Here is a 57,671-nt window from a genome sequence, read left to right as displayed (position 1 = left end):
GGACGAGTACGGATGGAGCGACAGCGTTTCCAACCTGTCCGCAAAATTACAGCGGGAAAGCATCCGATACAAGGAAGTATTGGAGCTTGCCGATGTGCTGGGATGCGACATTGTATGGCAGCAAAGACGGGAGAAGTGATGCCCCCGGCAACAGCCCCTCGCATCTTCCGTCCCCATAGGCACACCGCAGTGCTGCCTATGGATGGCAGTGAAAGACGCTGCCAACGTCTGCAAGAAACGTTCCGCAGAACAGCTTCATGCAGACGGGCTGACCATGGGAAAAGTTGCAGACATTTTGCCTTGGTCAGCAGAGGTCACCGCAGTGACCGCACACCCCCTCGGGAGAGCCCACGGCACTTTGCAGCCAGAATGGATGAAAGTGTTATAGTGGGTTATTACACTTCCGCAGAAGTGCATCCCCGCAGCCCCGCCCGTCTGCTACTCTCGAAAGAAAGGAAAAAACCTATGGCAAGAAACGATGGAATTGACCGTACCTTTGCCCGTAACCAGGACTTGCCCACCCTCGACGATGTGGCGAAAGTTCAGGAGCATAACGAGCGAGAAAAAGACAGCTACTCCAATCAAGATATTGATACCACCCAGACCCACCGCAATGTCCACTTCAAGAAACCTACCGACAGCTATGCCGCCATGTTCGATCAGATGATTGCAGATGGTGTTATCTCCACCCGTGGTCTGAAAGCCGATGCGGTGAAATATGGGGAGCTGCTGTTTGATGTAAACTCTGCCTACTTCCACAACCACGGCGGCTATGAATATGCCAAACAGTTCTATGCCGATGCCTACAAAGCCGCCGTGGAGATTGTGGGCGGCGAGCAGTATATCCTCTCCGCTGTGATGCACGCCGATGAGCGCAACCGGGCAATGTCCGAAGCCCTGGGCGAGGATGTGTATCACTACCACCTCCATGTGGTTTATATCCCGGTGGTGGAAAAGCAAATCCTGTGGTCGAAGCGGTGCAAGGATGAATTCCTCCGGGGAACGGTAAAAGAAACGATCACACAGGTCAGCCGCAGTAAGAAATGGGAATCCAAACCCGTTCTCAATGAAGATGGCAATCCGATGTTGAACGCAAAAGGGAAAAAGATTTTGAAGTCGTCCTACAGTGTGCTGCAGGATGACTTTTTTAATTTCATGCGAGCCGCCGGATATACCGATGTGGAGCGTGGAGAGCGTGGCAGTACCGAGGAACATCTGACGGTGACACAGTTCAAGTTACAGGCCGAACAGCACCGCCTGGAAACTGTGACCGGACAGGTGGAACAGGCCGAGCAGAGTTTGGCGGATGCCAAGGCTGCTACGGAGAAGCAGAAAAAGAAACTGGAAGCTCTGCAAAAGGAAACCAAGGCAGCAAAGACCATTGCGCTGACGGTGCAGGATATTGAGGAAATGGGCAAGAAAAATGCCCTCACCGGAAATGTCTCGCTCACGCCGGATCAGTGCGATACACTCAAACGCTATGCGGTCAACGGCATTATTGCCAATGCTGACAATAAGCGTTTGAAAGAGAAACTGGCTTCTGCTGAAAAAACAATTTCCATCTGGAAACAGCGGTATGAAGCAGTAAACGAAAAATATATGGAACTGAAACAGAAAGCCCAGCCTTTCTTGGATGCGATAGAGATTGCGTCTGAAAGGGTTTGGGCTTTTGTTCATGCCATTCTCGCCAGAGGAAAGGAAACACAGGAACATAAGCACCCTGCCCGTAAGCGTAGGCAGGATATGGAAATTTAAGAAAGGAACTATTTGCCTATGAATAAAACCGTAGAGGAAATTAACAAGATGATTATGGAAGATGCCCCGATGGAAGAAATCAATGATGCCATCGGCTATATTGATATTTACTCCTGCTTCGACCCGATTTTTGAGCCGCCCATTGATTTTTTGGAAGAATGCCGCAAGCATTGGGAAACAGCGCAGTCTTCTTTCCGCAAAACCATTGAGCGTAAGATCGGGAACACATGGTATGTGATTGAAACAGAATGTGACGGGAATGAGCCGCTTGCCGACAAGGTAAAACGGCTCATTTTTTCTGACAAGGGGGTGATTTGTTAATGACTGCGACACAAAAGCATGATATAATTCCAGTATGCACAACGGTACTGTCGGCTGACCAACAACCGAAGGAGGATATTATGTTGGATCAGCAGAAAATTACCATTCTCTACTGTCGTTTGAGCAATGAGGATGCCCAAGATGGAGAGAGTAACAGTATCGCAAATCAGCGAGAGTATTTAACCCGATATGCCCGTGACCACGGGTATACAAACCTGAAAATTCTGGTGGATGACGGTTATACGGGGACGAACTTCAATCGTCCCGGTGTGCAGGAGGGCTTTGAGCTTGTCAAGCAGGGGCTTGTAGGCTGCTGGCTGGTCAAAGACCTCAGCCGATTTGGTCGTGACTATCTGACTGTTGGACAATATACGGATATTATCTTTCCGAGCTACGATGTCCGCTTTATCGCCGTAAATGACGGTGTGGACAGCAACTGGGGAGACAGCGAGGGCTTCGCCGCAATCCGTAATCTGTTCAACGAGTGGTATCCCCGTGATACCAGCAAGAAAGTCCGTGTCAGTTTGCGGCAGAGAGGAACCAGTGGGAAGCACATGGGCAAACCGCCCTACGGATACCGCTGTGACCCGGAGGACAAGGATCACTGGATTCTGGATGAAGAAGCGGCTCCGGTAGTCAAGCTCATCTTCGACCTTTGCATTGACGGCAAAGGCCCGGAGCAGATTGCAAGGATTCTGGAAGAAAAGCAGATTCTGACCGCAAAAGCTCTGTATGCCAAGCGAAAGAAAAAGCCGATGCCGGAAAGACCGTACCACTGGAGCAACCAGTCCATTGTAGGGATTTTGGAACGGCAGGAGTACACAGGCTGTACCTGCAACTTCAAGACTTATTCCAAGTCCTACAAGCTGAAAAAGCGGATTCCCAATGAGCCGGAGAATATGTTTTATCTGCCGGACACACAGGAAGCGATTGTATCTCAGGCACAGTTTGACAGGGTGCAGGAACTGAGGAAAAACAAACGCCGCCCCGCAAAAGCGGAACGGCAGGGATTGTTCTCAGGGCTTCTGTTTTGTGCCGATTGCGGCGGCAAGCTCCACTTTGCCACAAGCAAAAGCTTTGAGGGCAAGCAGGATCACTACGTCTGCAACAACTACAAGAGCAACCGTGGTACTTGTACTGCCCACTATATCCGGGAAGATGTGCTTCGTGAAATCGTTCTGGAACGCATCCGGGCAGTCAATGAGTATATCCGAAGCGATGTGGACGGTTTTCAGGAGGAATGGCTGCAATGCCGCAGGACTGACCAGGAGCGCAGCATCCGGGATGACAAAAAGAAGCTGGAACAGGCAAAGAAACGCCTTGCCGATCTGGATGTCATCATCTCCCGGCTGTACGAGGACTATGTTCTTGGAAATCTCAATCAGGACAGATACAGAAAGATGTCTGCGGACTATGAAGCCGAACAGGAACGGTTAAAGCTCGAAATTGAAGTTATCGAAGAATGGGTGGAACAGCGGGAAGAAATGAATGACGGTCTGGATGCCTTTATCGCCCTGACACAGAAATATGTGGATGTGGAGGAACTGACACAGACCATCGTGAACGAGTATATCAAGAAGATCGTTGTCTATGCCCCGGACAAGTCCAGCGGCAAGCGCAAGCAGAAAGTGAAGATTTTTTTCAACTTTGTGGACGATGTGGATATTCCCGTTATTTCCGAGCCTATTGTCACACAAACAACCTATGAACGCAGAAAAACGGCGTGACCTTCGGGTCACACCGTTCTCTGCGACAAAATAGTTACTTGTCACTATTAAGCCTTGCCTTCCGGGCCCTTTTTCTGTGCCAATGCCGGCACACGGCAAAAGACGCACTCATATCTTTACCAAAAGCGCGAAATCCACCCTTCGAGGCCCAAAAAATAAAGCCTCAGGCGCTAAAAGTGTTCGCCCGGTGGCAAACCCACACCTTATCCGACGCTGCTGAATCGTTTTAGCAAGAACCAGATCGACCTGGTTTTCGGAAGTATGCGGCAAATTCCGAGACCTCCGAGCACGCCCTGTTTTTTCATAACAAAATGCCTGATAAACTAGGCTCAACAGCCAGGTCTGCTCATAGGGTTCAGATTTTGCCGCATACTTCCGGATTGACGCTGGCATCGCACGGTCCAAAAGCACATTTCGACCAGGAGGACGTCATGGACCTGACGTTATGCGGTCAATCCGCTTTTAACTATTACCGCATCCCGCCGCAGGTATTAGGCCTTTACCCCGCTGTCAGTCTAGACGACATGGATCGCAGATGTTGCGGCCTCGGAAGTCATGCAGTTGTAAAAGACCTGCTTCACGCACCGCTTCACAGGCTTGTATTCACTCGGGCACAATCCGGGTCGCGAAACCTGTTTAAATCGCATCTCCTGACCCAAGAGCCCCCTCCGGGGTCATTTAGGCAAACTGAACATGGATTTGATGTCACGTCGCCCGAGTTTACGCTGCTCAGCCTTGCTACGCAGGTCTCACGCAACCGGTTACTCATGGCTTGCTACGAGATGTGCGGCTCCTTTGCAGTGTTCACGCCTTGTAAACGGGCGCAGCAGCAGCTCGATGAAGCAATTTCGCTTAAGCTCATTCCGCCCGACTGTGGTTGGAAACGCGTTGTCGACACCAAGGGCAATGACACCAATTTGTGGAAACGCGCGCCAACCCTCAGCGCGGCGGATATCGCCGCGTTCGCCAAGCAGGCCACAGGCCTGCGCGGCGTTAAACAACTGCGATGGGCGGCCGAGCACATGACGGGGCAGACCGCCTCGCCCTTCGAAGTACAGACCTCCATGCTTGTCTCGCTCCCCCGCGACGAGGGCGGCATGGGCATCAACATCGCAAACAACGTGCGTATCCCGCTCAGCGAGGACGCGCGTTCGCTGTATGACAAAACCTGCTGCTACGCCGATATCCTCATCGAGAGCAACACCGACAGTATGGGCGTCATCTTGGAATGCCAAGGTCGCTCCGCCCACGATGGCGAAGCCGCAAGTCTCTCCGATGCCGAGCGCACCACCGCGCTCAGCAGCATGGGCTATGACGTTATCCAGATAACCTATGAGCAAATCAAAGACACGAAGAGCTTTCGCAACATCGCCGAACTCATCCATAAAAAGGCGGGGCTCCCCTACATCCCAAAGACCGATCAGGAACGCACCACCGAAGATGCCCTGCGACGGGAGCTGTTGGTCAATTGGGACGAACTGTTTACCGTCAAGCCGTCCGGCTAGCAGCTAGCGATCAGAGGCAGCGCGGGTGTGCCGGGAGCGGCCACGCGCTCGGCAAAGCCCGCCTCGGTCAGCTCGATGACCTCGGTAAACGTTGCGTTGAAGAACTCCTCGGTTAGCAAGCGATACGGCGGATGATCGGGCTCGCCGGGGTTTTCGCGCACAATCTCGTGCATGACGCCGATGGTCTTGAGCACATACTCCTTATGAATGGGATACTGTCCAAAACGCGTCGCCGCGGTATACAGGCGATCGGTCGCGCGCGGAATCGAAACTATGCCGAGCGTCTTGCCAAACCAGTCAAAGTCGCCTTGCTTTTTAATGCGGAATTCCTCGCACGGCTTGCCGCCGTGCGCCTCCAGGTACTGATTCACGCACGTATTCCATACGGTATCGGCCACCAGATGCGACCAGACACCCAGTGTCAAATCGAGCAACGACTGCGCCACGTCCTCGGACGCAAGCGAGAACTCACGAGCGCCGGGACCGATAACCGGCTCAGCATCCCTATAGCGCTGGGGATAGTGCACGCGGTTCAATCGCTCGCGTTCCTCGATAATCGAGGTCGCCGCGGCCGGCGCACCGCTGGGCGAACTTTTAAGCAGTGGCGCCACATAGGTATCCCAGAACTCGTGCTCGCGCGGCTTAGGGATAGGCTCGGGCTTTGCAAAGTGCGTAATGCGGTACGGGATGGGATCGGCGATGCCAGGGACCATATAGCCCACGAAGATATCCGGAACCACGCAGCCAAACAAAAAGGCATTGCGGTCGCGCACGCTATTGGCAAGCGCACCGGTGCACTCCAGCAAACGCTCCGTCTGAGCAATATGAATGTTCCAGCTTGGCATAGCCACCCCCATAAAAAACCTGGATAACTATACCATCACGGCAAAGCCGCGCGGGCGGCTACGCACGCTCTACGCAGCAACTATTCCGTAGCACCGCTTTCGGTTCCATACGACGGCACGGGCGCCTCGACCACATGGTGATATCGATCGATATAGATTGCACGGGCCCCCAGGCGGCGCACCAAATCTTGATGGTGCGTGCTCATCAAAACCGTCTTACCGGCAGCAACGTAGGCCAGCAAAAAGTTGACCACGATGTCGCACGAGTCCTCATCGAGCCCGTTGGTAGGCTCATCGAGCACTAGGATATCGGGGTTCATCGATACGACTGCCGCCAGCGCCACACGCTTCTTTTGCCCGCCCGAAAGCTGATAGGGCGAAGCATCGACCAGGTCGGCAACTTGAAACAGCTCCAGGGCATCGCGCACGCGACGGTCGAGCTCGCCCGCTGGCAGCCCCATTTGAGCCGGACCAAAAGCAACTTCCTCGCCCACCGTAGCGCAGAACAGCTGAGCATCAGCATTTTGAAACACAAAACCTACGCGCTGATGAAAACGCTGAGCGGCCGCGGAATCCTTGAGATACGCTGCGTCAACCACGCGTCCATCAAACAGATACGTGCCAGCATCCGCGAGCTCAAGGCCATTGATGAGCCTCATGATCGTGGTCTTGCCGCAGCCGTTGGGGCCGAGCAGCGCAACGAGCTCCCCGCGGTCCACCTGCAGCGATACGCCGTCGACCACCGTATGACCCGTATAGGAGAACACCACGTCGCGCAGCTCGATGAGCGGCGCGACCTCGGCGCCGCCCGCACCGTTCGTGCCCGCCGCACTATTCATATCGATCGTCAAAACGTCGCCCTTCCCCATTTGCATCCCCAGTCGAAACCAGCAGCGCCTACAGCACGGCGCACAACACTGCCAGCAGCGCCACGCCGGCCGCATAGACCGCATTGCGCCAGCCAAACCCGGCGCGCGCGGGCGCCGGATACACACCGGCAAAGCCGCGGCAAAGCATAGCCTCATCCATTGCGCGGCTGCATTCCATCGCCTTGATAAAGGTCATGCCCATGATACCCGCGATCGAATCGGTGCGCGAAAATCCCTCAGGCGCACGGCCAACGCTGCGCAGCATGACCGATTCACACAGATTGTGCGCTGTGCGACCCAGCACCTCGATGTGCTTGAGCGCCATATCAAACGTAAAGATAACTTCGTCGGGAAGATGCAGCATCTTGAGCGCCGCCGACATGCGGCTCCACGTGAGGGTCCACGAAACGCCCAGCACCAGCGACACATTAATGAAGGTCTTGAGCGCAATCTTGAGCATGGCGCCCGTGGCAGACGAGCCCAGCAGCAGGGCAGGCAGTGCCAGAACCAGTGCAAGCCCCGTGGCGCCAAGCGCCGGTACAAAGGTCGCGCGCAGCCCGCGTGCGGGGCGCACCGCGACCAGCAGCAACGCGACCGCCGCCATCAACATCAGGTACAGCGGGCTCTGCGTCAGACACACGCACAGGACGCAAACGAACATCCCCACCAGGCGCACCGGCGCCGAAACGCAAGAAAGGGCGCGGTCGATCATCGACCCGCCCTCGTGCGCGCCTCCACCCAGGCGAACCCGCTCAAGCAGGCTCGCCAGGTGCAGGACATTCTTTTGCATCACGCGATGACGAGCCCCCGCGGACTCGTATCGCTCCTCGACCGCAAGCCAGCTAGGCAGCTCGGCTATTGCCATGAGCACCGCTTTCCTTAACCGTCAGCGAGATCAGACGAAATGCGATGGTGAGCACCGCCACGCCAATCACGCCGGACAGGATATACATGGCAGCCTGGCCGGCAAAGCCAAGGCCCTGTTCCTCGGAATAGGCCTGCAGGTAATCACCCGTAGGCAGAGCGTCGGCAAAAGTCGGGGTGTCGAGGCCGACCGAAGCCTGCAGGCTGTCGTCGCCAGCCTCCTGAACGGCGGTCGCGGCGCCCTCGGCATCCCACTCACCCCAGGCGTCACCGGTGGCAAGCAAGCCGAGCGGCGTAGCCACGACAAGCACGGCGACCAGAATGAGCGTGGGGACCAGCGAGGTCTTCTTGGCAGCAGTGACCTCGGCAGCAAGCTGGCCATCGACGGCCTCGGGCCCGACGATAACGCTCGGCGCCGTCTTCTTAATGAAACCGTAGATGGCAGCCGTCGCCACGCCCTCGATCACGCCGGCAACCAGCATATGCGGGATCATCATGGCCGGAATAGCCACGGACAGCGGGAAGGGGCAGTACAGCGGAGCGCCCGAAGCGTTGGTGAAGAGCATGGGCTGAATGCCAAACTCGATTGCCGCGCACAGGGCCGCCAGGCACAGGCCGACCCAACCGCTCACGATGGCAGAAACCGAGGTGCCCCAGCTCTTGTCGTGCAGACGGCTGTTGAGCGCACGGAAGACAATAGCAGCGGCAGACGGCAGCACAAAGGCCATGTTAAAGCAGTTGGCGCCAAAGGACAGAACGCCGCCGTCGCCAAACAGCAGCGCCTGCAGCGCCAGCGCGACCGAGACAGCGATAGCCGCGGCCTCGGGGCCCAGCAGCAGCGCGATGAGCGCGCCGCCAACAGCGTGACCAGTGGTGCCGCCAGGCAGCGGCACGTTGAACATCATGAGCAAGAAGGAAAATGCGGCGCAGATACCCAGGAAAGCCATGTGCTCGCGATCGAGCGTGGCGCGCACCTTTTTGATGCAGTGAACCCATACGGGCACCATCGCCACCGCCATGACGGCATCGGTCTGCGGGGACAGGTAGTTGTCTGGAATGTGCATATACGCCTCCCGGTTATCGGCGCACGGAATTGCAACGCCGCTAAAATCACCTTGTCAGTGTTACGTAATGTCAGATTCGTAACACGCCGCGGGCTATCATAGCAAAACGGCGCACTGCCGACAAAGCAGCACGCCGTTATGTAATGCGCGTGTCATATATGCAGGCTCAGCAGCGCCTTATATCGAGCATAGCAGTCACGTAGGACTCGGCGGCAGCCACCGCTGGCCTATACCCAGCGCAAGCCCTATCCGCGGACCTCGCCGTTTACGCCCTTGCACACCTTGGTGACGATCTTCTGGTGCGCCTTCTCGACCTCTTCGCTGGTGAGCGTATGGTCGTCGGAGCGATACGTAAGCGCAAAGGCCATGGACTTCTTGCCCGCTCCGATGCGGATGGGATCGCGGTAGACGTCGAACAGGCGCACGCCCTCGAGCAGCTTGCCGCCGGCGCTGGTAATGCGGCGCTCAAGATCCTCGCAGGTCACGGAGTTATCAACCACGATAGCAAGGTCGTGCTCAACGGCAGGGTACTGCGAGAACTCGCGGTAGTTCTCCTGATTGCGGGCGCCCTTGATCAGCTTGTCCAGGTCGAGCTCAAAGGCAACGACGACCTCGTCGATACCGCAGGCCTCGCGCGCCTCGGGGTGAATCTCGCCGACCCAGCCCAGCACGGTGCCGCCGGACAGAACCTCGGCCGCACGACCCGGCTGCAAGAAGGCATAGCCCTCTCCCTCGACGGGACGGAAGCGAACCTTCTCGATGCGCAGCTGGGCAAGCAGCTCCTCGACAATGCCCTTGCCAAAGAAGAAGCGCAGCTTGCGGTACTTCATGTTCCAAGACTGCTCGCTCCACTGGCCCGAGAGCACACCCGCCACGGACTTGGTCTCCTTGGGCAGGCTGGCGTTCTCGCGACCGTGGAACAGGCTACCGACCTCGTACAGGTGCACGTTGGGCGTGCCGTGGGCCTCGTTATAGGCCACAGACTGCAGCAGGCCCGGCAGCAGCGAACGACGCATCTCGGTCTGCTCGGCTACCAGCGGGTTCATGAGCACCACGGGGCAACCGCGGCCCTCGGTGGACATACCGATCTTCTCCAGGTCGCCCGGAGCGGCAAAGCCGAAAGTCGTGGTCTCGTTGAGGCCGCAGGCGCGCAGGATCTCGCCGACCTTACGGGTGAGCTTCTGCTCGCGGGTCAGGCCGCCAATATGGTTCTTGGCAGCCGGGATGGTCGCCGTCACACGGCCCATGCCCCACAGGCGCAGGACCTCCTCGATCAGATCGATCTCGCGCGGCAGGTCGGGGCGAAAGCTCGGCGGAGTGACCATAAAGTCCTCGCCGTCGCGCTCGACGGTGCAGCCCAGGCGAGTGAGCGAACGCTCGATAAAGTCGGGGTCGATGTCGGCACCGCAGATGGCATGCACGCGGGCCAGGCGCAGCTTAATGCTGTCGATGGTCTTGGGCGCGGGGAAAACGTCGACATAGCCAGGAGCAACCTCGCCGCCGGCGATCTCCTCGATGAGCGCGCACGTGACGTTGGCGACGTCCACGCAGCCGGTCTCGTCGACCTGGCGCTCAAAGCGAATGGAGGCATCCGAGATCAGCGACAGGTCGCGGCTGGTGTGCGAGGTGCGACCGGCGTTGAAGCAGGCGCTCTCGACCATCACATCGACGGTATCGTCCTCGATCTCGGAATCCATGCCGCCCATAACGCCAGCCAACGCCACGGGGCGCTCGCCGTCAGTGATAAGGCCCATGCCGGCGTCGAGCGTGCGCTCCTCGCCGTCGAGCGTCGTGAACTTCTCATCCTGCTGGGCGGCGCGAACCACCACGCGGCGGTGGCCATCGCGCTCGGCAAAGGTGTCCAGGTCAAAGGCATGCAGCGGCTGACCGGTGAGCATCATCACGTAGTTGGTGATGTCGACAATGTTGTTGTGCGGACGCACGCCCAAGGCGTTAAGGCGCTTGACCATCCAGTCGGGCGAGGGGCCGACCTTCACGTTGCGCACGATGCGGGCGACATAGCGGTCGCACAGGCCCTCGTCGGCGATCTCGACGGAAAGCTCGTCGTCGGTCGCGCGGCCGGTCTCGGCCTTGATGGTGGGCAGCTCAACGTGGAAATCGCGATCGAAGATGGCGCCGGTCTCGCGGGCCATGCCGATCATGGACAGGCAGTCGGGACGATTGGGCGTGATCTCGCAGTCGAGCACGGTGTCGCTCGAGCCCACGTACTCGGCAAACGGCATGCCGCAGGGCGTATCCTCGGGCAGGATCATAATGCCGGAGTGGTCGCCGCCCAGGCCGAGCTCTCGCGCGGAGCAGTTCATGCCCACGGACACGACGCCGCGAAGCTTGCTCTTCTTGATCTTGACGTCGCCGGGCAGGACAGCGCCGATCATGGCCGTGACGATGTGGTCACCAGCCTCGAAGTTCTGCGCGCCGCAGACGATCTGCAGCGGGGCGGGGTTGCCATCGGCGTCGAGGTTCTTGTCGCCCACGTCGACCGAGCACACATACATGTGGTCGCTATCGGGGTGCGGGGTCTTGGTGAGCACCTTGGCGGTCACCACGTGGTCGAAGGACTCGCCCACGGTGTCGATCGCCTCGACCTCGGTGCCGGTACGGATATATTCGTCCGAAAGGGTCTTGGGATCCTCCGGAATATCGATCATGGTCTTGAGCCAGTCGTAAGAAACACGCATCTAGCTCTCCTTTCATACTGAAAGCCTGCGAAAAGATGCAGGTGGAAACTTCAACTTTGTGAACATTCCTTACAAAGCGAGGGTTGTCCAAGTGCGGCAGATCGGCCCGAAAGAGGAGCGCCGCGTACTTTGGTACGCAAGCGACGAATGAGCGCCGAGGTGCCGTGCTTGGGCAAGCCGCAGCCTAGAACTGATTCAGAAAACGCATATCGCCCGTCATGAGCGTTCTGAGGTCGGGCAGGTCGTAGCGCAGTGCCGCGACGCGCTCGGCGCCAATACCAAAGGCGAAGCCGGTGTACTTCTCGGGGTCGATGCCGCAGTTGATCAGGACGTTGGGGTCGACCATACCGCAGCCCAGGATCTCGATCCAGCCGCTGTGCTTGCAGAAGTTGCAGCCCTTGCCGCCGCACACGTGGCAGCTCACGTCCACCTCGCAGCTGGGCTCGGTGAAGGGGAAGAAGTGCGGGCGGTAACGCGTCTTGCGATCCTCGCCAAACATGCACTTAACAAAGTAGTCGAGCGTGCCCTTAAGATCGCCAAAGGTGATGCCCTCGTCGACGACCAGGCCCTCAATCTGGTTGAACTGCGGCAGGTGGCAGGCGTCGGCCGTGTCGGGACGGTAGACGGTGCCCGGGCAGATCATGTAGATGGGCGGCTTCTGCGACTCCATGGTGTGGATCTGCACGCCCGAGGTCTGGGTGCGCAGCAGCACGTCGGACTCACCGTGAGCGTGAGCCTCGGGATGCGCGACGCTGCCGGGGTTGTTGTCGACCACATAGAACGTGTCGCGAGCCGAGCGGCTCGGGTGATCCATGGGCGCGTTGAGCGCGGTGAAGTTGTAGTAGGAAGTATCGACCATGGGGCCGGACTCGACGGTGTAGCCGATGCCGCAGAAGATGTCCTCGGCCTCCTCGATGATCTGCTTGATCAGGTGCTGGTGACCGATCTGCGGACGGATGCCCGGCAGCGTGATGTCGACGGCCTCGTGCTCGAGTGTGTGCTTGAGGGCGGCGGCCTTCATCTCGGTGGTGCGCTCGTCGAGCATGCCCTCGATCAGCTGGCGCATCTCGTTGGCGCGTTTGCCCATCATGGGACGATCCTCGGGAGCGAGCTTGCCCATCATGCGCATCAGGCCGGTGATACGGCCCTTGCGGCCGAGCAGCTCAACGCGCGCGGCCTCGAGCTTGGCGGCGTCGTCAGCGCTAGTGACGAGCTCCTTGGCCTCTTCCTCGAGTTTGACCAGATCATCAATCAGACTCATGTCTTCCCTTTCGTCTCTCGCACATCCGCGCTCCGGGACGGCTGACGCCGCCCGATGTTGCGGATGCGCGGCCCGGTTCGGTAACAAAAAAACCGCCCTCGGGCATGTACATTGCCCAAGGACGGTTGAATTCCGCGGTACCACCTTGTTTGACCCGGCGGATGTCTGGCCCGCCGCGCCCACTCTGTGCCTCTTGTCGCGAGGCTCACGGCTTCCCTACTGGGACTTTGCTGCCACTGGCCGCGTGCCCGTTGAGGTCGCTGCTCGGGAGTGAACGCTTGGCCCTTGCCACCGCAGGAAGGCTTGCAGCCCATGACCTTCCCTCTCTTGCCGGCGACGCGGCGGGCAAAACCCTCTCCGTCAACGCATTGGGCTATAGGATAACACATTTCGCGAGCGCATCGCCGCGTTCCGTTTTGTTCGCGCTGGGTACAAGGCAGGTAGCTGTGCAAACTGGCCGCGCACCCGCCTGCGGCGCTCGGCCTGCGAGATTAAGGATACGGTATGGGAAAGAAACTCGATAAGAAGGCCAAGGCCGCCGTGGCAAAGGCCGCCAAGGGCGTCAAGGCCGCTAAAGTCGACAAGGCCGTCAAAAAGTTCCGCAAACTCGAGGGCAAGCTGTGGACTCGCGAGTACCTGCTCAAGATTGCCGAGTTCGATGGGGCGACGATTGCTCCTGCCAACGGCGCTGCCGCCCGTGCCGACGCCATGGGCACGCTTGCCGGCGAGCATCACAAGCTGCTGACCAGCGAGAAGTCCGTTGAGCTCGTACGCTCGTTAGCGCGCGAGACGGTTGCAGGCGGACACGTAGACGACCCGCAGCTGCTCGACGAGATTCGCGTGCTCGGCCGCGACCAGCGCGAGGCAAGCGTTATTCCTACCGAGGAGGCCGAGGCCTGGACCAGGCTCACCTGCGAGGCCGACGCCGTGTGGCATAAGGCCAAGACGGCCAACGACTGGGCGAGCTTTGAGCCCTATGTGGATAGAATCGTCGCCCAACTTAAGCATCAGGCCGAACTCATGGACCCCAAGCGCGACCCATACGACGTTTGGCTCGACCAGTACGAGCGCGGCCTTTCTGCCGAGAGCTTCGACGCGTTTTGCGAGGAGGTCAAGGCCACGGTCGTGCCGCTCGTGCACGCCATTGGCGAGCGCGGCCAGCAGCCCGCTGCCGACTTTTTGCACGCCCGCGTGCCCGAGGCCGCCCAGCGCGCCATGAGCTTCGACCTGATGAAGCTCGTCGGCCTGAACCTGGACGACACCACGCTTGCCTTTACCGAGCACCCGTTTAGCGAGGGCTTTGCCGTGGGTGACGCGCGCATCGCGACACACATCTACGAGGACGATTGCATCTCCAACGTCTACAGCATCATCCACGAGGCGGGGCACACCATGTACGAGCTGGGCGTCAATCCCGCCTATGCGCGCACCTGTCTGGAGGGCGGCACCTCCATGGGCATCCACGAGAGCCAGAGCCGCTTCTTTGAGAACACCGTGGGCCGCAGCCGTGCCTTTATGGGACCGCTGCTCGAGGTGCTGCGCCGCCACGCACCCGAGGTCTACGGCAACGTAGACGAGGACACGCTCTACCACGCCGTGAACATCGCGCAGCCTTCGCTGATCCGCACCGAGGCCGACGAGCTCACCTATCCGCTGCATATTATGGTGCGCTACGAGATCGAGCGTATGCTGTTTGCCGGCGAGGCCACGGCCAAGGACATCCCCGCGCTTTGGAACCGCTTCATGGATGAGTACCTGGGCATTCCCGTTCCCGACGACACGCACGGCTGTCTACAGGATACGCACTGGAGCGGCGGCTCGTTTGGCTACTTCCCCACGTATGCGCTGGGCAGTGCCTACGATGCCATGTTTGTGCCGGCCATGTGCCGCGACGGTGTCGACCTCAACGGCGCCTGTGCGAGCGGCGACCTGACACCCGTCCGCGCCTGGCTGGGCGAGCACATTTGGCAGTGGGGCCGCGCCAAGGACGCGCCGGAGCTCATCAAGGGCGCGTGCGGCATGGCGTTCGATGCCCGCTACTACTGCAGCTACCTGCAGGACAAGTTCACCACGCTCTACGAGCTGTAAGGCATAACCGACACGCCAACGCAAAGGGGACGCCGCGAAACCAATCCGCAGCGTCCCCTTTTTTCACCCAATAACTAGGTACCCAATGACTAGTTCGTTGACGCTAATGTCTTGGCAACGTCAGCGAAAACGGCCCCAAGCGAGCAAGGTGACGTGAAATGAAAGGGCGCTCACCTTCTGGTCGCGCCCTTGAAATTGAACGTCAGATTGCCGCTTGGGGCCGTTTGCAGCGTCGAGCAGTTACGCGGTTTGGTAAAACCGCGTAACTGCAGGACCTCGAGCGCGTTGGCGATGCGCTTCATGGCGGCATCGGCGGATGCTTGGTCGGGCGCCTCGGCCAGCACGCGGATAACCGACTCGGTTCCGCTCTTGCGTACGAGCACGCGGCCCTCGCCCGCCAGCGACGCCTCGGCCTCGGCGATGGCGTTCTGCACGCCCATGTTCTCGAGCGCGGCGTCCTTGTCCGCCACGTGCACGGCCACCTGCGCCTGCGGCAGCAGCTTGCACGGAGCCGTGAGCTGCGAGAGCGTCTCACGCTCGGCACGAATCACTTCCATCACGCGCAGCGAGGTCATAATGCCGTCGCCCGTGCGCTCGATATCGCCAAAGATCGTATGGCCCGTCTGCTCGCCGCCCAGGCTGTAGCCGCCCTCGCGCATCTTGGCATACACGTGACGGTCGCCCACGCCGCTGGTCACGGCGCTCAGACCGGCAAGCTCCAACGACTTGATCAGGCCAAAGTTGCTGGCAATCGTCGGCACCACGGTACCGCCCGAAAGGCGACCGTGTTTGTTCAGATACACGCCGCACACGTACAGGATCTGGTCGCCGTCTACCACGCGACCGCGCTCATCCACGGCCAGGCAGCGGTCGGCATCGCCATCGTAGGCAAAACCCACGTCCAGGCCCTGCTCCACCACATGGCGCTGCAGGCGCTCCATATGCGTGGAGCCGCAATCGACGTTGATGTTAAAACCATCGGGCGCGGCATTGATCACGCGCACGTCGGCACCGAGCGCGTCAAACACCGGCTTGGCCACCGAGGAAGCCGAGCCGTTGGCGCAGTCGATACCGATCTTGACGCCCTGCAGCGAAAAGTTCGCACTTGCAATGAGCGAAGCAATGTAGCGGTTGCGGCCCTGCATGTAGTCCACCGTGGCACCGATGTGGTTGCCCGTGGCCAGCGGAACTTCGCTCTTGCCATCGATGTAGTCCTCGATGAGCTCCAGCACGTCCTCGTCCATCTTAAAGCCGTCGCTGTTGACTAGCTTAATGCCGTTATCGCAAAACGGGTTGTGGCTCGCGCTGATCATGATGCCGCAATCGAAGCAGCCTTCCACAGTCTGATGCGCTACGCCCGGCGTGGGGATCACGTGCAGCATATAGGCGTCCGCACCGCTCGCGACCAGGCCGCTCACCAGCGCCGCCTCAAACATATAACTCGAGCGACGCGTGTCCTTGCCCACGATCACGCGTGCCTTGCGCTCGCGGTTGGCGCCGTAATACCAGCCCACAAAACGGCCAATCTTATAAGCGTGCTCTACCGTCAGCCCAACGTTGGCCTCACCGCGAAAGCCGTCGGTGCCAAAGTACTTCATGCGCTCTCCTTACAAAATAGGGGCGGACAGATTGCCTGTCCGCCCCAAAATGGTACTCGATTATCTGCACTACCAGAAAAACCCTACGCCGACGCGCTGTCGCGAGCCGCCTGGCATGTAGGAGTCTGACGCAGCGTAAGCGGCTTGTCCCCCGCCTCGGCCGACGTGGTCAGCGTATACGTGATCGTCGTCGTCTCGCCAGCATGCAGGTCAACGGTTCCTGAATAGCAGGGAACTCCGTGCCAAGTGGCAGCGAACAGTCCAAACTGAGTCCCCTCGACGGTTAGATCGGTAATGCTGCCGCCTGTCGGCGCAAACAGTGATACATACAAGCGCTCATCGTCACGCGAGGTCCCAGGCGCACTGGCCGCTACGTAGTCGGGCAGCTTACCTGCCTCCTCCTGCGTCATGATGTTCGTCAGGGTAACGGTGATGCGATACGAGCAAGCGCCGTCGCCGTTCTTCACGCCCTGACCAATCTGCGTATCGGCGTTCAGATACCAGTCGAGCTTGGAGAAGCTCAGGTTGTTAAAGTAGACACCAGCAACGGGATCTTCACTCGGGTCATCCGGATCGGGCAGTGAGGCGTCGATGTTCATCTCCTTGATAGCGTTCTGCTCGTCATCGTTTTTCATCCACGCGATCAGGCGGCCCTCTTCGGCACCGCGCTCAACGGCGCTGACAAGGTTCGCAACATCGACGTCGCCGATACCGCCAAGGATCTTGTCAAAGGCAGCGCTGGCGACGGATGCAAAGATGCCGTCCGACTCCTCGACCGGATAGTTCCAGTACACATCATGCATAAGCACCTTCGCCGCGTTAGTACCGTCAACGACTGTACCGTCGGGCAGTGAAACATTACCCACGAGGCCCAACAGATACTGCAGGAATACCGGATCGATACCAATGACGCCATCGACGTCCTGACCATATTCAGACTTCCACAGCGCGGCGACACGCTGCGAATTTCGGGGCCAGTCGGGCGAATAGGTGTTGCCCGAGATGTATAGGTTGCTGTGGTCACCAAACAGCGTCTCATCTTCTTCGTCGACGCTCTCAACCGCCTCGTCTTTGCTGCGCGCAATGCAGGGAACAAACTCGCCAATCGACATCTGGCCGTCGGTGACCGAAATCAGACCCTGCGAACCGCCAAAGCCGCCGCAGGCACGAATCTCGACGTTGTTCATGGCGTACATAAGGTAGTTGCGCGTCTGGCCGTTGGCGCCGAGCATCTGGGGAAGGACGGGGGCGACCTTCTCCGCCGCGTCAACCGCACCGTTGAGGGTGGCAAAGCCGTCCTTGGCCTTATCGACCAGCTCGGTCACCTGGGAAATATGAGTATCGCCAATGCCCTGGACCTTCTCGTTGGCGCTCTTGAACACCTTCGAGCTGCTGGAAAGCGAATCGGCGACCGCCTGCAGCGCGGACACGTTAATCATGCCGTCCTGGAACAGCTTGCCGGGCGTAGCCTGCGAGAGGTTGTCGGCCATGGGAACCAGCGCATTGCTCGAGACATCGGACAGGGCGTCAATCATGGTGCGGGCCGCATTGATATCGCTGCCATACACCGGGATAAACGAAGCCGCCGCCCACAGCGGGCTCGAGGTCTCCGCCTTCATGCTGTCGCAGAGCTCATCGATCTTTTTCGCGTCGTCAGGCAGCGTCGAAAAATCGCCCGACGTGACCTTGTCCTTAAGGCCACCGACGATCTCGACAGCCTCCTTCGCTTCGCTCTTTACGGTCTTTGCCGAGTTAAGCAGCATAAAGCCGCTTGCGCCAAGCGCAACGAGAAGCACCGCGACTACAGCGGCAATAATGGCGCCGGTGTGACGCTTTTTGCGCTCGCCCTTGCGATGGCGATGACGGACCAGACCGTCAGAGGTCGAACTCGACGAAGCGTCGCTACCGTAGTTCAAGCCAAAATCGTAATAATCTTCCTTGGAACCCGAGCCCGCAAACTCGGCACCGCTATCATCCAGGCGGGCGAACGTGCCAGTCTCGGAGGCGCCGGTGTAAATCGTGCCAAGGTTACCCGTAAGCCCCGCGCCACCGGCAGAAGGAGTATTGTTGGCGGCCTTGCCGGCATTAACGTTGCCGGCAGCATTCGCGGCGTTGGCAGCACCTGCGTTGTTCGCAGGCACCGAAGGAGCCCCGCTCGGCTGCGACGCGGAGGTTGCACCGCCCGCAAAGACATTCCCTCTTGCACGGCCGGTCTTTTTTGCCTTTTGAGACTGCTCGTACAGAGCGGTAAACATCGCCGTCTCGCCCGGGGACACGCGCTTACCGGAACCGCCCTGTCCAGCGCCGCCCGGCGTGCCGGCCTTACCAGCCCCGTTCGGACGCGGCGGAACTGCAGGACGGCCGCTATCGCTGCCCTTAAAGTGATTACCAGCCATAAAGAAATCCTCGCAATTGAGTCGCAATGAAAAAGTCCATAACGTTACTAGTTTATGGCATTTTGAGCATCGACAGCTAAACTCCAGACACGGACGTCAATTGGCGAAAATGCGGCACAACACCTTTTCTGTCTTGGCGGAGGCGCCAGCTACACCGTGAGGAACATCATCACGATGATCATGGCAAAGCCGATAAGATCGGTCGGCAAAAACACCGTGCCCAGCATAACGGCGCTGGTGATGGTCGCCGAAACCGGCTCCACAGTTCCAATGAGGCTCGCACGCACCGAGCCGATGTCCTTAACGCCCTGCATATAGAGCATGTAAGCAAAAAACGAGCCGATAACCACGAACACCGCGAGCGCCTCGATACCGGCGGCGTCGAGCGCCGGCATATGTGCCCAAGGCTGCACGAAGACGCACGAGACCACGCCCGCCGTGAGCATTGCCGAGCCCGTGACGATGGGGCTGCCGTATTCGGGCAGGATCTTGGCGGGAATCACCGCCATACACGCGGCGCTGACCGCACACATAAGACCTGCTGCCAGGCCAAGCGGCGAGATATTCAGGCTGGTGGGGTCGCCGCCGGTGGCGATTAAAAAGGTTCCACCCAGAGCCAGGCCAATGCCGATGACTTCGCGAGTGCGCGGCATGCGGCGATCGGTCACGCAGGCGTAGCCCATGATGATAACGAGCTGCAGGCACTGGAGCACCGTCGCGGTTCCGGCATTGGTCAGGCGCACGGCCGAAAGATAGCAAAACTGGTTAAAGAGCAGGCCAAAAGCGGTAAAGAGCAGCAGCTGCTTGCGATCAGCGGGCGTCGTCCAAAGCTTGACCAGGCGTGCGCGGTCGCGCGTGACAACCACGACCATAAAGAGCAGACCGGCGAGAATCTGTCGTATGCTCATAAGCCACAGCGTATCGACATGGTAGGTATCGAACAGGAAGCTCGCGCTGGTGCCCGAGAAGCCCCAAAACGAGCCGCCCACAAGCGTGGCTAAAACACCCGTGATTATCTTGCGCGTCTGGGCGTCGTTGAGACGGTCGCGCCATGCACGGCGGGTGCTGCGGCTGAGCTCGTCGGTGCCCTCGGGCACATCAATGTTCGATATATCGGTCATCGGCACCGAAGCCCCTGCGCCTTCGACCTGCTCGGCACACTCTTTGCTCATTCCACTCCCCCGAAACGGCCTGGAAACAATTCGGCTTACCTTACCACGGCGAAGGCATCAGCTGGAGGCTTGCCCGCTTATCGGTAGGACAATTCCGCAGGCGTCTTTCCATAGCTCGATACCGCAATGGCCTTGCATTATGCGACAGCCAAATCGCGGCAGCAGGCTCTTTTGAAATGGATATGACAAAGCCCCCGAATTCCACAATGTAAGCGATTTTTAAAAATGTTCTTGCCACCGAGTTCAGGCTCCGTTATATTATCCCTTGCGCGCTTGCGCACCCTTGATCGGGCGTTTAGCTCAGGGGGAGAGCGCTTCCCTGACACGGAAGAGGTCAGAAGTTCAAATCTTCTAACGCCCACCAAATGTTCGCAGCTCAGAGGCTATGTCTCTGAGCTGTTTTGTTTTATGTCGCCAAATCCGCTGGCAGCTCCAACCGCCCAACTAGCCAAAAGCCGACCATCTACTAGCCGATATATCCATCGGCATAACCAATCAGTCCGCACCGCAACTTCTCAGCAAAACGCCGCGATGTCTGCGCCCTGCGGTATCCTTGAGCCACTTGCACCTGCAGCACCAAGGAGCCGCCATGCGCACCGAGCTCGATGTCCCCTTTTCGCACAAAGAAGAAGCCAAGGCGCTGGGCGCCAAATGGGACCGGACCAAGAAGATCTGGTATGTACCCAGCGGCGTCAACCCCGAGCCCTTTGCCGAGTGGCTGCCCGGTGTTGACCGATCCGACCCCTCTGCGCCGTATATATTTCTAGTACTGGGCAAGCGCGAGTGCTGGAAGTGTCACAAAGAGACCTCGGTCGCGGCCTTCGGCATTCCCTATCGAACCGATAACGACGAGAGCGTCGCCATCGCGCACGCGCCCAACGAATCCGGGCACATTGCCATCGACACGGCCAACGCCAACGCACTCGCCATCGTACCCGCTCTTGGCTGCGTGCCGGGCGAGATCCGCGACTACCTTCATAAGCGCTGCGGCTACAAGCCCGTAGGCGCGCGAGCCTCCAAAGCCCCGTCGCTCGGCAACACGTGCACCAGTTGCGACGCGCTGCAAGGCAGCCGCTATCTGTCCGAGGAGCCCTCGTCCCCGTTTGCCCTCACTGCCATCAACAAGCTGCCGGCACTGGAGTTTGTGCGCGTCGAAGTTGCCGGCGTCTTTGGCATCCCGGCCACGCGCACCGACTTTGACCAGGCCCTCTTTACCTGGGCACGCGACCATCACGCCGAGTTCCACAAGCAACTCGGTGAGGGGATTTATTTGTAGAGGCAAAAGACACTCACAGCCAGCTCCTCCGCATCACCTATCCCTCGTCGCCGGCGTCATACACGATATCGAGGCCACAAACAGGGCATTTCTCCGGATACACCGGCATATGAACGCCTGTCTGTTTTCTCACTTCGTCGCTGAGTCTGTCGCGCGCATCGATGAACCGAATGTCGAGACACGGTATTTGCGAGCCGCAGCGAGGGCAGGTGACGACAAACGACCCGCAATCAACCTCTACGCTCGGAAACATATTGTTGTCTATAAGGGCACACGGCAGTTTTCCGTACTTCCCCATCGCAATATCGCCTCGCCAGCTCATACACGCTCCCCTCTCGCTATACAAAACAGGAAGAGCATGCACCGGCGGGCGTGCGCGAGATTGCATCGCCACGCGATCCGATCAAACAACACGATCGTCAAAGAATGCCAAAGCCAAATACGCTAATACGGCAGAAGCCCCGCCTTTTCACGCTTCTTTTCCGAGCGATCGAACTCGATGCGATGGGCCTCAAGAAACACCGTATTGGGTCGCCACTGACGCTCATTCGGCTGCCTTAGCGTCGCACCCGCAAAGGAAGCGTAGTCGGTCTTATCCAGCAGGTACGATCCGCACAGCCGATATTCGCCGCAAACAGGCTCAAACGAAATCAGGTGAGCATCAAATAGGGAATGAAGATCGCGCCGAAGCAGAATGCCATTGCTGGCAACCTGCGATTTGGGTCCCGAGTAATTCTCGATATGTGCAGCCTCCAGAGCTTCGCTGACGCCGCAGTCCGACACCGCGCAACGGCCGTCATAGGCGGCAACGAGCTGCTTGCGGAACCATTGCTGCCCCAATCGCTCGCGCCTTAACGCATAGCGGACCTTTTCGTCGTCGGTCGCACCCTGTCCGGCAAACTCAATATCGACGGGCATGTGCTTCAGATAACTCATGTCGGGCGCAAAACGAGGGTCCGGTCCGCCTTTATGAACAGGACCGTGCAGAACAAACCATCCGTTTTCGGGCTCGAACCGCTCAACAAACGCAAGGCCGAGCACCTTATAGCCCACCTCGGTTGCAAATATGACTCCGACTGGAACGCCACATTCCATGCAGTTGAGCATTTTACGGTTGTAATTCTGGTCTCGAAAACCAACGGTACCCGGCGCTTGAACCGAGTACTTAATGACCCACGTACCATCGTCCAAATAGAGCGGAGGCACATCGGTGTAGAAGCTCTTTTTAGAGTTATGGACCGAAAGCGCAAAGATCTTATTGGGATCTTGCTTCACCCGATCCTGGCCCGGCCAGAAGATCCCTGAATCCCGCGTTACGGGAAAGAAGTCCGAGCCAATTCTCAAACGATACTGATACTGAGGGCTATCTTTCTTGGTGTGGTGCGGAAGGCTGGTCCAAACGCCGCCGCGCTGCTCCTCACCCAGAAACCACTCCCATGCCTCAACGTATTCAGAAGGAACGAGACTGCAGGCACGGTCATAGCTTGGCCCATCCATCAACGGAACAGCAAGGTCAATGTCGTTCATCGCCAGCACCTACAACCATACGAACGCGAGTCATGCCCCTCAATAATATGGCCGAAAGTCAATTATTACGAGATCTCATTCCGCGATCGGCGCATCGTTGATGCTCTCGGTTTGCCGCTGGCGCGCTTGTACCCCGCTACACCACTCCCTTGTATACTGATGTAGCACGTGTTTCATCCGGGCTTGTTGGGCCGGATTGTTCATGGGAGGGTCTTATGGCTGCTTCGAATCCGCCTAAGGGGAGCGTTTCTTCTTCGTCCATCAAGCCGGTTACGCGCAAGGCCGTGCGTTGCCAGCGCGAGGTCGCTTGGCTTGTCACGCAGGCGGCGGGCAGGCTCGTGGCGACCACTCAGGACGTCAACGCGCCTACGCCGAGCTTTGTGCTGGCAGCGGCGCTGGATTTCGTGCGCCAATTGGAGCTTGCCGAACAGGATGCCGGCGGCCACCTCGACTACCAGAATGTTATGGCGCCCGACCTGCAAACGTTCTGCCACATGGCCAAGTTGCCCGCCGCGCCCAATGCGCTTTCGGACGCAGGCTACATGTTTACGCTTTCGGGCGCGGACCTTATCCGCAACATCTATGCATACTGCAGCGAGCTCGCCGAGCGCCACGTCTTTGACGCGGCTGAAGTCAAACCGGGAAATGTCATCAAGCTGGTTCTTAGGCTGTTCTTGATGGACGGGTTCGGGGCCATGCCGGCGTAAGCCGAGTCTTTAGCATCACCGTCGACTGAGTAACAACCGCTTTACCTTAGTGGGCGCCAATTGAGGGTCGATTATTGGGTCGCCTCGTCCACTAACGCATTTATTCCACGCGCTCTGACAGTCGATACTTGCGGTTGCGGCTCGTCGCCGGCGCCGTGGGCTCAAGCTCGCCTTGAGCAATGAGCGCGTTGACGCGCGACCTAACCTGGGAAATTGTAAGCCCCGTGCGTTCTGCCAGCTCACGCGTCCCCAGCTCGCCGTAGTGTTTGAGTGCCGTCACAATTAAGCCCCCGCCATGATCGACCGGCTCGATCTTTGAACGGTAAAGTACGACCTTGAACCGATCGAACCCCGGGCAGAACAGGGGCTCGGCCAGACCATGCGCGCGCATGGCATCGATCATCATCGGGATGCCCGAGCCATTGCCCTCAGCCGGCGAACCTGCGCCATCCGGCAGCGGGACAATCGACATGAGTTTCACGAGCGTCGCGTTACGGCATCGGGAGCTGCCGTCAAACAAGCTCTCGCGAGTCTTCCCTCCATAAAGGCCGCCGGGATTCGTCACCTCGATACGGTCGTCAAAAACGTCGACGGCGATCGATTGCCCACAGAACCGATCCCCGTATTCCCTGTGGATAACCGCGTTGGCGACTGCCTCGCGCAGGACCTCCTCGGGAATCTCCAGCGAGTCGATACGCGAGATGCCTTGGACGGTAGAGGTGCGGCGCAGGTTTTTGGCGACAGCCGCGACAGTATCCGAAATCATCTCGCCCAGGGTGCCCTCGCAGACTGTGCGGTCCATAAATCTTAGCGGTCCCGCAGCGCCCTTTTGAGTTCCCGCATGGACAGCCACATCAATGAAGAGCTTGGGATAGAACTGCTGAGGGTAAACGCCCGCGGCAAGGAGGCCGGCCTTGGTAACATTGCCCTGGAAGTCGAGGAGATTCAGACGCTCCATCTTTGTCTTCTTGTCCGTCGCACCACGCATCGCTCGAGGCGTCAACGAATAGGCGCGTTCTATCGTGCGGTCGACCAGCGACTCGTCGAGATCGCCCACACTCGTGCCGGGCACCGCATCGCGATCGCTAGGGCTCGTCCGTTCGTATGACGACAGTGCCAAAACCTCGGTCGACGAAAGCGGGACATCTTTGTCATCGATGCGTTTGTAGCTGCCACCTTGAGCGCCCCGCTCTATGACATAGCAAGGCTTGCTCGACGGGTCGAGCTCCTCAATCGTGATGACCAGAACCACGGTGCCCTGGAGCTCCACGCGCTCAATGGTGTATTTGGGCGGATTGGCCAGCTTTCCGCGACCGCCGGCATCGCCCATGCCCGCCACGAATTGGTTGAGCACTTTCTCGGTCTCAAAGTTCTCAACCGGGACAAAGCCCGCGCGCTCGCTCACGCCGAGCACGATAATTCCGCCAGCGGTATTCGCGAATGCACTAACCGTTTCCCATACGTCGCGGGAAAGCGTCGTGGCGCTCTCCTTGACCTCGACGTTAAGATCATCCGAGCCCATGCGCCTTAAAGACTCGAGCAGACCGGTCAGCTCGTTTTCGTTCATCTGCGCGTCCTTTCGCTCAGCCCGGCGGAGAATGCCGCGAATAGATTTCCTTCGTCTCTCAGTTATCTCTCGTAATTATCTCTCATCTTTCTGCTATCTCTCATAGTAGAGATAAGTGAGAGATGAAAGAAAAGATGTCTGCCATCTGCTTCATTTAAACATGTTTTTGCTGGTAGAACAATCAGTATTGAGACAATACCATGATTGCTTGTCTCTTTGCTGCTCAGTTATCTCTCGTAATTATCTCTCGTCTTTCTGCTATCTCTCGTATTAGTGACGAATGAGGGCTGAGAGATACGTGAGTGATGGACGAGCGTGTTTTTTTGAACGGTCGGAAAATCCCTCAAACAAAAAACGGGGCCGGCCTTACGCCGAACCCCGTTTTCAAACGGTCAGTTAGTTATCCAACGCGCGAGCATAGCAGTCAACATTACGCCGCCGCGAACACTCCCAAGCCCGTTCCGATGATGCAGATCGCAAAGATGCCCAAGATGATCCAAATGGTCTTGACGCCCTTTTTGTACAGGGCGACGCAGGCAAAGGTTGCCAGCAAGGGCAGCAGACCGGGGAAGATCGAATCGAACAGATCCTGCAGGACAATCTCCGAACCACCCACGTCAAAGGTCAAAGCAGTGGACAGTGAGACCTGTGCCGCAATCATGGCGCCGATAACGGTCATTCCGAGGACACCGGCAGCATGCGTCATGCGAGACATAAGGTTGTTCTCTTCGGACTGCTGCAGGAACTTGGTTCCCAGGTCGTAACCCAGATGGGCTGCGACGATACGCGTTGCAAAGTTAATCACGGAGTAGATGAGCGCGTACACGATGGGGCCGAGCGGGTTGCCCGTCGAAGCGATACCAATACCAATGCCGGCGGCGACCACGCGGAACGTACCCCAGTAGAACGAATCGCCGATGCCGGAAAGCGGTCCCATGAGGCCGACCTTCATGGCGTTAATCGAGGACGTGTCGAAGTTCTTATCGGCAGCCGCCTGCTCTTCCATCGAAACCGTTAGGCCGGCTACAAACGGAAGCACATGAGGCGTGATGTTAAAGAACTCGGTATGGCGATCGAGCGCCGCATAGTAATCGTCGTCGTTGGGATAAATCTTTCGCAGGGGCTTCTGAATGGTGTACATGAAGCCCATTGCCATCATCTTGTCGTACGACTGCGAGCACTGGCTCGTAAACTGGCGAAGGAACATGCTCCGATACATATCGGGGCTCATAATCGCGTCCTTCTTGGCCTCTTTGAGGTCGGTGTTCTGGGTAGCCATTAGAAGTCCTCCTCTTCATCTGCAGCAACCGTCTGCGGACCGGACGAGCCCTCGCGGAAGGCCAGGAGCAGCGCGACGCAAATGGCAGCTGCGGCGACGCCGATAACGTCCATCTTGAGGTAGATGACCATAATGAATCCCAGGAACAGCCAAGGAAGCAGCTTGTTATCGCCCATGGTCCTAATAAGAAGTGCGAAGCCGATGCAGACCATGACGCCGGATGCAACGTTGAGGCCATCCATCACAAACTGCGGAATCGCGTTGAGCGCATTGTTGATGAGGTCGGCACCAAAGAACAGCGAGCAAAACACCAGCAGTGCAGACGGAATGCCAATCGACAGCGGCACGACGGTCAGATGGTACAGGTTCGCCTTGGCAAGATCGCGATTTGCCAGAGCGGACTCAATCTTCTTGCAGGCAAAGGCACCCGGAACGGCGTAGCAGAAGTTGCGCCACACCTGAAGGAAGACGGAGACGGGAAGGGCGAGCGCGACGGCAGTTGCCGTGCCCGTACCCGTAATGACGGCAAACGCGCAGCCAAGCACGCCGGAGGCATAGACCTCGGGAGGAACCGCCGCGCCGACCATGATGGCGCCCATGAACATGGACTCCAAAGCAGCGCCGACGATAACGCCCTGCTGGACATCGCCAAGGATCAAGCCGACAAACAGGCTCGTAAACAGCGGACGACCAAGCATCGTAATGCCAAATAATTGCTCGTCCATGGACGCAATAAATGCGACCAGTGCAACTAGAAGATACTGGACAACCATTTCGATCAACCTCAGAAACAGGTCTGCAGGCGAGGCATTCTGCGCAGCTCGCCTGCAGACAACCGCAGCAATTTGAAAGGATTAGTAGTTCATCTGGTGATAGTAACGACGCGTGGTGAGCGGGTGGTTACGGACGTGCTCGAGATGGCAGCTCAGACGCTCGGTGATGGTGTAGGTGACCATCGGGGAGACGATCTTGCGGAACTCGGGGTCGCTGAACGGCAGCTCGACCTCGGCGGTGTCGAACTTGTTCACGCGGACATGGACGCCCTTCTCGTCGGCGAGCATATGAGTGAAGTTGTCCACGCGGTCCATGAGCTTGCGGGTGTCGTCCTCGCCGTAGAGCATGATGAGGCTCGTGCCCTCCTCGCACAGCTCGATGGTGCCGTGGAAGAACTCGGCGGCGTGGATAGACTTGGTCTTGATCCACTGCATCTCCTCGAGGATGCACATGGCGTAGTCGTAGGCCTCACCCCAGAGCATGCCGGAGCCAATCACCATGTGGTAGTCGGTGTCCTTGAAGTCCTCGGCCATGGCGGCGCAGCGCTCGTCCTGAGCGTCCTTGGCCTTGATGAGGTACGGAGCGATGTTGCCGAACTCCTCCATGAAGGTGTCGTACTTGGGGAAGGCGCCGGCGTTCTTGAGGAAGCGTGCGACCAGCGTGATCTGGTAGGTGTAGATGGCCTCGCACAGGACGTCGTCCTCGGCGAAGCTGAAGAACTTGTAATCGGCGTACTCGGTGGCCGGGGTGTTGTCGTTGGAGACATACATCAGCGTGCGGGCGCCCTGCTCCTGGCAGAACTTGGCGGCCTCGATGATCTCGGGGGTGGTGCCGGTACGGGTGGAGAAGACGCAGACCGAGTCCTTGTTGAAGGTCTTGGGCGGGCATGCGAGGAACTCAGCGGCAATCTCGCAGTGGACGTCGACGTCGGCCGTGGTGGTCTCGACCCAATACTTCATCGGGAGCGTGTGGGCCCAGGTGCCGCCGCAGCCGATGAAGAAGATGTTGGAATAACCCTGCTCGCAGACCTTGTCCACGGCAGCCTCAATCTGAGGACGGAGAGCGAGGGCATCGCTCACAACCTTCTCGTAACGAGGCTCATCGAAATTGAACATCCCTTACTCCTAACTCACTTGGATGAACCCTTCATTCATCCCATGACGTTATAATACTTTATATAACTAACTATGCAAGAACTATTTCAGATTTTTTTGATTTTTCTTTAATAAAAAGCCCGCCGATTAAATGATCGACGGGCTTAAGAAAGGAGGACCTAGTTAATAAATGCCAGACAATGGCATGTTTCCAGCTAGAAAACGTCCTTGGCAAATACCTTTGAGTCATTGGGGACCTGACGGATTTCGATAACCACGCCATCGTTGACAAGCTCTTGGATATGCTCGGCATCGGTTTCGGTCGCAAAGATCGCGGGGGTCGGATGAAGCGTGGTCTCGGGAGACTTTCGAGTTCCGCCCAGATTGATCTCCTTGATGTCTTTGCAACCCTTAGCAAGGCGATAGGCATCCTCGATCGTCTCGACAATGATAAACAGCGAATACTTGTCGGTGACGCCGCTGTTGAGCGCCTCGATAGCAGCGTTTACGTCTTTTATGACGAGCTTCACGCCGTTGGGACGAGCTAGCCTCAATGCGGCTTTTCTCATGTCGTCTTTTGCCACGGCGTCGCTGGCACACAGGATGCAATCGACATCCAGCGCATGTGTCCAAGACATGGCGACCTGGCCGTGAATCAATCGGTAATCAACTCTCGTAAGCTTAATCATCGTAATCATCTCCGCACGTAATAAAGGTAATGACAGGCGTGGCCCTTAGCTAGGGCTCGAACCAGAACTAACTAGAACTCTTCTTCTTCGACATCGGCAAGCATGTCCGCCGCCTCACAAAGCATGATAAACGAACGTGATCCCTCGACCGCAGCTTTGGCCTTGTCCGCATCCAGGGAGTCCAGCTGTGTAGCCATTTCCACCAGCAGCGGCAAGTTCATTCCGGTGATCAACGTAAACGATCCGGCGGTCTGCCTCTGAATGAATTCGTTGTTTACAGAGCCGCCAAAGATGTCAGTCACGACAAACCAAGAGTCGGCAGGGTCCTTCGACTCCATCCAAGCATCGATAAGCGCTGCGACATCCCTCGTGTCGTCATCGACATAGGCGCACAGACACTCGATTCGGTCGTTGGCGCCCATCAGGATCTCGAGAGAGCTCTTCATACCTTGGGCGAGATAACCATGACTCGCTAGCAATATCTTATTCATAGTTCTCCAATATCAATAAGACGTACTATATTGTCATAATAAAGTATATTAGCAATCTACCCTACGCGGTGTGTCTATTTTCCAAATCCGCGAACGGTAGCAATTGGTCGGTAAATTGACCAATCTATCTCTAATTTACAAATAGAACTTCAGTCGCTCGGTGCAGTACACCTGACGGGAGATGAAAAGCGGCTCGCCACTTGGAGCATAACGTCTATCGACAAACAGAAGCAGCGGAGAGTCCAGCTCCACGTTAAGGTATGCCGCCTCGAGCTCGCTCGCATAGCAGACCTCGAGCGTACGCGTGTTGGGGCCCATCTTGATCCCCTGGCAATCGAGTACCGCCATCAGCGAATCCTCGAGGGATTCATGCTCCAAAAAAGAAAGCGCAGCGGAATAGCTATTGGTTTCCAGCATCGTGGGCTTGTCATCCACAAGGCGCAGACGACGACTACGCAATACCTTTTGGGTATCGTCTACGCCCAGGAACTTCGCGTCTCGCAGGCTTGGGAAGTCCCAGCCCATTGCGAGAACCCTGGTAGACGCCTGTTTTCCCGCAAGCTGGCACGAATGGGTAAAGCTCTCACGGTCGTCCGCGGCATACATCTGTGTGTCCGACGAAACGAATGTGCCCTTGCCGCGGGCCCTCTCAACAAGCCCAGCATCTTCCATTTCTTTAATTGCGGAGCGAACCGTTATTCGGCTCACGCCAAATTGCTCGATGAGCTCCGCCTCGGTCGGAAGCTTATCTCCCGGGCGGTACGTGCCGTTGGCGATCGAATCAGAGAGCGCACGGACAATCTGTTTGTACAGGGGGATAACGCTATTTGCTTCAACCATATCAACCATACCTTTGCAAGGAATCAGCAGCTTATAGATAGATGACTTATATTGTATTAGAACTTTTTAGGAGTCCATATATTTCCTAAATGATTCGGTAAACGGGGTGTTATTTCACTTTAGCGGGGTGCAGCGGCTACCAGCGGCATTCGTTATCAACCTAGCTAGGCTAGTCCACCCACATCGTCTTCAGTTCGCCGCAGAGCCGCGGCCCCATATGGGTATACTCACGAGGATTCGACTCGATTCGCCCCCGTTGGGGCGTCAAAGGAGACTGCATATGCCCACCACCTCAACCGACCCGCGCGCCGCTGCCGCCGCGCTGCTGGTGCCCGGCACCACCTGCCACGGCTTTGCCGTCGAGCGCTGCGAGACCGTGCCCGAGCTCGACTCGGACGCCTACGTGCTGCGCCACACTGCCTCGGGCGCTCGCCTGCTGTACCTGGCGTGCGACGACGAAAACAAGGCTTTTGCCATTGGCTTTAAGACGCCGCCGGCCGATTCCACCGGCGTGTTCCATATTCTTGAGCACTCGGTCCTGTGCGGATCGGCCAAGTTCCCCGTCAAGGAGCCATTTGTCGACCTGATCAAGAGCTCCATGCAGACGTTCCTCAACGCCATGACCTACCCCGACAAGACCATCTACCCCGTTGCCACCACCAACGAGCAAGATCTGTACAACCTGATGGACGTGTACCTGGACGCGGTGTTCAACCCGGCTATCTATACCAAGCCGACCATTTTTGAGCAGGAGGGCTGGCACTACGAGCTGGACCTGCCGGAGGGCGCCGAGGGCGCGGACGGCTCCGCGAGCCTGCGCGAGGGCACGCTGCGTTATAACGGCGTGGTGTTCAACGAGATGAAGGGCGCGCTGTCCGACCCCATGAGCGTGCTGGACGACGCCGTCAACGCCGCGCTCTATCCCGACACCACCTATGCGCACGAGAGCGGCGGCGACCCGCGCGCGATTCCCGCGCTCACCTACGAGCAGTTCCTGGATACGCACGCGCGCCACTACAATCCTTCCAACTCTTATATAACGCTCTACGGCGACCTAGATGTAGACCGCGCGCTGGCGTTTTTGGACGAGCGTTATCTGTCGCAGTCGAGCGCTGCGAGCCGCCGCATGGACGCTGCCGTTGCCGCCGGCGAGGACCCGTCCACGCTGGCACCCAATCCGCTGGACGTGCAGGCGCCTGTGACCTGCGAGTATAAGCGCGTCGAGATGGCCACCACGCCCGAGAACGCCTTGGTGGGCCTGGGTCTGGTGCTGGGCAGCGCGCTCGACCGCAAGCGCACGATCGCGGCGGACATCCTGTTCGAGGCACTGCTGGGCTCCAACGAAGCACCGGTTAAGAAGGCCATTCTGGCCGCCGGCCTGGGCGGCAACGTGGTGAGCTACACCGCGGCCGAGTGCCTGCAGCCCTACGAGCTCATCATGCTGCAAAACGCGCAGCCCGGCGTGGCGCGCGAGCTGCGCCGCGTGTTCCAGGACGCCTGCCGCGACCTGTGTGAGCACGGAGTTCCGCGCGAGCGCCTGGAAGCCATCATCAGCAGCAACGAGTACGATCTGCGCCAGCGCGACTACGGTATCGCCGACGGCGTGGCCATTGCGTGCGACGCGCTGAGCACGTGGCTCTACGATGACGACGCCGCGACGCTGGCGCTCAAGTACGGCCCGGTGTACGAGGAGCTGCGTGACGAGCTGAACGGTAGCTACTTTGAGGACCTGCTGCGCGAGCTCGTGCTCCAGAACGACCATATGGCGCTGGTCGAGCTGGTGCCGGTGGACGCCGCCGAGGGTGCGGAGGGTGCCGAAGCTGCCGAGCTGGCTGCCAAGCGCGACGCCATGACCGATGCCGAGCTGGCGGATGTGGTCGAGTGCACGGCCGCGCTGCGTGCCGCGCAGGAGGCCGAGGACACGCCCGAGGACAAGGCCACGCTACCGCGTCTGCGTGTATCCGACATTGGCGCGGCGCGCCCCGAGCCGCCGCTCGTTGTGGACACGACTGCGCCCATCCCCTGCCTGCGCCACAACATTCCCACCAACCGTCTTGCCTACGCCATGCAGTATTTCGACCTGAGCTGCGTCGCATTTGAGGACCTGCCCTGTGTGACGCTGCTCTGCCGTCTGCTCAAGCAGCTGCCCACGCGCGAGCACTCGGCCGAGGAACTCGATAACTTGCTCGCCGGCAAGCTCGGCTTTTTGAGCTTTACGACCGAAGTCATGACGCAGCCCGAAGTAGACGGCGTGCGCCCCTACCTGCTGGTGAGCGCCGGCGCCCTGTCCGAGAAGATCGATGCACTGGCGAGTCTGCCGCGCGAGGTATGGTCGAGCACGCTTTTGGCGGACGCCGACGCCGACCGCATGCGCGACGTGCTCACGCAGATTCGCATTGGGCTTGAGCAGGGCTTTATCAACAACGGCCACTCGGCGGCGCTCGGTCGCGCGATGAGCTACAGCTCGCCTTCGGCCGTGGTGCGCGAGCAGCTTTCGGGCGTTGATTTCTATCTGTTCCTGCGCGATCTGCTCGACCACTTTGACGAGCGCCTGGACGGCCTGCGCGCCAAGCTTACCGAGCTGGCGGGCCGCATCTTTGTGGCCGACGGCTGCATGGCGAGCTTTACCGGCAGCGACGAGGACTTTGACGCGTACTGGAATGCCGCGGGCGACCTGGGGCTGGACGCTGGCGACGGCGCCGATGCCGGCCGCGACGCGCTCGTGGTGCCGGCGCCGTGCGACCGCCACGAGGCTTTCGTGATCCCCAGCGACATCTGCTTTGCCGCGTGTGCGTGCGATCCGCGTCGTCTGGGCATTGACGTGACGGGCGCTTGGGCGGTTGCCGCCAACGCGCTCTCCTACGACTACCTGTGGAACGAGATCCGCGTGAAGGGTGGTGCGTACGGCTGCGGATTCCGCGCGGCCGGCGAGCGTCAGGCGGCGTTCTACACCTACCGCGACCCGGCGATCGATCCTTCGATTGAGCGCGTGGAGCGCGCGGGCGCATGGCTTGGCAGCTTTGAGCCCGACGAGGCCGCCTTTGAGGGCTTTATCGTGAGCTGCGTGAGCGGCATGGACGCGCCGGTGAAGCCGTACGCGCTCACCAAGCGCCGCAACACGACCTACCTGGCCGGGCTCGATCCGCATGCGCGCGAGGAGCGTCGCGCCCAGATGCTCGCCGCCACGCCCGGTGAGCTGCGCTCGCTCGGCGCCGACGTGACGCGCATCGCAGCCGAGTCGCCCACCTGCGTCTTTGGCGGCCGCGAAGTCATCGCCAAGAGCAACGCCGGCTTTAACGTCGTCGACCTGTTGGGCTAACGCACAAAGGTAGATTTTTGGGACATGACCGAAAATCTACCTTTTTCTTTTGCCGCAGTCTGCCGATTTGTCTCGATCTGTAACGCTAAGGCGGCAATATTGGCTCCAGATGTTACAAATCGAGACGTTTCCGGATGACGCCGGCCCTTTGTCTCAATCTGTAACATCTAGGTCCAATTTGCCGAGTTACTGTTACAGATCGAGACAAACCGCCGCGAACACCCGCTCTTCGTCAAAACCCACGAAGGTGTCCATGAACCGCCCCCTTTGCGATGGCTTATGTGGTGGTTTGGGTGTTTGCCCAGATAAAACCTGCCAAAATAAACCTGTCCCTTTTTGGTAGGTTTGCTAGAGGAGGTTGGGATGGACAAGGCCGAGTTGCGGAAGGCGGTGATTGCTCGGCGCGACGCTCTTGATTTGGATGTGCGGGCCGCGAAGTCTGCCGTTATCTGTGCGCGGCTTGTTGAGCTGTTGGATCACTTGGGTACCGCAGCGCCGCACACCGTTGCCGTCTATGCCGCGATGGGTTCCGAGGTCGACCCAGCCGTGTTTGCCGCTGCGGCCGCCAAACACGGCTGGCGCGTGGCCTATCCGTGCATGTTCTCGGCAACAGACGCCGCAGCTTGTGGCCAGCGCATGTGCATGCGGGCAGTTGCCGCCGACGATGCGTCCGCGGCGCCGTTTATCGCCCACCCCACGCGGGCCTTCGCGGCCACAGACATCGGCAGCGGTCGCTTCCCTATCGTGCCTGCCGAAGCTCTCGACATGATCATCGTGCCGCTCGTAGCATTCGACCGCGCCGGCGCGCGCCTGGGCTACGGCGGCGGCTGCTATGACCGCTACCTGCCCATGCTCTCGTCCGCATGTCAAATCATCGGCATAGCCTTTGACGAGCAGCGTGTCGGCCACGTTCCCACCGACGCCCACGACCTGCCGCTACCCCACATCATCAGCGCCTGATCGCCGCTGTATCGCACCCGCAAGATGAGCGTGGAAAATCTCCCACTTTGAGCCCCCTTACGAGCCAAAAACGGGAGATTATCCACGCTCATTCAACAAGCGTCCAAAAATCCACGCTCGTGTGTCCGAAAATCCACGCTTAACCAATGCGCGTCCAGATTTCCACACTCGTCCGTCCGGATTTCCACGCTCGTGCGGCTCAACGCTCTGCAACCGCCTCAGCACACACGCGCGGTACGCCGGCAACTTTGAGCTTGCGATCGAGCTTTATCGGGTCCCTCAGATCATCCCAGCACAAGCGCACGATCTTGCAGTTATCAAGCAGCGAAAGCCTCGACTCGCGCTGACGCTCATCAAACTGCGCCTTCGCAAGCTTACCCTCCTCCGCCGCTTTCTCGCTTTTAACGAATCCGTCGAACTCCCCGATAATCAGTCGGTCGCCCACACGCCACAAGTAGTCAACGCGATACGGTCGTCCCGGCTCAACCGGGTCGAACAGCTCAACTTGCAACTCCGGCGTCTGCCAGCCGCGCTCGATCATCAGGGCACGCGCCTTGGACTCGCCGCCGCTTTCCGACAGCCCATCGGCACATCGTGCAACCCTGCGCGCCGTCACAACACCGCGACGATTCAGGCCAAGCTTGTCGACAGTCTCAACGAGATGCTCCTTCGACAAAAGTTGCTCATGGAGCGCCGAATCCGCGATGATCAGTCCCTCGACAAACGATGCATCGACCAAGCAATCCGTAATCGTTTGATCGATATCGGTTACGGCGATATCCATCTGGGTGGCCCGTGTTTGACGAGCATAGCGATGACGAATGACCTGAGAGCCCGGCGTCGTCGATTGGGCCGGCATCGCGGCGATATGGATGTGCGTCAAATTGGCATGCGAAACCGAAAGGCCATAGATAACAGCCGCCGTATAGGAGCAAAATGTCCAGTCGGGGTGCTTTTGCGCAAGCGCCCGCACCCGATGCAGATAACGCTGCCGAAACTTGAGCTCGGACCAGTATTCCGGACGCGCATACAGCCCCGGCATAACCGCTTCGAGACTTCCCGCCTCCGCCCGCCGCTCAATCTGCTTTGCCTCCGCCGCCGTGCGCGCGTACACGCAGCTCATCTGCTGTTCGCATGCTTTAATGTGACTTGCAAGCCTTTGATTCGCCGTCATGTTTCCCATGTCGCCTCCCAAATCTTGGAACGGCGCAAACGTACCAGACGGTTTCATGCGAAGTCTGACCAAATACCGTCCAGGCGCTGACCAAATGCTTGACGGTTTTGGACGTTTTAGGCTGATGTCTTATATCTGCAGGTAGGGCGGTTGTCGAGAGGTCCCTGTCTCCACATTTTGAGGCCTTGGTCCATCGGATTATCAGAAAGAAAAACCCGTCGAGATTCAAGACTACGCCAAATGCGACTTTGCCTCTGCACGCACCGTCGCTTAGCCGAGCCATCGGCATCTACATGCCTAAAAAATGAGCGTGGATAATCTCCCGTTTTGAGTCTAGTTTCAAGCCAGAAGTGGGAGATTATCCACGCTCGATTTGTAAATGTCCGAAAATCCACGCTCGTCCGTCCGGATATCCACGCTCGTCACGCCGCCGGCACAGCAGCAGCCGTAGCCTAGTGCTCCTCGCCGGCGCGGGCTAGGTCGTAGGGCGTGGTCTGGTAGACGTAGTAGTTGAGCCAGTTGGTGTAGAGCAACTGAGCCTGGCTGCGCCAGACGTTGCGCGGCTCGGCCGTGGGGTCGTCACCTGGGAAGTAATGCGCCGGCACCTCCGGGTTGAGTCCGCGCTTCACGTCACGCTCGTACTCCAGACGCAGCGTGTCGGTATCGTACTCGGGATGGCCAAAGACAAAGAAGCGGCGGCTGTCGGTCGACTTGACGATGTACAGGCCCACCTCGTCGGACACGGCCACGACCTCAAGCTGCGGCTCGGCCTCCACGTCCTCGCGGCGCACATCGGTGTTGCGCGAATGCACGGCATAGAAACGGTCGTCAAAGCCGCGAACCAGCGGGCTTTGAGGCTTCACCAGATAATGCTCGAACACGCCGCTCGCCTTTGCCGGCAGGTCGTGCTTCTGAATACCGTAGTGGTGATACAGGCCCGCCTGCGCGCCCCAACAAATGTGCAGCGTAGAGTGCACGTGTGTGGTGGACCAATCCATGATCTGGCAGAGTTCGGGCCAGTAGTCGACCTCCTCGAACGGCATCTGCTCCACCGGCGCGCCCGTGATGATCAGGCCGTCGTAGTGGATGTCGCGGATGTCGTCGAACGTACGGTAGAACGTCTCCAGGTGGCCGGCGCTTACGTGCGTGGCCTCGTGCGTCTTGGTGCGCAGCAGGTCCACCTCCACCTGCAGCGGCGTGTTGGAGAGCTTGCGCATGATTTGCGTCTCGGTGGCGATCTTGGTGGGCATGAGGTTGAGGATGAGCACGCGCAGCGGACGGATGTCCTGGTGCAGCGCGCGGTACTCGGTCATGACAAAGATGTTCTCGCTCTCGAGCTGCGCGGCGGCAGGGAGGGCGTCGGGGATGCGAATGGGCATGGATGCTCCTTACGAGTCAGTTGCAGCTATGGTACAACGAGCGGCCCCATCCGCGCGAGCACATCGCTCAGCGATGCCGTCAGCGGCCCAAATCACCCCAAAAGTAGAGATTAAGGCATGTCCCAAAAATCTGCGGCGCTTTATCCTAGCAAAGTGGTAGCAGGACGCTACAATGGTTCGACGCGAAAAACTCGGCCGAAAGGATACATATATGTACCAGACGCGTAAGATCGGTGTGGTCGGCCAGGGCCACGTAGGAGCACATGTCGCCAACAGCCTGCTCATGCAGGGCATTGCCGACGAGCTGTACCTGTGCGATATCAACGAGGCCAAGGTGACGTCCGAGGTCCAGGACCTGCGCGACTCCCTTTCGTTTGTCCCGTACAACACCAAGATCGTCAACTGCTACGACCACTACGAGGAGCTGGCCTGCTGCGACGTCATCGTCAACGCCGCCGGCAAGGTCGCGCTGGCCGCCGGCAACCGCGACGGCGAGCTGTTCTTTACCACCGACGCCGCCCGCTCCTTTGCCAAGCGCATCGTCGACGCCGGCTTCGACGGCATCTTCGTGAGCATCTCCAACCCCTGCGACGTCGTGTGCACCGAGCTGTGGCACCTGACCGGCTACGATCCCAAGAAGATCATCGGCTCGGGCTGCGGCCTGGACTCCGCCCGCCTGCGCACCGAGATCTCCAAGAAGGTCGGCGTGAGCCCCAAGTCCATCGACGCCTACATGATCGGCGAGCACGGCTTTAGCCAGCTGGCTGCCTTTAAGGCCGCGACCATCGCCGGCAAGAGCCTCAACGAACTTCAGGCCGAGAACCCCGACAAGTATGCCTTCGACCACATGGAGATTGAGGAGCTCGCGCGCAAGGGCGGCTACGTAACCTACCAGGGCAAGCAGTGCACCGAGTACGCCGTCGCCAACTCCGCCGCGCGCGTCTGCGCCGCCGTGCTGCACAACGAGCACGCCGTGCTTTCCGCCTCCACGCTCATGACCGGCCAGTATGGCGAGGAGGGCATCTTCACATCCCTGCCGTGCGTGATCGGCGCCGAGGGCGTCGAGGAGGTCTACACGCTCGACCTGTCCGAGTACGAGCTCGAGGGCTTCCACAAGAGCTGCCAGCACATCCGCGACAACATTGCCCAGCTCGACTGGTGGGACGCCGAGGCCTACGACGCAAAGTAGGCCGCTGGCTGCCGCAACCTTGCGAATCTAAGCGCGATACCAAGCGGGCCGCGCCGGAAATCCCCGGCGCGGCCCGCCTTTTTGACTCACGCAGTGCCCTTGCGAATCGAAGGTGAATACTTTTCCGCGAAGTGAACGAGCAAAAACGAGCCCCCGAAGCATCGACACTTTTCAGACGCCGCTTCCTGCGGTTTCGCCAAGTTTTTCCTGCAGTTTTGGCGTCAAAAAGTGTGGATGCTTCGGGGGTCCAAAATAGGTCGTTCACTTCGCGGAAAAGTATTCACCTTCGTTTTCGCGCAGACACGAATCCGGCCGCCACAACGCAAAACGGGGCCTGCGCGCAGCGCAGACCCCGTCGTGAGAGGCTATTCCCGGTATATTAGTACTGCTCGATGCCCATGTAGCGACGAACCTCGGGGCTGTGGTCGAAGACCTTGCCGCGGGCGGCGCGCAGCTCGCAGCTCATGTTGTAGAAGAAGATCGGCTCCAGGTACGAACGCACACTGGCAGGTACCTCGCCCACGCCGTACTCGAGCGCGTCGAGCACCATGATCGTGTCGGTGTGCGTGTTGAGGAACGCAAGAGCGCGCTCCTCCATGGGGCGGCACTCGCCCGCGCCAAGCTGCACAAAGTAGAACACGCCGGGCTCGGTGGCTTCGAACGGGCCGTGGAAGTACTCGCCGGAGTGGATGTAGCAGCAGTGCTGCCACTGCATCTCCATGAGCGAGCAGATGGCCATGGCGTAGGTCTGGCTAAAGTTGGGTCCGGAGCCCAGGATATAGAAGAACTTGTGCTGCTGGCAGAGCTCGGCAAAGCGGGCGCCCAGCTCGGCGTTGACCTTCTCGCGGGCGGCGGGCAGCAGCGCATCCATCTGCTTGAGGCCCTCGTACATGTCGGCGAGTGCCTCGTAGCCTTCCTGCTGGTCGAGCAGCTCGGCGGCGATCAGAGCGCCGATGCCCTGCGGCACCTCGGCCTGCGGCACGCCCTCGCCCCACGGGTAGACCCAGGTGATCCACTTGCCGTTGTCAATCTTGGAGCCCTCGCAGTCGGTCATGGCGACGACCTCGGCGCCGGCAGCCAACGCCATCTCGCAGCCATCGACGACCTCTTGCGTGTTGCCGCTGTGGCTGCAGGCAATAACGAGCGACTTCTCGCCAAGGCTCTTGGGGGCCATCAGGCAAAACTCGCGTGCCGTGTAGACCGTCGAGGTAAACGTGGTGGCCTCGCGCTTGAGCAGCTCGTTGGCCGGCATCAGGTCGATCATCGAACCGCCACAGGCGATCCAAAAGACGTTCTCAATCTTGCCCTTGCGCTCGATGATTTCCTGAATCAGATCGTGTGCGTTCATCCTGATGTTCCTCCTTGTGCGGCGGTTTTGAGCGACGGCAGCTCGTACCTGCTGTCGTTCTATGTTGTCCTATTTATAACACGTGCAACAACGCCCGTGAAGTCATCTTAGCAAATTTGTTCTATGTTGTTCTATCTGTGGACGTTAGATGTCGAACACGTAGCGCGAGCCCACGATCTTTTGGCGGCCGAGCAGCAAGGGGCGCTCGTCCTCATCGGTAAAGTACGCCTCCATATAGAAGAGCGGCTCGCCGACCGGCACCTCCAGCAGTGGGGCCGCTTGAGCATCGGCAAGCGCAATCTCCACGGTGCAGGGGTCGGACTTGAGCGGCGCGCGACCCGAATGCTCGGCAACGAGTGCAAAGATGGAATTGTCCGTGAGGTCCTTGTCGGCAAGCGTCTGCAGATAGGGATGGTCGGCGAGCACAAAGGTGTTGTTCTCAAGCATGACAGGGATGCCGTCGGCTGTGCGCACGCGTTCGACCACGATAAGCTCGCAGCCGGGCTCCACGCCAAAGAACGCCGCATCCTCGTACGTCGCCGCGACCACCGTGCGCGACACCAGACGCGCACCCGGCACCATGTCGTTGGCAGCACAACCCTCAGTAAAGCTCTGGACGTCACCCTTCTGACGAATCTTGCGCTTGAGCTTGGGAGCGCACACAAAGGTACCCCTCCCCTGCTGGCGGCTGAGATACCCCGCGCGCGACAGCTCCTCGATGGCACGGCGCACGGTGATGCGCCCCACGCCGTAGGACTTCGCGAGCTCCATCTCGGAAGGAATGCGCGAGCCGGCCACGTACACGCCGCGCGCAATCTCGCCCTTTAGGTCGTCCATGACCTGCTGGTACAGCGGCACGGCGGACACCTCGGCGCGCTCGGAACGTTCGGTCTTGCTATCGGCTACCATCGTTACGCTCCATCCCGCGCATGCTCGGACTCAAATTCTTCAATCGCCGCCATAAACTGCTCGCCAAAGGCGTCGGCCTTTTTCTCGCCAATGCCGTTGACCTGAATCAGCTCGTCGCGCGTCTGAGGGCGCAGGCGGCACAGGCCGCGCAGGGCCTTGTCGGAGAAGACCATGTACGGCGCCATCTCCAGCTCGGTCGAGATATCCTTGCGCAGGGCGCGCAGGCGCTCGAACAGCTCGGCATCGTCGCCCACGCGTGGGCGCTGATCCAGCTCGGCCTCCTCGCGCAGCAGATCCACCGCACGGCGGGCGCGGGCTGAGGCCTTGCGCTTGGACGCGCGACGCTTAACGGTAAAGGCAAACGCCTCATCCTCGACCTCGCCGGCACGCGGGCCCAGGCCCACGACCGGGTACTGCCCCTGCGAGGTGGCCAGATAGCCGCGGCCGCACAGCTGGCCGATGATGTCCTTGATGCGCCCGACCGATTCGCTCGACAGCTCACCGTAGCCGCGGTCCTCGTCCAAACGCATCTGGCGAATGCGCTCGGTGTTGCCGCCGTGGAGCACATCGGCGATCAGCGACTTGCCAAAGCGCATGGGACGCGTGGCCACATAGCGCACGGCGGCGCGAGCCATATCGGTGACGTCCTCGACCTCGAACTGCGTGAGACAGTTGCTGCAGTTGCCGCAGCCCTCGGCGTCGTCTGCCGTGCCGCCCGCGGCGGCTGCCGCATGCTCGGCCGCCGCCTCGTCGCCAAAGTAGCGCAGCATGTATTCGCGCAGGCAGCCGGTGGTATTGCAGTAGCCCTCCATCTGGCTGAGCAGGCGATAACGGTTCTGGAGCGCCCACGCGCGCTGCTCGTCGTCAAGCGCCTCGTCGGCCGCATCGCCGCGGTCGATCAAAAAGCGGCGCATGCGAAAATCGTTACCGTTCCACAGCAGATGGCAGCTGGCCGGATCGCCATCGCGGCCAGCGCGGCCCGCCTCTTGGTAGTAGGCCTCGATGCTCTCGGGCACGTTGTTATGGATCACGTAGCGCACGTTTGGCTTGTCGATGCCCATGCCAAAGGCGTTGGTGGCAACCATCACCTGAATGTCGTCGTCGATAAAGGCACGCTGGCTCTGGCGACGGGCGTCGTTGCCCATGCCGGCATGGTAGCGGCCCACGCGAATGTCGCTGGGGCCCAGTACCTCGGCAAGCTCCGCGGCCAGAGCGTCGACCGTCTTGCGGGTCGAGCAATACACGATGCCGCTCTCGCTCGAATGCGCGATCACGTAGTCACGCACCCACGCGGCCTTGGCCTTGTCGCCCATCTCCTCGCAACCAAAGTAGAGGTTCTTGCGATCAAAACCCGTCACCACGGTCGCCGGGTTTTGCAGGCCGAGCATTTGCTGGATATCGGCGCGCATGCGCTCGGTCGCCGTGGCGGTAAACGCCGCCACGATCGGGCGCCGCGGCAGCGAATCGATAAACTCGCGAATCTGCAGGTAGGCGGGACGGAAATCCTGGCCCCATTGGCTTACGCAGTGGGCCTCGTCAATGGCCACGAGTGGAACGCCAATGCCACCTTCGGCCGCAGCTTCCTGCGCAAAGGCTAAAAAGCGCGGCTCGAGCAGGCGCTCGGGCGCCACGTACATAAGCTGGTAGCGGCCCTCGCGCGCCCGTTTGAGCACGGTGTTTTGCTGGGCCGGAGTAAGACTGGAGTTGAGATAGCTGGGTCGCGCACCCGCCGCGAGCAACGCACGGGTCTGGTCCTCCATAAGCGACAGCAGCGGACTCACCACAAAGGTGATGCCGGGCAGCATGAGCGCGGGCACCTGGTAGCAAATGGACTTGCCGGCGCCCGTGGGCATAACACCCAGCGCATCGCGACCGGCAAGGATCGCATCGACCATGCGGTCCTGCCCCGGGCGAAACGAGGTGTAGCCAAAATAAGCGCCGAGCGTGTCGAGCGCCATCTGCTGCATGCTATCGGTCATGGTTTCCTAACGTCAGAATCATCTGCCGCCGATTATACGCCGCCACGCGGACAGCAGCACACGGCCGCCGCCCAGACTAGTCGTTTAAGAACGCCCCCAACGGCTAAGGAGTGTCCCCAGGTGCCGGCAGAAAAGGAACGTCCCCAAGTGCCGGCCCGGCAACGCCGATGTTTTGGCGCGGACAGCGAAAGCCCGCCAGAGCGAGCAAGGTGCCTTGAAACGAGGCGGCATTGACCTTCTGGTCATGCCGCCGAAGTTGAAAGGCAGATTGCCGCTCTGGCGGGCTTGCAGCGTCGAGCCGTTGCGCGGTTTGGAAAACCGCGCAACTAGAGCTACATGACCATAACGTAGCGCGATCCCACGTAGTACTGCTTACCCATCAGGACCGGCTCGCCATTGGGGCCCGTGAAGCCGGCACGCAGGTTGAGCAGCGGATCGTGCGGAGCAATGCCCAGCTCGGCCGCCTGCTCGGTATTGGCACGAACGGCCTCGACCGTGCGGTAGCCAACCGAGACAATTGGCGTTCCGCCAACACGCTCGACCTCGGCAAAAATCGACTTGTCCTCAAGATCGGCCGTCAACAGCTCACGGTAGGCGTCAAACGGCACAAAGATGTTCTCCTCAAAGATGGGCTCGCCGTCGGCTGTACGCACGCGCTTAATATGCAGCAGCAGCGCGTCCTTTTGCAGGCCAAAGAACTCCATCTCGTTTTGACGTGCCGGCACAATCTGGCGATCGACCACATGCGCGCCCGCCTTCATGCCATTATCGGCACACAGCGCGGTAAACGTCTGCAGCGTCGAAGCGTGGAACTGGCGGTTGATGTGCGGCGTGGAGACAAAGGTGCCACGGCCCTGCTGCTTAACCAGGTAGCCATCGGAGCACAGCTCCTCGACGGCGCGGCGCACCGTAATGCGGCTCACGTCGTACTGCTCGGCTAGCTCAAGCTCGGACGGAATACGCTCCTTGGGTGCATAAACACCTTTCTCGATCGCATCCTTGATTTCGTCGTAAATCTGCTGGTAAAGCGGTGCATTTTTGGGCGCAGGCATATCTAATCACTCTTATCGAAATATTGAAATAACTAATACGTATATAACGTCTAGTTTCATGTTACCTCATATTGATAAAACGATACACCCTCCCTACCAAAAAGCGACAGCTTCATTTTGGCAGGTTTTATCTGGGCAAACGAAAGTCCCTCGAAAGCAACGGGGCTTTCGTGGGGCTCATACGGAAGGGTTGCGCCGGGCCGGTAAAATGCCAAAACCCTACTTGCCGTCGTCCTGCCGCAGGCTGTCCTGCTCACTAAGGCGCGCCTGCCTGCTGGCCATGCGCGCGGGCTTGTCGGGATCGGGCACGGCCGTGGGCATGGGCTCGTCGACATGACCGCCCCACCAGCCGCCCACAAAGTTGAGCGTGTGGAACACATTGATCACGGCGCTGGGATCAATGTCGCACACCAGCTTGATAATGTCCTGGCTCTCGTAGGTCGAGACAACGGCGTGCAGCAGGTACATCTTTTCGCGGCTGTATCCGCCAATGACCTCGGCACAGCTAATGCCATGCTGAAAATGGTCAACATAGGCGGTCATGACCTCGTCCGCCTTGCGCGTCGTGATCTGCAGCGTCACGCGGTCGTAGCGACGATAGAAGCTGTCGATGGTCTTGGTCGAAATAAACTGGAACACGATGGAGTACGCCGCCTTGTCCCAGCCAAACATAAAACCAAAGATCGCCAAGATAAAGCAGTTGAAACCAAAGATGACGCCCCAGATGGTCTTGCCCGTGTGGTTGGAGACCCACAGCGCGATAAAGTCGGTGCCGCCGGTGGATGCGCCGGACTTAAGCGCGATGGCAGCGCCCAGACCCGAGACCACGCCGCCAAAAATGATGAGCATGATCTTGTCGCCCAAAAACGGGGCAAAGTGAAAGATGTTGAGGAACAGCGACGAGAGCACGACCTGCATCATCGAGAAGATGACGAAGCGCTTGCTAATGCCGCTCCAGCATAGGAGCGCCACGGGGATGTTGAGCGCGAGCATACCGAGCGAGATGTCGATGTGAACGCCGCCGAGCGAGGTAACGCGATCAAGCAGGACCGCGACACCGGTGAGACCGCTCGGAAGCAGGTCGGCGGGCTGAATGAACGCCTGGATCAGAAATGTCTGGAGAACGGCGGAAATTGTGACCGCCACGGCAGTAATGGCGCGGCGGACGATGGTAAGGCGGCCGAGCATGAGCACGCGGTCCGTGAGCTGATCGATGGCGTTCGCCACGTAGGCTCCTTTCGAAGGCAGATGTGGTTGTGGGGCATGCCCGCGATTGTAGCATGGACCACCACAAAGGGGACAGGCACCTTCGTGGTGGTTTTGGCGTCGACTGCCTTCAAAAAACGTCGCCCCAATAAAAACCACCACAAAGGTGCCTGTCCCCTTTGTGGTGGTTTGCTGCTAGATGGCAGATAGGATGTCAGTCAGATTATCGATAACGGCATCGGCTTGCGATTGATCGAGGTTGACGCCCTCGTGCGGACGCAGTGCCAGGACGCGGGTGCCGGAACGTTTGCCAGCCTCGATCCCCAAAGGCGAATCCTCGATAACCAGGCACTCGGCAGGCTCCACCCCCAGCGCCTCCATGGCACGCAGGTAGATCTCGGGGTCGGGCTTAAACGCACTGCACTCGTGACCGCTGATGGTGTAGTCCAGCACATCGGCGATACCGGCAATCTCTACCAGCTCGTCGATTAGCTCGCGATAGGACGAGCTCGCGATGGCGCACTTCACGCCGCGCTCGTGCAGCTCACGCATCACCGGCTCCGTCTGCTCGTTGAGCAGCTCGGCATACGGAACGGGATGGTCCGGGCTATAGACCTGCTTGTACTCAACGCGCAGGCGCTCGCGCAGCTCAACATCGTCGGGCACCAGCGCCTCCCAAATGGCAGGCTCGTTAGACCCCGAAAGATCGGGGATCTCGTCAAAGTGGAACCCCTTCTCTTCCATAAACGCCACGCGGCGACGGTTGTAGAACCACTCGGTATCGACCAGCACGCCGTCCATATCAAACAGCACTGCCTTGATCATACGCATCTCCTCCCACCTGCCAAAAAGGGACAGGTTTATTTTGGTAGGTTTTATCTGAGGTTTTGTGGCGCGAGGGATACGCCCTCCCCAGAGCAAAAAAAGGGGACGGGGCGCAAACCCCATCCCCTTTCAATCAACCCGTAAGGTTTACTTACTTGTGATTAGTAGGAAAGCTTCCACATGTAGCGACGCATGGTCAGCGGGTGCTGGCGGGCCTCGGCGATCTGGTTGCCGTACTCACGCATAACGGCGAGGTGCAGCAGCGGGTTGAAGTAGGTGACAACGCTCGCGGGCACGGCGTCAGCCAGGCCGTAGTCCTTGGAGTCGATCAGAGCGACCTTGGCGCCCATGCGCTTAAGGAAGGTGAGGGCGCGGGCGTCCATCGGACGGGTAGCGCCATCGGACATGAAGAAGACGTAGGGCTTACCCTCGGTGGAAACCTCGAACGGGCCGTGGAAGTACTCGCCGGTGTTGTAGGCGGCGGCGTCGATCCACTGCATCTCGGTGAACAGGAAGGCGGCGTGAGAATAAGCCATCTTCTCGGAGGCACCGGAAGCCATGAAGTAGATCATCTTGTCATCCTTGAAGTCCTCGGCGAACTTCTTGGCGAGCTTCTTGCAGGACTGAGCGGCGTTCTCGCAGAGCTCGAAGACGTTGGTGAGGCCGGTGATCATGTCCTCGTAGTGGTCATAGCCCTCGGTCTGCTGAAGGATCTCGACAGCAAGAGCGATGGCGTAGCCGGGCTTCTCGCACTTGGCAGCGAAGTTGGCGTGGAAGCCGTGAACGATGACGTAGTCAGCGTCGACGGTCAGAGCGGAGCCAGCCTTGTTGGTGAGGGAGACGACCGGGCAGTTGTGCTTCTTGGCGGTCTTGTTGGCCTCGACGGTCTCGGGCGTGGAGCCACCGAGGGAGCAGGTGATCACGAAGGTGTGCTCGTTGACCCAGGAAGGCGTGTCGTAGTTGAACTCGTTAGCGGTGAAGATCTGAACGTTCAGCTTGTCCGTGTTGTTGGCCAGGAAGTACTTGGCGGGGTAAAGGTCGGACATGGAGGCACCGCAGCCGACGAAAGCGACGCTGTGGATCTCGTGGTTGGACAGGACGTCAGCGACGATCTGCTTAGGGAGGTTAAGGTCGATCTCGTACATCTGACACATTCCTTTCAATTTTTGCGGCGCCACATTGCCGGGCGCTCGCAGGGTTACTGTGGTTTGGACCGAGTCGCCGGCCCGTTGAGGATGCGACAAAGGGACTGTCCCATTGTCGCATTTTGGGGATGGAAGCCTGCCTGGGGTATGGGATGCCAGGCAGGCCCCCGGGGGAAAGCGGTTAGGCGCTTAGTCGCGACTAAGCCAGGATGCCGACCGCGGAGAGGGCGATGCCGCCCACAATGGCGATCACGAGAAGCCAACCGGTGTTGACGTTCTTCTTGATGAGCCAGTACATAAGGCCGGTGAGGCCAAGGGAGATCATCTGGGGCATCATGCTGTCCAGGATGTCCTGGATAACGACGGTGCCGTCAGCGAACTGCAGCGGGGTGGTGGCGCCGATCAGCGTGGCGATCATGCCGCCCACGGACATAAGACCCACGATGCCGCAGACATACATGAGCTTCTCCATGAGGTCGCCGCCCTGAAGCTTGCTCAGGTACTCGTGGCCGCCCTGATAGCCCATCTTGGCTGCGAACCAAGTAATCAGCACGGAGGGGACGATGGAGATGAGAAGGGCCAGGATCGGGCCCATGATGGAGCCCTGCTGAGCCAGCTGAACGCCCAAGCCAAAGGCGATAACGCGGATGGTGCCCTGGAAGAAGGAGTCACCGATGCCGGAAAGCGGGCCCATAAGGGAGGTCTTGACCGCGTTAATCGAATCAGGGTTGAAGTTCTCGGGATCCTTGGCGTACTCCTCCTCCATGGAGGCGGCGAGGCCCAGGATGAAAGCGCTCGTCTGCGGGGTGCAGTTGTAGAACGCCATGTGACGGTGGTAAGCCTCTTTCTTAGCAGCAAGCTGCTTGGGGTCGGACTCGTCCGGATAGAGGCGATCGAGCGTGGGAACCATACCGTAGAGGAAGCCCATGTTCATCTGACGCTCGTAGTTCCAAGAGGCCTGGATGGCCCAGGAGCGCCAGAAGAACTGGCTGACCTTCTTGTTCAGGGACACGTCCTTGGTTGCGGTTGCCATAGTGTGTTCCTCCTTAGTCTTCGTCGTCTTCGAGCGGATCGTAGTCGGAATCGACACCGGCGGCTGCATGGGAACCGTTAAACTTGAAGCCCATGAAGACGACAGCCAGGCACACACCGATCAGAGCGACCGCGATGACGGACAGGTTGAGGTAAGCGGCGAGCAGGAAACCGATGAACAGGAACGGAGTCATACCCTTCTTGATCATCATGGTGAGCAGCAGGGCCAAGCCGTAGGCGGTCATGATCTTGGTCGAAACGTTAAGACCAGTGGACAGCCACTCGGGAACCATGTTGACGATGGCCTGAACCAGGTCGGTGCCAACAAAGACGGCGAGGAAGATCGGCAGGAAGTACATGATGGCGTACAAACCGGAGCCGGCGCAGATGTGCATACGGTAGGCGGTCTTGAACTTTCCGTTATCAATCGCGTTATCTGCCACATGGGTGAGGACGGCGATGATGGAACGGAACACGATGCCGAGGAGCTGACCCAGGACGGCGACCGGGATGGCGATCGTCATGGCGGTCTCGGCGGAAGCATCGGTCAGGCACGCAAAGGCAGCGGCCACGATGCCGCCCAGGACCATATCGGGCGGAACGGCGGCGCCGACCTGCACCAGGCCCATGGACACGAGCTCGACGGCGGCACCGACGGCAAGGCCGGTGGGCACATCGCCCAACAGCAGACCGACGAGCGTAGCGCCAACGAGGGGCTGCTCGAAGTTAAGACGACCGAGCAGGCGGGAGTCCCACATGCAGAACACGCCGACGAGGCCGACGAGCACCGCACTGATGAACGTATTCATACCCTTCTCCTTTCAGTCAGGCAAAAGCCTGGTTGATTACAGCTTGGCGTCGATGTCGACGCTCTGATACGTAGGGGTCTGCTGGACGTAGAGCTTGATGCCCATGTCGAGCAGCTGGTTGACGTCGGCCTTCTGGGTGGCGTCAAGGAAGACGGAGCTGTCCTTGCCGCCGACCTGATCGGCACCGTCGTGGTTGGCGGTGGCACCCAAGTTGATGGCGTCGAGCTTGTAGCCCTGGCAGAACTGCAGCATCTCGGCCGTGTTGCCAAAGACGAACATGACGCGCTCGCCGAGGGTGTTGAGCTTGTCCATCTTGGCGAGGGCACGCTCGACGGTGAAGACGTTCAGGCGCACGCCCTGGGGCTTGGCCAGCTTAAGAGCGCCCTTCTTGATGTCATCGTTGGCGGCAGCGTTGTCGACGACGATGATGCGCTCGGCCTGGACCTTGGTGGTCCAGGTAAAGACGACCTGGCCGTGCAGCAGACGGTAGTCAAGGCGTGCGAGGACGATCTTGGCGGGACCGGAGCTGTGACGGGGCGCCTTGGCCTTCTTGGCGGGAGCCGCGGCAGCCTCGACCGGTGCGTTGGGGTTGGTCAGACCGGTGCGGGCCTCGTTGATGAGGGCTGCGAGCTCGGCACCCTTGACGGGGACGGGGCTCATAGCGAGCGTGAGCGCCAGCGGGATGTTGAAACCGCTGACAACCGTGAACTTCGTGCCGTTCTTGGAAAGCTCGACCATGTTGTTGTTGACCGAGCTGCCGAGCATATCGGTCAGCACATAGACGGTGTCGTCCGCGTTGAACGTGGCGATCATGGCGTCCACCTTATTGGTGATGGGCTCCTTGTCGTCACGAGCAAGCGACACGACGTGGACGTTCGACACGTCGCCGAGAACCATCTCGAGCGTGTCTTTGGCGCCTGCGGCCAGGCCGCCATGAGATGCGAGAATGATCTGATTCATCTTGCCTCCTCCTTTTCGTTATGGTCATTATAACGTCTTATACGTTGCTTATATTGCTAATTAGTATAAAGACCGTTCGCGGGTGAAAATCGACCGTTGACGGGTTTAACGTACTTGAAACGTTGGGGTTGGATAGGCCGGTGCTGGCTGGATAACCCCAGGTCAGACCCTGCGCGCAATCCTCTATCGTACGAAGTACCAGGGGCTTTCCTGCACGGTGGGTTCCAGCGCGATGCCGGTACGCTCCTTAAACAGATCCATGTCCTGCGATTTCTCCGTCCACCACGCGTTGGGCTTAAAGGTCATGCTCTCAATGACATGACCGACAAACACGCTGTTGCGCAGCTTAGAGAAGTCGGTGTTCATAATCAGGATGGACGCGAGCACCAGCACGATGCCCAGGACTTTGATCGCGCCGGCGGGCTCGGCGTAGACACCAATGCCCAGCAGTACGGTGACGACCGTCTCGAATGACATTACGACGGGAACTTTCGATGTCTCGAGCCCCATGGACAGACCCTGCATATATAAGATGTAGGCCACAGCTGTGGGGATAAGTCCAAAGCCAAGGAACAGCAGCAGCAGCTGTGGCGACATTGCCGCGGCGACATCCGGCCACGGAGCCGCGATAGCCGCCATAACCGCACCGCCAAAAACAAAGCCCCAAAACGTGACAGCCAGCGGGTGGACCGTCTTGGTTGCTATCCGGCTAAACACCGCGAGCGACGCACCACAAAGGCCTGCAATCACGCCCGACGTGACGCCCCAAACCGAAAAATGGAAACCGGAAAGGTCGCCATTGGTCACTGCAAGCACGCAGCCAACGATGTTAAAGACAATGGCAACGAGCTTGTTGGGGGTCACGTCCTCGCGATAAAGCACGCGGCCGAGCATGACGCCAAACACCGGCGAGGTGTAGAGCAGCACCGAGGCCGTGGACATGCCCACCTCGCCCATGCACTCGTAATAGCAGGTGTTGGCGGCGGCCAAACCGACGATACCGACAAGCGCGCAGGGAACAAGCTCTTTAGGGCTTGCCTTGAACAGTGCCAGCGGACCCTGAGCCACGGTAGACCCCTCACCCGGACGGCAGCCCATAAACATCAGGACCGGCGCCAAGATAAGCGCTCCGACCAACAAGCGAAAGGCAGCCATGCTCTGGGACGAAACGCCCATGGCCGAGATGCCGTTTACAAAGATTCCGATGCTGCCCCACATAAGCGCGGCGACCAGCACCAGCACATAGCCCAGATTGCTTTTCTTCAACGCAGCCTCCTCGGTATTGTTTCCAATATGTTTCACACTACGTTATAGTCGTTATATACATTTTTCAAGACACAAATCGGCGAGCGGGAAAATCCGCTCGCCCACACACTCATTGGGTACTCATTGGGGGCGTTCTTAAATGACTGGTCATTCAAGAACGCCCCCCAACGACTAGGACTGTCCCCAACTGCCGGCAGAAAAGGAACGTCCCCAACGTCTAAGGCGCCGCTGGTTGAGCATAAGTCAGCGAGCGGGCCGCATTTGAGGCAAGGTGACGTGAAACGAAAGGGCGCTGACTTTCTGGTCGCGCCCTTGAAGTTGAACGTCAGATTGCCCAAATGCGGACCGCGCAGCGTCGAGCCGTTACGCGGTTTGGTAAAACCGCGTAACTAATACTCAAGCTTCCACATGTAGCGGCGCGTCATATAGTCCTTGTGGGTGACGGCAGAGAGCGCGCGCATGTAGACGTTGTTGAGGATCGGGGCAAAGATCAGGTGGTTGAAGTACTCGCTCACGCTGTCCTTGATGTCGTTGAGGCCGAGCTCTTTGGCGTCGAGCTGATAGACGCGCTCGCCACCGTACTGGTTGACGAAGCGGATGCCGCGCTCGTCGTTGCAGCGGCTGCGGCCGACGCTGATGAGCTGGAACAGCGAGGTGCGCTTGTCCAGGATCTCGAAGGGGCCGTGGAAGAAGTCACAGGTGTTGATGGTGCAGGAGTCGATCTGCAGCATCTCCTGCACGTTGCAGATGCTAAAGACGTAGGCGGCACCAAAAAGCGGGCCCTGGGCCATCACGTTAATGCAGGGCTTGTCGGCGTTCTGCTCGGCCCACTTGGCAGCGAGCGGACGGGTGTACTCGACGGCTTTGCGATAGATGGGATCGATCAGGTCGAAGGCGGCCATGGCGGTCTCGTACTCGGCATAGCCCTCGGTCTGCTGCGTGAGCTCCATGGCGATCATGGTCACGACGGCGGAGTTGGTACGGCCCATGCAGGACTCGTCGACGGCCAGGCTGTCGTACTGGATCTTGTAGTCGCAGACCTCGGTGAGGCCGGACTCGTCAACATAGATGGCGATGGTGCTGGCGCCGTGGTCCTTGGCGACCTGGGCGGCGACGATGGTCTCCTTGGTGCCGCGCATGGACACGACGACGGCCAGAGTGTTCTCGTTGACATAGGCGGGCGTGGCGTGCACGAACTCGTTGCTGGTGTAGCTGGAGCTCACGACCTGCGTGGCCTCGTGCTCCATAAAGTACTGGGCAGGATAGTTACCGCCGTTGGATCCGCCGGCGCCAATCCACACGACGCGCTTGATGCCGCCCTTGTCAGCCTTGTCAGCCAAAACTTGGGAGACGACGTCCTTAACCTGTTCCTGAGTAGTCATCGTGCATCAGCCTTTCTTCTCGTTTGATGCTCTCGATGGCATACAAGTTACATACATGTTTTGGTTATGTCGACTAGTTGTATGCTATATTTGTCTTAGAAATTTTGCTGATGCGGTTTTCGATAACTGGATACCAGCGGTTTTGTTGTTGTATTGAATACATGCTTGATTAGATACGCATACAAGTTAGATACAGGTTGATCGCATGAACGCTTCGTCTAAAAAGAAACTGGCCCAATACGAGCGCTTGGCGGGCATGCTGCGCGACCGCATCGCCGCCGGCACCTACGCACGCGGAGACAAGCTGCCGTCCGAGATGGAGCTCATGGGCGAATCGGGGCTGTCGCGCAGCACCGTGCGCCATGCCCTTAAGGTGTTAGTTGACGAAGGCCTGCTTCGCACCGAGCGCGGGCGTGGTGCCTTTGTGGCCGACACGCCGGCACTCCACGAGAACAACCTGGTATTTTCGAGCTATACGGCGCAGATACAGGGTCGGGGTATGAAGCCCACCACGCGCACGGTGGACTCGGGTCTTACCAAGGCGGCCGGCAGCATAGCTAAGTTCTTTGATGCCGCCGTGGGCAGCAAGCTCGTCAAACTTGTCCGTCTGCGTTATCTGGACGATGCGCCACTGTGCCTGGAGACCACCTATCTACCACCGAGCTTTGAGGCACTCATCGATCGCGATATCAACGGTTCACTCTACGCCACGCTGCGCCAAGAATTCCATCGCGCGCCGGCACAGGGGCACAAGACCTTTGAGGTGTGCTACGCCTCGCAAAATGAGGCGTTTTTACTCAACGTTGAGCGCGGGCAGGCGCTGATCCTGATCACCGACTACGTCTACGACACCGACGGCCGCCCGCTCCATGTCTCCAAGCGCATCCAACGCACCGACCGCGCCAAATACACCGAGCCCATCGGCTAACCTGCCAAAACCACCGCAAAGGGGACAGGCACCTTTGTGGTGGTTTTAGGCGAGGAGGTCGGGGAACCAGGTTGGCTTGGGTTGGTTGGGCGTGCGCTCGGCTAGGACCAGCTCCATCCAACACATGTCGTACCAGCGGCCGAACTTTTGGGCGCAGCGGTCAAAGGCGCCCACCAGGCGATATCCCATATGGGCATGGAAATCCTGACTGTTGTGCGTCAGATGCTCGTCGTCCTTGTCGTGCGGCACGGCGATGAGCGCACACATGTTGGTGATGCCCATCGCAATCAAGCATTGCTTGAGAGCATCGTGCAGCTTGCGGCCCAGCCCGCCGTGGCGCACGTCGCGCGCCAGGTAGATCGACGTCTCGACCGACCAGTCATATGCCTCGCGGCTGTTGAGCGGACTCACATAGGCATAGCCTACCGGACGCCCGTCCAACTCCATCACCAGATACGGATAGCGCTTGAGCGTACGCTCGATGCGCCCGGCGAACTCCTCAACGCTCGGCACCTCGTATTCACAGGTAATCGCCGTCTGGCGCACATACGGCTCATAGATGGCAAGCAACGCCGGCGCGTCTTCGGGCGTCGCCAGGCGAATCGTCGGCTCGGACATCTCGGGCATACGGCCCCTCCCCCTCAAAAGCAAAGGCCACCTTGTGCCAAACCCAGGCGCAAGGAGGCCCCTTGTCATTACATCAGGCTACAGGACAGCCGCCAGCGCGTCGATATCCTCCTGCGTCGTGGCCCAGCTGGTGCAAAAACGCACCACCGTGTGGGTGTCATCGTACTTTTCCCAGTACTCGATCGAGGCATGCTCGCGAATGCGGGCCATATCCTCGTTGGGCAGAATCACAAACTGCTGGTTGGTCGGCGTCTCCAAAAAGAACTGGTAGCCGTGCTCGTGCAGCACGCGACGCAGCGCCTGAGCGGTTTCAATCGCCTGGCGACCAATCTCAAAATACAGGCCGTCGGTAAAGAGTGCCTCAAACTGCACGCCCGTCAGGCGGCCCTTGGCAAGCAGTGCGCCATGCTGCTTAATACGCGGAATGGGATGCGCCGGGGCGCGCATGCCGCAAAACACCACGGCCTCGCCGCAAAGCGCACCGCACTTGGTGCCGCCGATGTAGAACACGTCACACAGCTGCGCCAACTCGGGCAGGGTAATGTCGCACTCATCGGCCGCCAGCGCATAGGCCAGGCGGGCGCCATCCACAAACAGCGGAATCTCGCGCTTCTGGCACACCGCGTGAATCGCCGCGAGCTCGGCCTTGGAGTACAGCGTGCCGTACTCGGTCGATAGGCTCACGTACACGGCACCCGGGAACACCGTGTGCTCGTAGCTCTCGTTTTCGTAGAACACCTGGATATAGTTCTCCAGATCCTCGGCGTGCATCTTGCCCTCGTAGCCGGGGATGGTGAGCACCTTGTGACCGCCAAACTCGATGGCGCCCGCCTCGTGGCAGGCGACGTGGCCGGTCTCGGCAGCAACGACGCCCTCGTACGGCGCGAGCAGCATGTCAATCACCGTCGCGTTGGCCTGCGTGCCGCCCACCAGAAAAAACACGTCGGCATCGGGGGCCTGACAGGCCTCGCGGATAAGCTGCTTGGCACGCTCGGTGTGCGCATCGGTACCGTAGCCGGGCTGCGGCTCCATATTGGTGTCGACGAGCGCCTGCAGCACTGCCGGATGTGCGCCGTGGGAATAGTCGTTGTTAAACGCGAGCATGGCAATCCTCTCTTACCGGGTATCGGCCAGATGATTCAAACGGAGCTATTGTACGCCGTTGGGATAGGCAATGCGTGCGGCAAGGCACTCAAGTGCCAGTACCAGGGCAAAACCGCAGCTCACGTCACTCAAAAAGTGCGCGCCGATCACGATGCGCCCAAAGGCGACGAACGCTGCAACAACAACCGCCGCCCAAAAGATCACGCGGCGACGCGAAGGTTTTTCCTTAAAGGCTGCCGCGGGAAGCCCGGCGAGCATAAGGCCGATCGCCGCATGCGCCGTGTGTCCGCTCGCAAACGACTTAAAGCCGTCCTTGATCACGCCGGCGGCGATATAGGCCCACTTGTCGGGATTGCCGATCACCCACCACGGCTGAAACTCGAGCCCCTGCGTCACCTCGATCACGCGCATGCGCGGGCGCGACCACAACGGCTTAACAATGACGTTGAGGATGATGGCCTGAGCGACCCACACGGCCAGCACCATCAACGCCCAGCGCGTAAGCTCGTCGGGCTCGGTCGTGCGCGTGAGGCGGTAGGCGATGAAGTTGGCTGCGATGACCAACGCAAACGTCAGAACCAGCTGAAACGCAATAAGCTTGCCGCCGACGCGCAGCGATCCGATAATCTCGTAGCCGACCAGACCCACGTTGATCAAAACGCCCAGCGCAGCGAGCCACTTGCTCGCCTTGGAGTCGGAACGCACCGCGCGCACGAGCATAACGCCCGCGACGCTCGCCGTCAGCTCGAACGGTAGCTCGCCGGCCGCCTCGACAAAGCGACCGTACATGCTGCCGATGTTGAACAGCGCACTCGAGATCTGATAATCAAAGAAGCTGCCCACGCCCAGACAAAGGCACAGGACGGCCGCGATAATAGCGACATCTTTCTTATAGATGTATCCGAACATGCTTTCCTTTCGATGGAACCAGAGTGCCCAAATAGGGTGTTTGCAGCGTCGACTCGCTAGTCATCATCACTAGCGCCCAGCTGCTGCAGCAGCATGAGTGCCGCGGCCACGGGGCCGGTGCCGTCGCTGGCGTCGAGACCGCGACCCAGGCCGCTGCCCGCGCCGGCACCCGCCTTGTAGGGCACCGACAGTTTGCGGCTCTTGGGAAAGTTCACCGCGCCATAGCGGGTCTTAAGCTCAAAGGCCACCTTCTTGGGAACGTCAACCCCCAGGAAGGTAATGCGTCCACCGCTGAGCGTGACGCTCTCGAGCCCCAAGCGCTCGCCGCGAATGCGGATGCGAGCGCGGTTGAACAAGTTAAGCCCCGCCAACGGCAGCTCACCGTGCGCGGCCTCGGTCTCCTCCTGCACCTCGTCGATACTCTCCAGGTCCTCGGCCGCCGCGAGCTTGCGGTACACGAGCACGCGCTGGTCCACCGCCGGCATATACTCCTCGGACAAGAAGTAGTCGGCCGGCAGGTTGATGCCCACGCTCGCCGCCTCCACGCCAGCATCGTCGTCGCCGCGCGCCTCGGCCACGGCCTGTCCCAGCATCTGCGTAAACAGGTCAAAGCCCACACTCGACAGGTTGCCGTGCTGCTCGGCGCCCATGAGCGAACCGGCACCGCGGATCTCCAGGTCGCGCATGGCGATGCGCATGCCGCTGCCCAAGTCTTGGAACTCGGAAAGCGCGGTCAGGCGCGCCGTGGCCTCCTCGGTGAGCGGCAGCTCACCCGGGAACATAAAGTACGCGTATGCCTGCGTGGCCGAGCGGCCCACGCGGCCCTTGAGCTGGTAGAGCTGCGCCAGACCCAAACGCTGCGAGTCCTCAATGATGAGCGTGTTGGCGGTCGCGTTATCGATGCCACTCTCCACGATGGTCGTGGCGATAAGCACGTCGATCTTCTTGGTCGCGAACTCGATCATCACGTCCTCGACCTCGCGCGGGCTCATCTTGCCGTGCGCCACGCCCACGCGCGCCTCGGGCGCGGCCTCGTGCACGCGCGCCACAGCATCGTCGATGGTCTTGACGCGGTTGGACACGTAATACACCTGACCGCCACGGCCCACCTCCAGGCGAATCGCCGCACTCACCACGTCGGGGTCGTACTCCCCCACGTGCACGATCACGGGACGACGCCCGGTCGGCGGTGTGGTGATCAGGCTCATGTCGCGCACGCCGCTCGTGGCCATCTGCATGGTTCGCGGAATCGGCGTTGCCGAGAGCGTGAGCACGTCGATCTGCTCGCGCAGGTTCTTGAGCTGCTCCTTGTGCTGCACACCAAAGCGCTGCTCCTCGTCGATGATCACCAGGCCCAGGTTCTTAGGGTTCACATCGGCAGAAAGCAAGCGATGCGTGCCGATGAGCACATCAATCTTGCCCTCGGCAAACGCCTTAAGCGCGCGCTTTTGCTGCGCCGGGGTGCGGAAGCGGCTGAGCACCTCAACCTCCAGGCCAAACGGGGCAAAGCGCTCAAAGAATGTCTCGTAGTGCTGTTGGGCCAGAATGGTCGTGGGGCAGAGCACCATGACCTGGCGGCCGGAGTCCACGCACTTAAAGGCCGCGCGCAGGGCGACCTCGGTCTTGCCGAAACCCACGTCGCCGCACAGCAGGCGGTCCATGGGCTTGGGCGCCTCCATGTCTGCCTTGATGTCGGCGATAGCCTCCAGCTGGTCGCGTGTCTCGTCGTAGGGGAAACTCTCCTCCATCTCGATCTGCTCG

Annotated in this window: 47 protein-coding genes and 1 tRNA gene (2 of these 48 cut by a window edge); 13 read left to right on the top strand and 35 right to left on the bottom strand. The window is 59.4% G+C overall.

Going from position 1 to position 57,671, the window contains the following annotated elements; translation table 11 throughout:
• From AAA138_RS00465 to AAA138_RS00445, 5 genes are all read left to right on the top strand, one after another.
• A protein-coding gene (locus tag AAA138_RS00465) for a phosphoribosylglycinamide formyltransferase (RefSeq protein ID WP_109258817.1) crosses the window boundary here: on the top strand, nt 1-139 show its 3' portion. Its footprint begins 77 nt before the window's first position; 139 of the gene's 216 nt are visible here — the last part of the coding sequence; the start codon falls outside the window, past its left edge; the stop codon is at nt 137-139.
• Nucleotides 140-465: 326 nt separating this feature from the next.
• Entirely contained in the window at nt 466-1,755 is a 1,290-nt protein-coding gene (locus AAA138_RS00460; RefSeq protein WP_109258815.1) for a plasmid recombination protein, read from the top strand.
• A gap of 18 nt (nt 1,756-1,773) precedes the next feature.
• Nucleotides 1,774-2,076: a hypothetical protein gene (locus tag AAA138_RS00455; protein WP_085531218.1), complete on the top strand. Its 303-nt coding sequence runs from the start codon at nt 1,774-1,776 to the stop codon at nt 2,074-2,076.
• A gap of 80 nt (nt 2,077-2,156) precedes the next feature.
• On the top strand, nt 2,157-3,803 hold the full coding sequence (locus tag AAA138_RS00450; protein ID WP_349089160.1) for a recombinase family protein: 1,647 nt from the start codon (nt 2,157-2,159) through the stop codon (nt 3,801-3,803).
• Nucleotides 3,804-4,234: 431 nt separating this feature from the next.
• Nucleotides 4,235-5,308, top strand: a complete 1,074-nt coding sequence (locus AAA138_RS00445; protein ID WP_349089159.1) for a hypothetical protein — start codon at nt 4,235-4,237, stop codon at nt 5,306-5,308.
• Here the strand turns inward: AAA138_RS00445 and AAA138_RS00440 are convergent.
• The 6 genes from AAA138_RS00440 to pheS form a co-directional block, all read right to left on the bottom strand.
• Nucleotides 5,305-6,153 carry a hypothetical protein gene (locus AAA138_RS00440; protein WP_349089158.1) on the bottom strand — a complete coding sequence of 283 codons (849 nt, stop codon included), beginning with the start codon at nt 6,151-6,153 and terminating at the stop codon, nt 5,305-5,307. The two genes, AAA138_RS00445 and AAA138_RS00440, sit on opposite strands and share 4 nt — an antisense overlap.
• Nucleotides 6,154-6,233: 80 nt before the next feature.
• Entirely contained in the window at nt 6,234-7,004 is a 771-nt protein-coding gene (locus AAA138_RS00435; protein ID WP_349089157.1) for an ABC transporter ATP-binding protein, read from the bottom strand.
• 46 nt (nt 7,005-7,050) lie between these two features.
• Complete coding sequence (locus tag AAA138_RS00430; protein ID WP_349089156.1) at nt 7,051-7,887, bottom strand: energy-coupling factor transporter transmembrane component T; 837 nt, start codon at nt 7,885-7,887, stop codon at nt 7,051-7,053.
• A complete protein-coding gene (gene cbiM, locus AAA138_RS00425; RefSeq protein WP_349089155.1) occupies nt 7,865-8,950 on the bottom strand; it encodes a cobalt transporter CbiM in 1,086 nt (361 codons plus the stop codon). The genes AAA138_RS00430 and cbiM overlap by 23 nt, the downstream gene beginning before the upstream one ends.
• A gap of 245 nt (nt 8,951-9,195) precedes the next feature.
• On the bottom strand, nt 9,196-11,649 hold the full coding sequence (pheT, locus tag AAA138_RS00420) for a phenylalanine--tRNA ligase subunit beta (RefSeq protein ID WP_349089154.1): 2,454 nt from the start codon (nt 11,647-11,649) through the stop codon (nt 9,196-9,198).
• Between the two features lie 184 nt (nt 11,650-11,833).
• On the bottom strand, nt 11,834-12,910 hold the full coding sequence (pheS, locus tag AAA138_RS00415) for a phenylalanine--tRNA ligase subunit alpha (RefSeq protein ID WP_349089153.1): 1,077 nt from the start codon (nt 12,908-12,910) through the stop codon (nt 11,834-11,836).
• Between the two features lie 504 nt (nt 12,911-13,414).
• Here pheS and AAA138_RS00410 point away from each other — a divergent pair.
• On the top strand, nt 13,415-14,998 hold the full coding sequence (locus tag AAA138_RS00410; protein ID WP_349089152.1) for a carboxypeptidase M32: 1,584 nt from the start codon (nt 13,415-13,417) through the stop codon (nt 14,996-14,998).
• Between the two features lie 170 nt (nt 14,999-15,168).
• On the opposite strand, the gene glmM is transcribed toward AAA138_RS00410, so the two are convergent.
• From glmM to AAA138_RS00395, 3 genes are all read right to left on the bottom strand, one after another.
• The gene (glmM, locus tag AAA138_RS00405) at nt 15,169-16,596 is read right to left on the bottom strand and encodes a phosphoglucosamine mutase (RefSeq protein WP_349089151.1); all 1,428 of its coding nucleotides are present in this window, start codon (nt 16,594-16,596) and stop codon (nt 15,169-15,171) included.
• 83 nt (nt 16,597-16,679) lie between these two features.
• Complete coding sequence (locus AAA138_RS00400; RefSeq protein ID WP_349089150.1) at nt 16,680-18,992, bottom strand: DUF4012 domain-containing protein; 2,313 nt, start codon at nt 18,990-18,992, stop codon at nt 16,680-16,682.
• A gap of 149 nt (nt 18,993-19,141) precedes the next feature.
• Complete coding sequence (locus AAA138_RS00395; protein ID WP_349089149.1) at nt 19,142-20,164, bottom strand: EamA family transporter; 1,023 nt, start codon at nt 20,162-20,164, stop codon at nt 19,142-19,144.
• 289 nt (nt 20,165-20,453) lie between these two features.
• Here AAA138_RS00395 and AAA138_RS00390 point away from each other — a divergent pair.
• Nucleotides 20,454-20,528, top strand: a tRNA-Val gene (locus AAA138_RS00390).
• A 225-nt stretch (nt 20,529-20,753) separates the two neighbouring features.
• Nucleotides 20,754-21,440, top strand: a complete 687-nt coding sequence (locus tag AAA138_RS00385; RefSeq protein WP_349089148.1) for a DUF5710 domain-containing protein — start codon at nt 20,754-20,756, stop codon at nt 21,438-21,440.
• 444 nt (nt 21,441-21,884) lie between these two features.
• On the opposite strand, the gene AAA138_RS00380 is transcribed toward AAA138_RS00385, so the two are convergent.
• On the bottom strand, nt 21,885-22,967 hold the full coding sequence (locus tag AAA138_RS00380) for an HNH endonuclease (protein ID WP_349089147.1): 1,083 nt from the start codon (nt 22,965-22,967) through the stop codon (nt 21,885-21,887).
• Nucleotides 22,968-23,182: 215 nt separating this feature from the next.
• On the opposite strand from AAA138_RS00380, the gene AAA138_RS00375 reads away from it, so the two are divergent.
• Nucleotides 23,183-23,674, top strand: coding sequence for a hypothetical protein (locus AAA138_RS00375; protein WP_349089146.1), 492 nt, complete (start codon nt 23,183-23,185; stop codon nt 23,672-23,674).
• A 100-nt stretch (nt 23,675-23,774) separates the two neighbouring features.
• Here the strand turns inward: AAA138_RS00375 and AAA138_RS00370 are convergent, their stop codons facing one another.
• From AAA138_RS00370 to AAA138_RS00340, 7 genes are all read right to left on the bottom strand, one after another.
• Entirely contained in the window at nt 23,775-25,241 is a 1,467-nt protein-coding gene (locus AAA138_RS00370) for an ATP-binding protein (RefSeq protein WP_349089145.1), read from the bottom strand.
• 430 nt (nt 25,242-25,671) lie between these two features.
• Nucleotides 25,672-26,520 carry a PTS system mannose/fructose/sorbose family transporter subunit IID gene (locus AAA138_RS00365; protein WP_148345481.1) on the bottom strand — a complete coding sequence of 283 codons (849 nt, stop codon included), beginning with the start codon at nt 26,518-26,520 and terminating at the stop codon, nt 25,672-25,674.
• A complete protein-coding gene (locus AAA138_RS00360) occupies nt 26,520-27,293 on the bottom strand; it encodes a PTS sugar transporter subunit IIC (protein ID WP_349089144.1) in 774 nt (257 codons plus the stop codon). Before AAA138_RS00360 ends, AAA138_RS00365 begins: the two co-directional genes overlap by 1 nt.
• An 81-nt stretch (nt 27,294-27,374) precedes the next feature.
• Entirely contained in the window at nt 27,375-28,409 is a 1,035-nt protein-coding gene (locus tag AAA138_RS00355; protein WP_022094037.1) for an SIS domain-containing protein, read from the bottom strand.
• A gap of 194 nt (nt 28,410-28,603) precedes the next feature.
• On the bottom strand, nt 28,604-29,077 hold the full coding sequence (locus tag AAA138_RS00350; protein WP_138339750.1) for a PTS sugar transporter subunit IIB: 474 nt from the start codon (nt 29,075-29,077) through the stop codon (nt 28,604-28,606).
• Between the two features lie 71 nt (nt 29,078-29,148).
• The gene (locus tag AAA138_RS00345; RefSeq protein WP_195364138.1) at nt 29,149-29,568 is read right to left on the bottom strand and encodes a PTS mannose transporter subunit IIA; all 420 of its coding nucleotides are present in this window, start codon (nt 29,566-29,568) and stop codon (nt 29,149-29,151) included.
• A 135-nt stretch (nt 29,569-29,703) separates the two neighbouring features.
• Complete coding sequence (locus tag AAA138_RS00340; RefSeq protein WP_349089143.1) at nt 29,704-30,408, bottom strand: GntR family transcriptional regulator; 705 nt, start codon at nt 30,406-30,408, stop codon at nt 29,704-29,706.
• A 280-nt stretch (nt 30,409-30,688) separates the two neighbouring features.
• Between AAA138_RS00340 and AAA138_RS00335 the strand changes: the two genes are divergently transcribed.
• Nucleotides 30,689-33,727 carry an insulinase family protein gene (locus AAA138_RS00335; protein WP_349089142.1) on the top strand — a complete coding sequence of 1,013 codons (3,039 nt, stop codon included), beginning with the start codon at nt 30,689-30,691 and terminating at the stop codon, nt 33,725-33,727.
• A 363-nt stretch (nt 33,728-34,090) separates the two neighbouring features.
• Nucleotides 34,091-34,687, top strand: coding sequence for a 5-formyltetrahydrofolate cyclo-ligase (locus tag AAA138_RS00330; protein ID WP_349089141.1), 597 nt, complete (start codon nt 34,091-34,093; stop codon nt 34,685-34,687).
• Nucleotides 34,688-34,886: 199 nt separating this feature from the next.
• Here the strand turns inward: AAA138_RS00330 and AAA138_RS00325 are convergent, their stop codons facing one another.
• Nucleotides 34,887-35,870, bottom strand: a complete 984-nt coding sequence (locus AAA138_RS00325) for a hypothetical protein (RefSeq protein WP_349089140.1) — start codon at nt 35,868-35,870, stop codon at nt 34,887-34,889.
• Nucleotides 35,871-36,313: 443 nt separating this feature from the next.
• Entirely contained in the window at nt 36,314-37,240 is a 927-nt protein-coding gene (metA, locus tag AAA138_RS00320; protein ID WP_055310106.1) for a homoserine O-succinyltransferase, read from the bottom strand.
• Nucleotides 37,241-37,451: 211 nt separating this feature from the next.
• Here metA and AAA138_RS00315 point away from each other — a divergent pair, with 211 nt between their 5' ends.
• Nucleotides 37,452-38,429 (top strand): L-lactate dehydrogenase, encoded by a 978-nt coding sequence (locus AAA138_RS00315; protein WP_349089139.1) that lies wholly within the window; start codon nt 37,452-37,454, stop codon nt 38,427-38,429.
• A gap of 379 nt (nt 38,430-38,808) precedes the next feature.
• Here the strand turns inward: AAA138_RS00315 and AAA138_RS00310 are convergent, their stop codons facing one another.
• The 12 genes from AAA138_RS00310 to AAA138_RS00255 form a co-directional block, all read right to left on the bottom strand.
• Nucleotides 38,809-39,777 carry an SIS domain-containing protein gene (locus AAA138_RS00310; RefSeq protein ID WP_349089138.1) on the bottom strand — a complete coding sequence of 323 codons (969 nt, stop codon included), beginning with the start codon at nt 39,775-39,777 and terminating at the stop codon, nt 38,809-38,811.
• 144 nt (nt 39,778-39,921) lie between these two features.
• Complete coding sequence (locus AAA138_RS00305; RefSeq protein WP_349089137.1) at nt 39,922-40,686, bottom strand: GntR family transcriptional regulator; 765 nt, start codon at nt 40,684-40,686, stop codon at nt 39,922-39,924.
• A gap of 2 nt (nt 40,687-40,688) precedes the next feature.
• Nucleotides 40,689-42,665: an ATP-dependent DNA helicase RecQ gene (locus AAA138_RS00300; RefSeq protein WP_349089136.1), complete on the bottom strand. Its 1,977-nt coding sequence runs from the start codon at nt 42,663-42,665 to the stop codon at nt 40,689-40,691.
• 332 nt (nt 42,666-42,997) lie between these two features.
• A complete protein-coding gene (locus tag AAA138_RS00295) occupies nt 42,998-43,717 on the bottom strand; it encodes a GntR family transcriptional regulator (RefSeq protein ID WP_152067315.1) in 720 nt (239 codons plus the stop codon).
• A 219-nt stretch (nt 43,718-43,936) separates the two neighbouring features.
• Nucleotides 43,937-44,944: a YitT family protein gene (locus AAA138_RS00290; RefSeq protein WP_349089135.1), complete on the bottom strand. Its 1,008-nt coding sequence runs from the start codon at nt 44,942-44,944 to the stop codon at nt 43,937-43,939.
• A gap of 174 nt (nt 44,945-45,118) precedes the next feature.
• A complete protein-coding gene (locus AAA138_RS00285) occupies nt 45,119-45,748 on the bottom strand; it encodes an HAD family phosphatase (RefSeq protein WP_349089134.1) in 630 nt (209 codons plus the stop codon).
• Between the two features lie 161 nt (nt 45,749-45,909).
• A complete protein-coding gene (locus tag AAA138_RS00280; protein WP_035136781.1) occupies nt 45,910-46,893 on the bottom strand; it encodes an SIS domain-containing protein in 984 nt (327 codons plus the stop codon).
• Between the two features lie 199 nt (nt 46,894-47,092).
• Nucleotides 47,093-47,926 carry a PTS system mannose/fructose/sorbose family transporter subunit IID gene (locus AAA138_RS00275; RefSeq protein ID WP_161115155.1) on the bottom strand — a complete coding sequence of 278 codons (834 nt, stop codon included), beginning with the start codon at nt 47,924-47,926 and terminating at the stop codon, nt 47,093-47,095.
• Nucleotides 47,927-47,939: 13 nt separating this feature from the next.
• The gene (locus AAA138_RS00270; RefSeq protein WP_195246997.1) at nt 47,940-48,734 is read right to left on the bottom strand and encodes a PTS sugar transporter subunit IIC; all 795 of its coding nucleotides are present in this window, start codon (nt 48,732-48,734) and stop codon (nt 47,940-47,942) included.
• Nucleotides 48,735-48,770: 36 nt separating this feature from the next.
• Nucleotides 48,771-49,694: a PTS mannose/fructose/sorbose transporter subunit IIAB gene (locus AAA138_RS00265; RefSeq protein ID WP_349089133.1), complete on the bottom strand. Its 924-nt coding sequence runs from the start codon at nt 49,692-49,694 to the stop codon at nt 48,771-48,773.
• A gap of 183 nt (nt 49,695-49,877) precedes the next feature.
• Entirely contained in the window at nt 49,878-50,960 is a 1,083-nt protein-coding gene (locus tag AAA138_RS00260) for a DMT family transporter (RefSeq protein WP_346976989.1), read from the bottom strand.
• Nucleotides 50,961-51,349: 389 nt separating this feature from the next.
• Entirely contained in the window at nt 51,350-52,342 is a 993-nt protein-coding gene (locus AAA138_RS00255) for an SIS domain-containing protein (protein WP_349076956.1), read from the bottom strand.
• A 205-nt stretch (nt 52,343-52,547) separates the two neighbouring features.
• On the opposite strand from AAA138_RS00255, the gene AAA138_RS00250 reads away from it, so the two are divergent.
• A complete protein-coding gene (locus AAA138_RS00250; RefSeq protein ID WP_349089132.1) occupies nt 52,548-53,270 on the top strand; it encodes a GntR family transcriptional regulator in 723 nt (240 codons plus the stop codon).
• A gap of 45 nt (nt 53,271-53,315) precedes the next feature.
• Here AAA138_RS00250 and AAA138_RS00245 read toward each other — a convergent pair whose 3' ends face one another.
• The 4 genes from AAA138_RS00245 to mfd all read right to left on the bottom strand — a co-directional run.
• Complete coding sequence (locus tag AAA138_RS00245; RefSeq protein WP_349089131.1) at nt 53,316-53,897, bottom strand: N-acetyltransferase family protein; 582 nt, start codon at nt 53,895-53,897, stop codon at nt 53,316-53,318.
• A gap of 78 nt (nt 53,898-53,975) precedes the next feature.
• Nucleotides 53,976-55,001: an aminotransferase class V-fold PLP-dependent enzyme gene (locus AAA138_RS00240; protein ID WP_349089130.1), complete on the bottom strand. Its 1,026-nt coding sequence runs from the start codon at nt 54,999-55,001 to the stop codon at nt 53,976-53,978.
• Nucleotides 55,002-55,046: 45 nt separating this feature from the next.
• Entirely contained in the window at nt 55,047-55,910 is an 864-nt protein-coding gene (locus AAA138_RS00235; protein ID WP_349089129.1) for a phosphatase PAP2 family protein, read from the bottom strand.
• A 56-nt stretch (nt 55,911-55,966) separates the two neighbouring features.
• Nucleotides 55,967-57,671, bottom strand: partial view of a transcription-repair coupling factor gene (gene mfd, locus AAA138_RS00230; protein WP_349089128.1) — the 3' end only. It continues 1,928 nt past the right edge of the window; only the last 1,705 of its 3,633 coding nucleotides appear in the window; the start codon falls outside the window, past its right edge; it ends in the stop codon at nt 55,967-55,969.

This window comes from Collinsella sp. CLA-JM-H32B (assembly GCF_040098065.1).
Classification (GTDB): Bacteria; Actinomycetota; Coriobacteriia; order Coriobacteriales; family Coriobacteriaceae; genus Collinsella.
Note: the sequence above shows the minus strand (reverse complement) of the source record. Positions and strands in the feature narration are given on the sequence as shown.

Bases quoted from the DNA above. Each gene is read 5' to 3' on its own strand.
- AAA138_RS00460 (WP_109258815.1), top strand. From the start codon at position 466: ATGGCAAGAAACGATGGAATTGACCGTACCTTTGCCCGTAACCAGGAC.
- AAA138_RS00455 (WP_085531218.1), top strand. From the start codon at position 1,774: ATGAATAAAACCGTAGAGGAAATTAACAAGATGATTATGGAAGATGCC.
- AAA138_RS00450 (WP_349089160.1), top strand. From the start codon at position 2,157: ATGTTGGATCAGCAGAAAATTACCATTCTCTACTGTCGTTTGAGCAAT.
- AAA138_RS00445 (WP_349089159.1), top strand. From the start codon at position 4,235: ATGGACCTGACGTTATGCGGTCAATCCGCTTTTAACTATTACCGCATC.
- AAA138_RS00440 (WP_349089158.1), bottom strand. From the start codon at position 6,153: ATGCCAAGCTGGAACATTCATATTGCTCAGACGGAGCGTTTGCTGGAG.
- AAA138_RS00430 (WP_349089156.1), bottom strand. From the start codon at position 7,887: ATGGCAATAGCCGAGCTGCCTAGCTGGCTTGCGGTCGAGGAGCGATAC.
- cbiM (WP_349089155.1), bottom strand. From the start codon at position 8,950: ATGCACATTCCAGACAACTACCTGTCCCCGCAGACCGATGCCGTCATG.
- pheT (WP_349089154.1), bottom strand. From the start codon at position 11,649: ATGCGTGTTTCTTACGACTGGCTCAAGACCATGATCGATATTCCGGAG.
- pheS (WP_349089153.1), bottom strand. From the start codon at position 12,910: ATGAGTCTGATTGATGATCTGGTCAAACTCGAGGAAGAGGCCAAGGAG.
- AAA138_RS00410 (WP_349089152.1), top strand. From the start codon at position 13,415: ATGGGAAAGAAACTCGATAAGAAGGCCAAGGCCGCCGTGGCAAAGGCC.
- glmM (WP_349089151.1), bottom strand. From the start codon at position 16,596: ATGAAGTACTTTGGCACCGACGGCTTTCGCGGTGAGGCCAACGTTGGG.
- AAA138_RS00400 (WP_349089150.1), bottom strand. From the start codon at position 18,992: ATGGCTGGTAATCACTTTAAGGGCAGCGATAGCGGCCGTCCTGCAGTT.
- AAA138_RS00395 (WP_349089149.1), bottom strand. From the start codon at position 20,164: ATGAGCAAAGAGTGTGCCGAGCAGGTCGAAGGCGCAGGGGCTTCGGTG.
- AAA138_RS00385 (WP_349089148.1), top strand. From the start codon at position 20,754: ATGCGCACCGAGCTCGATGTCCCCTTTTCGCACAAAGAAGAAGCCAAG.
- AAA138_RS00380 (WP_349089147.1), bottom strand. From the start codon at position 22,967: ATGAACGACATTGACCTTGCTGTTCCGTTGATGGATGGGCCAAGCTAT.
- AAA138_RS00375 (WP_349089146.1), top strand. From the start codon at position 23,183: ATGGCTGCTTCGAATCCGCCTAAGGGGAGCGTTTCTTCTTCGTCCATC.
- AAA138_RS00370 (WP_349089145.1), bottom strand. From the start codon at position 25,241: ATGAACGAAAACGAGCTGACCGGTCTGCTCGAGTCTTTAAGGCGCATG.
- AAA138_RS00365 (WP_148345481.1), bottom strand. From the start codon at position 26,520: ATGGCTACCCAGAACACCGACCTCAAAGAGGCCAAGAAGGACGCGATT.
- AAA138_RS00360 (WP_349089144.1), bottom strand. From the start codon at position 27,293: ATGGTTGTCCAGTATCTTCTAGTTGCACTGGTCGCATTTATTGCGTCC.
- AAA138_RS00355 (WP_022094037.1), bottom strand. From the start codon at position 28,409: ATGTTCAATTTCGATGAGCCTCGTTACGAGAAGGTTGTGAGCGATGCC.
- AAA138_RS00350 (WP_138339750.1), bottom strand. From the start codon at position 29,077: ATGATTAAGCTTACGAGAGTTGATTACCGATTGATTCACGGCCAGGTC.
- AAA138_RS00345 (WP_195364138.1), bottom strand. From the start codon at position 29,568: ATGAATAAGATATTGCTAGCGAGTCATGGTTATCTCGCCCAAGGTATG.
- AAA138_RS00340 (WP_349089143.1), bottom strand. From the start codon at position 30,408: ATGGTTGAAGCAAATAGCGTTATCCCCCTGTACAAACAGATTGTCCGT.
- AAA138_RS00335 (WP_349089142.1), top strand. From the start codon at position 30,689: ATGCCCACCACCTCAACCGACCCGCGCGCCGCTGCCGCCGCGCTGCTG.
- AAA138_RS00330 (WP_349089141.1), top strand. From the start codon at position 34,091: ATGGACAAGGCCGAGTTGCGGAAGGCGGTGATTGCTCGGCGCGACGCT.
- AAA138_RS00325 (WP_349089140.1), bottom strand. From the start codon at position 35,870: ATGGGAAACATGACGGCGAATCAAAGGCTTGCAAGTCACATTAAAGCA.
- metA (WP_055310106.1), bottom strand. From the start codon at position 37,240: ATGCCCATTCGCATCCCCGACGCCCTCCCTGCCGCCGCGCAGCTCGAG.
- AAA138_RS00315 (WP_349089139.1), top strand. From the start codon at position 37,452: ATGTACCAGACGCGTAAGATCGGTGTGGTCGGCCAGGGCCACGTAGGA.
- AAA138_RS00310 (WP_349089138.1), bottom strand. From the start codon at position 39,777: ATGAACGCACACGATCTGATTCAGGAAATCATCGAGCGCAAGGGCAAG.
- AAA138_RS00305 (WP_349089137.1), bottom strand. From the start codon at position 40,686: ATGGTAGCCGATAGCAAGACCGAACGTTCCGAGCGCGCCGAGGTGTCC.
- AAA138_RS00300 (WP_349089136.1), bottom strand. From the start codon at position 42,665: ATGACCGATAGCATGCAGCAGATGGCGCTCGACACGCTCGGCGCTTAT.
- AAA138_RS00295 (WP_152067315.1), bottom strand. From the start codon at position 43,717: ATGCCTGCGCCCAAAAATGCACCGCTTTACCAGCAGATTTACGACGAA.
- AAA138_RS00285 (WP_349089134.1), bottom strand. From the start codon at position 45,748: ATGATCAAGGCAGTGCTGTTTGATATGGACGGCGTGCTGGTCGATACC.
- AAA138_RS00280 (WP_035136781.1), bottom strand. From the start codon at position 46,893: ATGTACGAGATCGACCTTAACCTCCCTAAGCAGATCGTCGCTGACGTC.
- AAA138_RS00275 (WP_161115155.1), bottom strand. From the start codon at position 47,926: ATGGCAACCGCAACCAAGGACGTGTCCCTGAACAAGAAGGTCAGCCAG.
- AAA138_RS00270 (WP_195246997.1), bottom strand. From the start codon at position 48,734: ATGAATACGTTCATCAGTGCGGTGCTCGTCGGCCTCGTCGGCGTGTTC.
- AAA138_RS00265 (WP_349089133.1), bottom strand. From the start codon at position 49,694: ATGAATCAGATCATTCTCGCATCTCATGGCGGCCTGGCCGCAGGCGCC.
- AAA138_RS00255 (WP_349076956.1), bottom strand. From the start codon at position 52,342: ATGACTACTCAGGAACAGGTTAAGGACGTCGTCTCCCAAGTTTTGGCT.
- AAA138_RS00250 (WP_349089132.1), top strand. From the start codon at position 52,548: ATGAACGCTTCGTCTAAAAAGAAACTGGCCCAATACGAGCGCTTGGCG.
- AAA138_RS00245 (WP_349089131.1), bottom strand. From the start codon at position 53,897: ATGCCCGAGATGTCCGAGCCGACGATTCGCCTGGCGACGCCCGAAGAC.
- AAA138_RS00240 (WP_349089130.1), bottom strand. From the start codon at position 55,001: ATGCTCGCGTTTAACAACGACTATTCCCACGGCGCACATCCGGCAGTG.
- AAA138_RS00235 (WP_349089129.1), bottom strand. From the start codon at position 55,910: ATGTTCGGATACATCTATAAGAAAGATGTCGCTATTATCGCGGCCGTC.